Raw genomic sequence first — 57,671 nt, forward strand, 5'->3', positions numbered from 1 at the left:
ATGCCGGCCCGCTGGGGCACGCGCGCATCGCGGCTGCCGTGGTCCAGGCGCTCGGCCCGCCCGCGGGTCGCGGGTCGCGGGTGGCGGCCGGGGTGTCGGCCCGGCCGTCGGTCCGGCGGCCGGACCGCCACGCGCCGTGGCGCGTCGGGCAACGTTCATGGAGCGATGCTCCCGGGACGGGGCACCGCAGGGGAAGTCCCTGGCGGGCGCACGACCGGTGTGCCCGAACGGGCAGGGCCATACGTGCGGGTGCCGCCCGCAGCAGGCGGTCGCTACGGTGAGCCGGGGCGTGACAGCCCCGGAGAGGAGCGAGCCGTGGGCTTGTCCGTCCGGCACCGTGTCCCGTTCCGTGGGCGACGGACCGCCGTCGCGCCGGCCACCTGCGCCCAGCGGCACATGTGGAACCTGATCGAGCGGCAACTGCCCGATGCCGCCTTCTACAACGTTTGCCATTGGGTCGACCTGCCCGGCCGCGGCACCGCGCAGGATCTGCTCGCGGTCTTCGCCGAACTGCTCGGCCGCCACGAGTCGCTGCGCACCGGCTTCGCCCGCGACCCGGACGGCGACCTCATCCAACACGTGGCGGAATCGGGCGAGTTCGAGGCCGAGGTGTGGACCGTCGGGCGCGGCGAGGACGCGGAGGGCGTGCTGCGCACCTGGCGGCACCGCATGCGGCACTCCCCCTTCGAACCGGCTCGCGCCCCGCTGGTCCGGTTCATGGTGACCGTCGTCGACGGCGCACCGGTGCTCGCCGGCTTCTGCGTGTCCCACCTCGCGGCGGACCTGGCGTCGCTGCGCCTGCTGGCCGACGAAGTGACCCGACTGCTCGACGCCGCCGCCTCCGGGCGTCCCTTCCCGCCCGCCGTACCGTCCCGGCAGCCCGTCGAACAGGCGTGGTTCGAGCGCTCCCCGCGCGGCCGGGCCCTGCTGCGCCGCGCCCACGCGTACTGGCGCCGCCAACTCGCCGGCGCGCCCGCCACCTTGTTCCCCAGGGCCGACGGAGCCGGAGGGCGGCCGGCCGGCACGGGAGGCGAAGCCACGGCGGCCGTGCGCCACAGCGCGGCCCTGGACTCCCGGGCGGTGGCACTCGCCCTGCCGCTGCTGGCACGGCACTGGCGGGTGAGCACCTCCGCGGTGCTGCTGACCGTCGTCGCCCGGCTCCTCGGGCACCGGGCCGGACTGTCCTCGTGCGCTCTGCGCCTGCTCACCGCCAACCGGTCGGATCCCGAGCTGCGCGGCACCGTCGCCAATCTGCACGCGGAGGTCGCCGTGACGATCGACCTGGAGGGGGATCGCGTGGAGGACATCGCCCGCCGCGCCTTCGCCGCGTGCACCGCCGCCTACGCCAACGGCCTCTACGACCCGGACGATGTGACCGACCTGTTCGAGGCCGCCGCCCGTGAGCGGGGCGTCCCCGTCGACCTGTCGTACTGCTTCAACGACATACGGGCGGGGCACGGACTGCCGGAGACGGCCGGGAACCGGACGGGCCCCGTTTCCGGCGCCACCCTGCGGACCGCGATGGCGGACACCGTGGTCACGTCCCACGAGTTCGAGGAGGGCGAGACCTTCTTCCTCGTGATCGACGACGAGGAACCGGGCTGGACCCGGCTGGTGCTCAACGCCGACGGCCGGGCGCTCACGCCGTGCGAGGTACGCGGCTTCCTGTACGACGTCGAGCGGGCACTCGTCGAGCACGCCGAACACGCGGTGGCGGACGGGCTCTGACGGGCCGCGCCCCGGGCGGGTCGCTTCCGTCGCGTCGTGGGATGCCGCTCGGCCGACGCTCCCGGTCGCCGCCCGTGGTGCGGGTGCGCTGGCCGGCGTGGCCGGGCCGCAATCGCCCCTCGTCCGGCCGGCGTTGTGCGGCAGACGCCCCATGGAAGCCGGAACAGGAAACCCCGGAGGGCGCCTCCGGTCCGAACACGTCCGGCGTATGCCTCCAGGGAACGCGCATCGGGTGCACCCGCCCACCGGCAGATGATCCGTTTTCCTCATGCTCCCCGCACGCCTTGGCACCCGCCAGGCGCATCCGGCCGGGCGTTCGGCGTAGCCGGATGACCATAGCCCAAAGTGGGGGTGGCACGATCACCGGGCCCTGGCAAGACTGTTCCCCGAGCCGCCCCCAGAACACGGCAGGCCAGGCAGTGACGCGGCCGTCCGGCGCCGGAAGCCGGACAGTGCCTCGGGTCCGCCGTCCTGGCAGCCACGCCGCGCACGCCCGACGAACGGGCCCGCTGCCGACCGTCCACCGCCGACCGGCCCGGCTCACGGGATGCCCCGGCGCCCCGCGCCGGTCCGCCTCCTCACTCGGCCACCGTCCCGACGCGACCTCCTCCTGGCGGGAGCATATGCCCGTATCCGTAGTCCGACTCGCCCACCGACCCACCGAGTTCAGCCCTGACCGGGTGCCGCCGCGGACGGGGTACCGCGGGTGAACGCCCACGCCACCGGGCCGGTCACCTGCGCGTCCCCGGCCGAACGCGCCGGGGCCGAGCGGTACGGACCGTCACCGGTCGAGAACCCCGCCCTCGGCGAGGTGTTCGCCCACGCCCCGGGATGCACGCCCGAGCAGCTCGACGCGGTCCTGGACGACGCGGCCCGCGCCCACCCCGGCTGGGCGGCGACGCCGCTCGACGTCCGCCGCGAGCACCTCCTCGCCTGCCACCACGCCCTGCTGGCCGTCGTGGACCCGATGGCGGAGCTGCTCACCCGGGAGCAGGGCAAGCCCCTGAGACACGCCCGGGCCGAAGTCCGGCTGGCGGCCGACTGGTTCGCCCACACCGCACGGCTGGACCTGAGCCCGCAGCAGCTGGTCGACGAGCCCGCCGCCCGCGTCGCCCTGGAACGCGTCCCGCACGGCGTCGTCGCCGCGATCGCGCCCTCCAACTACCCCGTCCTGCTGGCCGTGTGCAAGATCGCGCCCGCGCTGCTGGCCGGCAACACCGTGGTCCTCAAGCCCTCCCCGGACACGCCCCTGTCCAGCCTGATGATGGGTGACACCCTCGGGAAGGTGCTGCCCGCGGGCACCTTCGCGGCCGTGGGCGGGGGTCCCGAACTGGGCGCCCGGCTCACCGTCCACCCCGCGGTCCGGCTGGTGTCCTTCACCGGCTCGGTCGACACCGGACGGGCCATCGCCCGGCAGGCCGCGGCCGACCTCAAGCGGATCGTGCTGGAACTCGGCGGCAACGACCCCGCCGTCGTCCTCCCCGGCGCCGACATCGACGCCGTCGCCCGGGACCTGTTCACCCGGGCCATGACGAACAGCGGGCAGTTCTGCGCCGCGGTCAAACGCGTCTACGCCCACCGCACGCAGTATCACCGCCTCGCCGCGGCCATGGCCGACCTGGCGAGCGCCGCCGTCGTGGGCGACGGTCTCGACCCGGCCACCGAGTACGGCCCGCTGGTCAGCCGCGCCCAGCGGGACCGCGTCGCGGGCATGGTGGACGAGGCCGTGCGCTCCGGCGCCCGGGTCCTGGCCGGTGGCCGTGTCCCCGACCGGCCCGGCCACTTCTATCCCCCCACCGTCGTCACCGGCCTCCCGGCGGGCCACCGCCTCGAAGAGGAGGAGCAGTTCGGCCCGGTCGTCCCGGTCATCCCGTACGACGACCCGGAGGAGGCGATCGACCGTGCCGACGCCTCGCCGTACGGGCTCGGGTGCTCCCTGTGGGGCGACGAGGACCGGGCGCGGGCCCTGGCCGGCCGGCCGCGGTGCGGAACCGTGTGGATCAACACCCACGGCGACCTGCGGCACGACGTGCCGTTCGGCGGCCATCGGCACTCGGGGATCGGCGTGGAGTACGGCCCGTGGGGTCTTCACGAGTACACGCAGCTCAAGGTGCACCACATCGCGCTTCGCCAAGCAGATCGGGAGATGTCATGAGGGACACCACGCCGGCCGGCTTCGACGGGACGGAGGGGCTCGATCTGACCGGAGTCAGTGTCTTCGTCGGCGGGCCCATCCAGCACGCCATCCACGACGACGGCTTCCACCAGCCCCTGCGGCACGCGATCCGGGAGATCATCGACGCCGTCGCGGCCGCGAACGGCACGGTCTTCTCCGCCCATGTCGCCGAGAAGTTCGGCGCGGACACCGCCCTGTTCTCCCCGGACCAGGTCAGTGTCCGGGACTTCGACTGGATGCGCCGCTGCGACGTGTTCGTGCCGGTGCTGCCGGTGGACGCCGCGGGCGAGCTGATGCGCACCGACGGCACCCACGTCGAACTCGGCTGGGCCTCCGCGCTAGGCAGGCCCATCGTCGTCGTCACACCGACGCCCATGGCGCCCAACGCCAGCCACCTGCTGCGCGGGCTGCCCTCCGTCGGCGACGTGACGGTGTTCGACCTGGCCGAGGCCCGCGCCCATCCCGCCGAACTGCTCCGGCTGCTCGACAAGCTGGGCCGGGAGGTCGTGATGTCGGAGTGAACGGCACCGCGCGGATCCTGGGGCTGCGGCTGTCGTCCCCCGTCGTGGTGGGCTCCGGCCTGCTCACCGACCAGGAGCGCAATATCCGCCGGCTCTTCGACGACGGGGCATCGGCCGTGGTCACCAAGACCATCCACCCCGACCCCGGCCCCGCGGGCGACGAACGTCTGCTGCGCCTGCCCACCGGCATGCTCAACAGCACCACGTACTCCCGCCGTCCGGTCGGCGACTGGTGCGCGATGCTCCGCAGGTTCGCCGACGACGGGCTGCCGGTGATCGCCTCCGTGCACGCGGACTCACCGGACGAACTCGCCGAGCTGGCCGACCACGTGACGCGGGCGGGCAGCCCCGCCCTGGAGCTCGGCATCTCCTGCCTGAACGAGGAGGGCGGGCTGGACGACACCCCGGAGCGTGTCGCCGCCTACACCGATGCGGTCCGCCGCCGTACCCCGGTGCCGTTCAGCGTCAAGCTGGCGGCCGGGGAGCGGGTCCGGGAGCGGGTCGAGGCGGCCCAGGCCTGTGGCGCGGACGCCGTCACCCTGAGCGACACCGTCGCCGGACTGGCCGTCGACGCGGACACGGGTGAAGTGCGCCTGGGGGGAGCGTTCGGCTACTCCGGGGCCGGGATCAAACCGCTCGTGCTCGCCGAGATCTTCGGCCTGCGCCGCGCCGGGCTGACGGTGCCGGTGATGGCCAGCGGCGGGGTCGAGAACGGCAAGGACGTGGCGGAGTACCTGAGCGTGGGCGCCGACGCCGTCCAGGTCTACACCGCGCTGCACCGGGACATGCACGCCACGCTCCGCGCCATCCGCCAGGGCTTCGACGACTGGCTGGGCGCGCACGGCGGCACGGTGGCGGACCTGGTCGGGCGCAGTGTCAAGAGGTCATGAGGTGAGGGCGATGAGGCAACGCACCACGAACGTACCCCGTTACGGAGACCTGACCAGTCTTCAGGTGCCGCAGGCCATGCGCGGCGCCACCCTGGTGTGGCCGGTGGGAGGACTGGAGCAGCACGGCCCCCACCTCCCGCTCTCCGTCGACATGGACATCCCCGACGCACTGGCCCGGCAGGTGGCCGCGGAGGTCGGCGGGCTGCTGCTGCCCGGCCAGCCGGTCTCGGCCCGGTCACTGCCGCAGAGCGGCGGCGGGCTCCACTTCCCCGGCACCGTGCATCTCGGCGGCGCCACCTTCATCGCGTACCTCACCGACTGCCTCACGGCCCTGTCCCGCCTGGGCCTCGGCCGGCTCGTCGTGATCAACGGGCACTACGAGAACGAGGGCCTGCTCTTCGAGGCGATCGACGGGTGCGCGCCGGCCACCGTGTTCCCGGACACCGAGGTGGTCGCCTTCAGCTGGTGGAGCCTGGTCACCGAGGAATGGCTCGGCGAACACATCCCACGGTTCCCCGGCTGGCACGCGGAGCACGCGGGCCTGACCGAGACGAGCCTGATGATGTACCTGCGCCCCGACGTCGTCCGCCCGGAGCGGCCCAGTCACGCCTCGCCGCCACCCGCGGGCGTGTACCGCCACCCCGTCGACGTCGAGGAGATCTCCAACCAGGGCGTGCTGTCCTCCGCCACCGGCGCCTCGGCCGAACTGGGGGAGCGCCTGTTCTGGCACCTGGTCGACGGCATCGTCGAACTGCTCGGCAAACCCGCCCGGGACACCGCCGGACAGCCCGCCGCGCCCACCGGCCCCGGGCACGCCGCCCCGTCCCCGTGAGCAGGACCGTACGCGAGCACCGCGCGCCTTCGACCAGAGGAGAACCCATGCGCCTGCCTCCCCAAGAACGCGACGAGTTCGAAGCCCGCCTGGAGAGTCTCTTCGGGGACAAGCTGTGCCCCGTCGAGGAGTCCTTCGACGCCATCCAGCGGTTCAAGGACGGGTCGTTCGCGATGGGGCACCTGGGGCTGATGCTGTACACCAACGGCTACAACCTGCGCGGCACCAGCACCCGCCACCCCAATGGCCTGGTCTACCACGACGGCGAGAACCTCTTCGGCGTCGGCTACTTCAGCAAGGAGGACAGCCCGGCGAAGCACCTGCACATCGTCGCGCCGAAGGGCCCGGGGAAGGTGGCCGCCGTCACGTCCTTCATCACCGCCGTCCGCGAGGCCGGACTCGCGCGGACCTCGGTGTACGTCCGCCACCTGGCGCCGGAGGACCACGCCGACTTCCTGGACGCCGGTTTCGCCCCCGTGACCAAGGATCCGTGGCACCCGGTGGCGCCCGAGGAGGACGAGACCCACCCCAACCGCGTCTACTACCTCGACACGCTCCTCGACGAACAGCCGGACGGCAGCCTCCGCGTGCGCAACCTGCCGGGCGAGGAGCACCGCCGGTACAAGAGCAAGAACCGCCTCGCCTGCCGCCGGTTCGAGAACTTCCTCCAGCGCAACGACCACCTGCGGTTCCAGGTCCGCCCGTACGGCTACACCGAGCCGGAGACCCGCAAGGCCCGCGCCATCGTCGAGGGCTACTTCGAGGCACGCCGGGAGCAGGGCACCTTGGTCGGCTCCACCCCCGAGGACTACCGCGCGCTGATCACCCAGCGCCCCGGCGGGCAGAACGAGCGGGACTACTTCGCCTACCTCGGCGGCCTCTTCCTGCCCGACGGCGAGGAGATCCCCGTGCTGTTCTTCGCGGGCGAGCGCACCGGCCCGCGCAGGGCTTCGCTCTACTGCACGATGACCATGCGCTTTCCCGAGCGGCTGACCGGCGTCCTGAAGGACCCCACCGGCTTCACCGCCATTCCCCAGTACGTGTGGCTGACCGTGTTCCAGAAGATGTGGCGGCACGGCATCCGCGAGGTCGACGCGGGCGGCTCCGAGGTGAAGGGCCTCGACGACCAGAAACGGCAGCTCGGCGGCCGAGCCGAGAAGACCCACTGGGTCGTCGGCTGACCGACCACCGACCCACCTTCCCACGCGCCGCATCCAGGGGGTTATGTCAATGCCAGCGAACAGGCCGTACGAGGACTACGACGTGTGCGTCGTCGGGCTGGGCTACGTCGGCGTCACACTCGCCGCCGCGCTGCTCACCACGGGCAGAAGCGTGCTCGGCCACGAGACCAATCCGGCGGTGGCGGAGGAACTCGCCCGGGGCCGGCTCCAGGTGGCCGAGCCGGGCGTCGAGGAGGCCGTCCGGGACGGTGTCGGATCCGGCGCCTTCGCCGTCACCGGCGACCTCGGCGAGCGGAAGCTGCCGCCCGTCGTGATCATCTGCGTCGGCACACCCATCCAGGCCGGCGGCACCACCCCCGACCTGAGCCACCTGCGGGCCGCCACCGAGGCGATCGCGGCGGGCACCGACGACGACACCCTGGTCATCGTGCGCAGCACCGTCCCGGTGGGCACCTCGCGTGACCTGGTACTGCCCGTCCTGCGCCGCAGGACCGCCGAACCGCTGCTCGCCTACTGCCCGGAGCGCACCATCCAGGGACAGGCGCTGGCGGAACTGCTGTCCCTGCCGCAGATCGTCGGCGGCCTGACCGACGAGGCCGGCAAGCGGGCGGCGGAGTTCTTCGCCACCCTCACCGACCAGGTGGTGCCCGTCTCCTCACCGGAGGCCGCCGAACTGGTCAAGCTGGTCTGCAACTGCCACACCGACCTGATCTACGGCTTCGGCAACGAGGTCGCTCTCCTCACCGAGAAACTCGGCCTGGACGCCCGGGAGATCATCGACTCCGCCAACCTCGGCTACCCGAGGCCCACCCTCCACAAGCCGGGCTTCGTCGGCGGCAGCTGTCTGACCAAGGACCCGTACCTCCTCGCCCACTCGGTCGCCGCGTACGGCCACACACCACAGATGATCACTGCGGCGCGCGCCCTCAACGAGTCCATGCCGCGCAAGGTCGGCGAACGCGTCCTGGCCGCGCTCCGGGACCAGGGCCAGGACCCGGCCGACGCCCGGATCCTGCTCTCGGGCTTCGCCTACAAGGGCCGCCCCGAGACCGACGACCTGCGCGGCGCCCCCTACGAGCGCCTGCTGCCGTTCCTCAAGGAGCGCGTCAAGGAGATCGTCGGCCACGACTTCGTGGTGCCGCCGGCCCGCATCGAGGCACTGGGCGTCCGCGCGGTCGAGTTGACCGAGGGCTTCACCGGCGCCCACGCGGCGATCCTCCTCAACGACCATCCCCGCTACGGCGACCTCGACGCCGCGGACCTGGTGGCGCGGATGGCGGAGCCGGCCGTGGTCTACGACACCTGGCGGGTCCTCCCGCCCACGACGAAGGCGATGAGGCTCGGCCGTGCCTAAGAAGACCCTGATCACCGGAGGCGCCGGCTTCATCGGCCTGCACCTGGCCCGCCGACTGGCCGCCACCCGCGACGTCACCCTGCTCGACGACTTCAGCAGAGGCCGCTCCGACACCGCGCTGTCCGATCTGCTCGGCCGCGTCGAACTGGTCGAGCACGACCTGACCACCCCCGTGCCCGACGGGCTGCTCGCCGACGACTACGCGGAGGTCTACCACCTGGCCGCCGTGGTGGGAGTCGCCGAGTCCAACGACAACCCCCGGCGGGTGCTGCGCACCAACCTGCTGACCACCGTCCACCTCCTCGACTGGCTCTCGGGGCTGACCGGCGCCACCCTCTGCTTCGCCTCGTCCAGCGAGGCCTACGCGGGCAGCGTCGAGGCCGGCCTCGCCGCCGTGCCCACCGCGGAGGACGTGCCGCTGATGCTGCCCGACCCCACGGTGGCCCGCTCCTCCTACGGCTTCAGCAAGATCGCGGGTGAGGTGCTGTGCCGCACCTACGCACGCGCCCACGGCTTCCCCCTGCGCATGGTGCGCTTCCACAACGTCTACGGCCCCCGCATGGGCTACGACCATGTGATCCCGCAGTTCGTCGAACGACTGCTCAGCGGTGCCGACCCCTTCGAGATCCACGGCGCCGACCAGACCCGCGCCTTCTGCCACGTCGACGACGCCGTCGAAGCGATCATCGCGCTGACCGCCCTGCCGGCCAAGGAACCGCTGCTCGTCAACATCGGCAACGACGAGGAGGAGATCCGCATCAGGGACCTGGCCCGGAAGGTCTTCGACACGCTGGGCCGTCACCCCGCCGTCGACGTCCACCCCGCGCCCCCGCTGTCCCCGGTCCGGCGCCTGCCCGACATCGCCCGCCTGCGCGAACTGACCGGCTACCGCCCCAAGGTCGGCCTGGACGAAGGGCTGCGCCGCACCTGCGCCTGGTACGCCGAGGACCTCGCGGTCCGCGGGACCGGAGCGTGAGCGGCGTGCGCGTACGGTACGTCCACCGCGGCTACTTCCCGGCGCGGGCCGGCGCCGAGCTGATGACGCAGTACCTCGCCGCGACGATGAGCCGCCGCGGATGGGACGCCGGCGTGTACACGGGCCGCGTCGACCAGGACACCGCGCGGTTCATGCGGGAGACCGGCGTGAAGGTCCAGCCGTTCCCCGCCACCCCCGACGACACCGACCCGGCGGACCTGATCCACGCCGTCGACGCCCACCACCCGCAGGACATCACGGCCGGCCTGAGCCTGGCGCGGGCCTGGAACGTGCCGTTCGCCGTCACTCCCGCGTCCGCGCCCGAGGTCTGGCCGGACCGGGCGGCCGTACTCGACGGCTGCCGCCGCGCCGACGCCGTCTTCGCGCTCTCGGCGGCGGAGCGCGACATGCTGCGCGACGCCGGCGTCCGCGATCCTGCCCTGCACATCGTCGGCCAGGGCCCGCACCTGCCCGGCACCCCCGACCCCGCCCGGTTCCGCCGCGAACACGGCATCAACGGGCCCATGGTGCTCTTCCTCGGCCGCAAGATGCGCTCCAAGGGCTATGTCACGCTCCTGGAGGCGACCCGGCACGTCTGGGAGGACCACCCGGACACCTCCTTCGTGTTCATGGGACCCCGCTGGGACGACGACTGCGCACAGCGGTTCGCGGAGTACGCCGACCCCCGCATCGTCGAACTCGACCTGGCCGACGAGGACGCCAAGCACAGCGCGCTCGCCGCCTGCGAGATGGTGTGCGTGCCCTCCACCGTCGACCTCTTCCCCCTCGTCTACGTGGAGGCGTGGGCCTGCCGCAAGCCCGTCGTCGCCTCCGACTTCCTCGGCAGCGGGGAGGTCGTCACCCACGGACGGGACGGCCTCCTCGCCCGGCCCGCCGCCCGGCCCGTCGCCGAGGCGGTCAGCCGGCTCCTCGCGCGGCCCGCGGAACGCCGCGCCATGGGGCAGCACGGCCACGACAGGGTGCGCCGTGAACTCGGCTGGGACGCGGTCGCCGACCGGGTCCACACCGTCTACCGCACGCTGATCGCCGCCCGGAAGCAAACGGAGAAGGCCCGATGAGAGCAGTGGTACTGGCCGGGGGTGAAGGCCGCCGACTGCGGCCCGCCACCCTGACCGTCCCCAAACCCCTCATGCCGATCGACGGCATACCGATCCTGCACATCATCCTCATGCAGCTGAAGAGCGCGGGCTTCACCCACGTCACGCTCTCCCTCGGCTACCGGGCCCACATGATCCGGGCCAGTTTCGGCGGCAACCGCTGGTCCGGCCTGGAACTGGACTTCTCGCTGGAGGAGGAGCCGCTGGGCACCGCCGGTCCGCTCGCCCTGCTGCCGCCCCTCGAGGACTCCACCCTCGTGATGAACGCGGACCTGCTCACCGACGTCGACTTCGCCGACCTGTGGACCCGCCACAAGAAGTCGCAGGCCGCCGCCACGATCGCGCTCAGCCGTCAGGACATCGACATCGCGCACGGCGTGGTGGAACTCGACGACGAACGGCGCGTGACCGACTTCCGCGAGAAGCCGCGGCTCAGCTTCCTGGTCAGCGGCGGCATCTACGTCCTCGAACCGTCCCTGCTCCGCTTCCTGCCGCCCCGGGGACCGCACGACATGCCCGCCCTGCTGGACCGTGCCCGCGCGCACGGCGAGCGCGTCGAGGGCTACGTCATCGAGGGCGACTGGCGCGACATCGGCACACCTGAGCAACTCGACCTCGCCACCACGGCGTTCCGCGCCGACCGGGCCCGCTACCTGGGCCGGCGCGGCGTGGCCGAACTGTGCGCGGGCACCGGCGCGTCCCGGGGGGCGGTGCGCGGATGACGGCCTTCGACCTCCCGCTGTACCGCCCGGCGTTCGGGCCCGCCGAGGTCGAGGCGGTCACCGAGGTCCTGCGCTCCGGATGGCTGTCGGCCGGGCCCGTCACCGAGGACTTCGAGGGCAAGTACGCCGCCGCCCTCGGCGTCGAGTCCGCGGTCGCCGTCAGCAGCGGCACCGCCGCCCTGCACCTGGCGGTGCTGGCCCTGGGCATCGGCCCGGGCGACGAGGTCGTGCTGCCCTCGCTGAACTTCGTGTCGGCCGCCGCGACCGTCGCCCTGTCCGGCGCGACCCCCGTGTTCGCCGACGTCACGGGCCCGCACGACCTGTGCCTCGACCCCGAGGACGCCGCCCGCCGCATCACCCCGCGCACCCGGGCGATCGTCGCCATGCACTACGGCGGGCACGCCGCCGACCTCACGGCCCTCGCCCGGCTGGCCCGCGCCCACGGGCTGGCCCTGATCGAGGACTGCGCCCACGCCCCCGCCACCGACTCGGTCCACGGCATGCTCGGCACGGTCGGCGACATCGGCTGCTACAGCTTCTTCGCCACCAAGAACCTGGCCATGGGCGAGGGCGGCATGGTGGTCGCCCGCGACCCCGCCCTGCGTGACCGGATCCGGCGGCTGCGCTCGCACGCCCTCACCGTCAGCGCCCAGCAGCGCCACCGCGGCGGACCCTCCGGCTACGACGTCGACGCCCTGGGCCTCAACTACCGGCCCACGGAGGTCGGCTGCGCCGTCGGGCGCGTCCAGCTCGACGCCCTGCCCGCCGCGCAGACCCGCCGCCGGGAAGCGGTCCGCGCGTACCGCGAGCACCTGGCCGGACTGCCCGGACTCACCGTGCCGTTCGCCACCCGGCCGGCGGAGGAAGGCGCCCACCACCTCTTCGCCGTGCTGCTGCTCCCCGGCACCGACCGCGAAGCGTTCCAGGACCGGCTGCGCGCGGCACGGGTGCAGAGCGGGGTGCACTATCCGCCCACCCACCTGTTCACCGCCTACCGGGAACGCTACGGCACCGGACCGGGCCTGCTGCCCGTGACCGAGGACGTGATGGCCCGCCAGCTCTCCCTGCCGCTCTACCCGGACCTGGGCGAGGCCGGGGTCCGGCAGGTCGTGGAGGCGGTGAACTCCGCATGGGCACGGTGAACCGCGGCCGCGTCACCCTGGTGGACGGTGTACCGCACCGCGACGGGCGGCCCTTCGTCAGCGTCGGCGTCAACTACCACCCCTCGACCACCGGATGCGACTACTGGCGCGAGTGGGACGGCGCCCGCATCGACGACGACTTCCGCCGCATGGCCGCGGCGGGCGTCGACACCGTGCGGTTCTTCGTCTTCTGGGCCGACTTCGAGCCCGAGGAGGGCGTCCACGACCCGGTGATGACGGACCGGCTGCGGGAACTGGCGAAGGCCGCCGCCCGGCACGGCCTGTCCTGCCTGCCCTCCCTGCTCACCATCTGGATGAACGGCCAGCGCTTCGACCCGCCGTGGCGGGACGGCCGGGACCTGTGGCGCGACCCGGACCTCGTCGAGCGTCAGCGGGCCTTCGTCCACCACATCGCCACCGCGCTGCGGGACGCGCCGAACCTCCTGGCGTACGACCTCGGGGACGAGATCATCCACGTGGACTCCGCGTCGTCCGCGGCGCTGGACGCCGACGAGGCCGGTGCGTGGTGGGGGACGCTCGCGGCCGCGATCCGCGCCGCCGACCCCGCCGCCCTGGTCCTCCAGGCCAACGAGGCGTCCGCGATCCTCGGCGGCCACGCCTTCCGGCCGGAGCACGCCCGGCCACTGGACCTGGTGGGACTGCACGGCTTCCCGGTGTGGACGCCGTTCCACATCGAGTCCGTCGCCGCCCGCAAGGCCACCGCGTTCGTGCCCTATCTCGTGCGGCGCGGCAGCGCCCACCGGCCCGTGTACGTCGACGAGCTGGGCAGTTACGGCTGCGACGAGGCGACAGCCGCGGGCTACCTGCGGGCCGCGGTCCACTCCGCCTTCGCGGCCGGAGCCGTCGGCACGGCCGTGTGGTGCTGGCAGGACTTCACCACCGACCGCAAGCCGTACGCCCTTCGCCCCAACGAGCGGCGCGTCGGACTGCTGGCCGCGGACGGCCGCGAGAAACCCGCCCTGGCCGAGTACCAGGCGTTCGCGCGGCGCGTCTCCGGCGAGCTGGCCGGATTCCGGCCCCTGCCCGCCCCGGTGGGCGTCTTCGTCCCCGAGCAGGACTCCGAGGACGGGGCCGGCTACCTGACGCCGTCGGGCAGCGACGCCCCCGCCCCCTTCTACGCCCACCTGCTCCTCCAGCAGGCCCACCTGCCCTACGCGTTCACCCACCGCGACGCGGAGCTGGAACGCCACGCCCTGCTGATCTGCCCTTCGGTGCGGCAGCTCTCGCTGCCCGACCGTCTCCGACTGGAGCGGTACGTCACCTCCGGCGGCGTACTGCTCTACTCCACCGGCAGCCTGCTGGACGCCGCCGGTGACGAGGAGCTGTTCGGCATCCGGGTCCGCGACTTCACCCTGGCCGCCGGCACCCACGCCGGTTTCACCTGGGCGGGCGAACACTACCCGCTGCACTGGGATCCCGGTCCCGTCCCGGTGATCGACGCGGCGGGCGCCGAGGTGCTGGCCGCGTTCGCCGACGGCTCGCCCGCGCTGACCCGCCACCGCCTGGGCGAGGGGACCGCCCACTACCTCAACGCCCCGCTGGAGGCACAGCTCAACGCCCCCTACCGATTACAGGAGGCCGCCTGGCACCGGTTGTACGCGGCCCTCGCCGAGGCGGCGGGCATACGCGCGCCGCTGACCGCCGACGACCCGGCCGTGGAGACGACCGTGCTCGGCCGCGGCGCCGAGCGCTGCGGTGTGGTGATCAACCACGCGCCCGAGCCGGTGCGGACGACCGTGCGGCGCCGGTCAGCGGACGGCACCCCGCAGGCCACCGAGGAACTGCGGCTGGAGCCCAAGGGCGTCCGCCTGCTGTTCTGGCGCGACGGGGCCACCGAGCAGGACCCGGGTCACCGGCCACGTCCCGAGGAGCGACGCTCGTGATCATCGACGCGCATGTGCACGCGGGGGAGTACTACCGCCACTACTCGGCCCGGTTCGCCGCCCAGATGACCGCCACGACCGGCATGCCGCCCGAGGCGCTGTCGGCGCCGGAGGCGAAGCTGCTCGCCGAGATGGACGCCGCGGGCGTCGACCGGGTCGTCCTGCTCGCCTTCGACGTGCGGCGCGTCGAGGGCTTCTCGGTACCCAACGAGTTCGTCGCCGAGCTGTGTGCCCGCCACCCCGACCGGTTCACCGGCTTCGCCTCCGTGGACGCGGGCACCCCGGGCGCCGCCGCGCGCCTGCGCCACGCCGTGACCGCCCTGGGACTGCGCGGACTGAAGACCGCCCCCTGCTACCTGCGCATGTCCCCGGCGGACCGCCGGTGGTACGACGTGTACGAGACCGCCCAGGACCTCGGCATCCCGGTCCTGATGCACACCGGGTACACACCCTCCCGGAACGCCGACGCCCGCTACTTCTCCCCGCTGCTGGTGGAGCAGGTGGCCAAGGACTTCCCCGGACTGACGGTGATCCTCGCCCACCTCGGCACCCCCTGGACCCGGCAGTGCGTCGACCTGCTCGCCCGTCATCCCCGCCTCCACGCGGACCTGTCCATCTTCGGCTCGTACCAGCCGCCCGCGACCGTGGCCTCGGCCCTGGCGTACGCCCGGGACAGCGGGGTCCTGGACCGCCTGCTGTGGGGGACCGACTTTCCCTTCGCCTCCATGACCGGGTCCGTGGCCGGGATGGCGCGGCTGGCCCACGACCCCCGGCCGTGGCCGCCGGGCAGCGCCCCGCTCTCACCGCGGGAGTACCAGGACCTCATGGGCGGCACGGCCGAGCGGCTGCTCGCCCGCACCGCACTCCCGAGCCCGTCCGACATCCCGTCCGAACCGATGAGTTGAGGTGCGATGACCTTCGTCCACGGCTACGAGTTCGACGCCATGTCACGTCGCCCCCTGTACGGCGACGTGACCCAGCGTCTCGTCGACATCTGCGAGGCACCCGCCGGTGGCGTCGTCGCCGACGTCGGCTGCGGCTCCGGCCTCGCCACCGAACTGCTCCTCGCCCGGTCCGCGCACGTCGGCGCCATCATCGGCATCGACCCCTCGGAGCACGAACTCGCCATCGCCGCCACGCGGCTGCGCGACCCCAAGGTGCGCTTCGTGCGGGGACGCGCCCAGGACGTCGAGACCCTGACCGGCCCCGTCGACGTCGCCGTCCTCAGCAACGTGATGCACCAGATACCGGCGGCGGAGCGCGGCGCCGTCGTCGAGGGCTGTCACCGGCTGCTCGCACCGGGCGGGCGCTGCGCCCTGAACACCCTGTTCTACGAGGGGGCCGTCCTGCCCGAGACCCGCCCCTTCTACGCCCACTGGCTGCGTGCCACGCGGGAGGCGCTGCGTTCGGCGGGCAGCGACCTCGTGGTCGCCCGGACCAAGCCGGTGGCGATGCAGACGCTCACCCCGCAGCAGCACGAAGAGCTGTTCGCCGCGGCGGGATTCTCCCACGTCAAGTCCGAGGAGGCCGTGTACGCCTGGACGCTCCGGGACTGGGAGGCCCTGTGCCGGTACTCGGTGTTCATCGAGGGAGCGACCGGGATCGACGATCCGGCCCTCGGCTCCGAGGCACTGACCCAGGGCCTGCGGACCACCTTCGAGCGACTGGAACTCACCGAGGTGCCCCGCCGCTGGCTCTTCGCATGGGGCGTCAAGTAATCCGGGCCGAGGGGGAGACACGCATGGCGAAGAGGGCCGGGACACCGGAGCGCGCGGCACCGCGGGACGGCGCCGGCCTGCCCCTGTCGTACGCCCAGCAGGGCATGTGGTTCCTGGAGCGGCGCGCCGGCACCACCCGGTACGCCGACCCCATGACGTTCCGCCTCACCGGCGAGCTGGACGCGACGGCGCTGCGGGAGAGCATCGAGGAACTCGTCCGCCGCCACGAGGCGCTGCGCACCCGGTTCCCCCTCGTCGACGGCCGGCCCGTCCAGACCGTGGCCCCGGACGTCCCGGTGCCCCTGTCCCTGACGGACCTCACCGCGCTGCCCGCGGCGGACCGTGAGGACGCCGCCGCCCGGTTCCTGGCCGAGGACCTGCGCCGCCCGTTCGACCTGGCCGGCGGGCCCCTGGTGCGGGCGGCGCTGCTCAGGCTGGCAGCGCAGGAGCACATCATGAGGATCACCCTGCACCACCTGGTCTCCGACGCCTGGTCCTGGTGGGCGGTGCTGCTGAGAGAGCTGGAACAGCTCTACGCCGCACGGCTGTCCGGGCGGCCCTCCCCCCTGCCGCCCGTGCCGACCCAGTACGCGGACTTCGTGCGCTGGCAGCACGACTGGCTCACGGGCCCGGCCTACCCCGCACACCTCGCCTACTGGAAACAGGCGCTGGCGGACGTGACCCCGCTGCCGCCGCTCAGCCTGGCCCGTCCCGCGCCGCCCGGGGAGACACGGCCCCCGCGGACGAAGTGGCTGACGTTCCCGCGGCCCTTGTACGACCGGCTGCGGGCCACCGCCCGCCGCGAGCGCGTCACCCTGTTCATGCTGCTGTTCGCCGCGTTCACCCGGGTGCTGCGCCGGTACGTGGACACCGACGACATCCTGGTCGCCACCCGGGGCGGATTCCGTACCCGGGCCGAGTTCGAGAAGGCCGCCGGCTTCTTCGTCAACCTGCTGCCCGTGCGGACCAGGGTGACCGAGGACGGGGAGTTCCGTGACCTGCTGCGCCAGGTCCGCCGCAACCTGCTCGGCGTCTACGCCCACCGTGACGTGCCCTTCGAGCGGCTCGCCGCCGACCTGGGGCTGTGGCGGCCCGGATTCCGGCCGGCGATCAGCGTGTGCGTCTCCTTCCAGACCACGCCGGAGGTGCCGCCCGCGCTGGAAGGGCTCGACGTGACACCGGTCGACCACGATCCCTTCTCGCCCTACCCCCTGGACCTGGGTTTCTACGAGGACGCTGGCGCGCTGCGCGCCCTGCTGACCCATCACCCCGACCCGTACGACGACACCGCCGCCGGACGCCTGCTCGACGACCTGCGCCAGGTGCTCGACGCCGCCTGTCGCGAACCGGAGGAGACATGAGAGCGCTGCAGTGGCACGGCACACGCCGGGTGGCGGTCGCCGACGACGTGCCCGTGCCCCGGATCGAGGACCCGGGGGACGCCGTCGTCCGTGTCGTCCGCAGCGCGATCTGCGGCACCGACCTCCACCCGTACCGCGGCGAGATCGCAGGCTTCACGCCGGGCACGGTCACCGGCCACGAGTTCACCGGCGTGGTCGAGGCCGTCGGCCCTGAGGTGCACGGCCTGCGGACCGGCGACCGGGTCGTCGCCTCGGACATCATCGCGTGCGGCCGGTGCGGGTCCTGCCGCCACGGCTGGCATTACCAGTGCGACCGGGTCGGCCTGTTCGGTTACGACACCGTGGTGGGCACCCGGGCATACGCCGGAGGACACGCCGAGTACGTGCGGGTGCCCTTCGCCGACGTGGTGCTGTTCCCGATCCCCGACGACGTCGGTGACGAGCACGCTCTGTTCATCGGCGACGTCCTCGCCACCGGATACGCGTGCGCCGTGGGCGCCGGGGTGCGGCCGGGGGACACGGTCGCCGTGGTCGGCTGCGGTCCCGTGGGCCTGCTCGCCCTGGAGGCCGCCCGGATGCTGGGCGCGGCCCGGGTGCTCGCCGTCGACCCGCTGGAGAGCAGGCGCCGACGGGCCGCCGAACGCGGCGCCCACCCGGTGCCCGGCGGGCCCGACGCCGCCCGGGAGATCGCCGACCTGACCGACGGGCGTGGCGCGGACGCCGTCCTGGAGGCCGTCGGCACGGACGCCGCGCTGCTGACCGCGCTGCACGCGGTCCGGCCCCGCGGGGTGGTGTGCGCGGTGGGGGCCCACGCCTCCGACGCCATGCCCCTGCCGACCCGGCTCGCGTTCGCCAAGGAGGTCACGCTGCGCTTCGCCGTCGGCGACCCGATCAGCGACCGTGAACCGCTGATGAACCTGGTGCGCGGCGGCCGGATCGATCCCACCTTCGTCGTCTCGCACCGGATGCCGCTGGCCGAGGCCCCGGAGGCGTTCCGGCTGTTCGACTCCGGGGCGGCCGGCAAGGTGGTGCTGGTCCCGTGAGCATCTCCACGACCGCCCCCGCGGCGGCCGGGGGCGCGGCCCGCTCCGACCGCTGCGCGCACGAGCCGGTGGAGCGGCACGCCCGCGACACACCGGACGCCGTCGCCCTGCTCTGCGGCGACCGGCGCCTCAGCTACGCGGACCTCGACCGCCGCGCCGCCCGGCTGGCCTCCCGCCTGCGCCGCCTCGGCGTCGGCCCCGACGTGCCCGTGGGCCTGCACCTGACCCGGTCCGTCGAACTGGCCGTGGCGGTACTCGCCGTGCTCAAGGCAGGCGGGGCGTGTCTGCCCCTGGACCCCTCCTATCCGCGCGAGCGGCTGCGGCTCGCCCTGGAGGACAGCGCTGCCCCGGTCGTCCTGGCCCAGCGACGGCCGCCCTTCGACGACACGGCGTACCCGGGCACCGTCCTGTGCCTGGACGACACGTGGGAGGAGGAGGCCGACCGGGAGGACGCCGCAGGAACGCGGCGCCCCGGCTCCTCCGCCGTGCCGAAGCCGCAGCACCTGGCCTGGATCGCGTACACCTCCGGCTCCACCGGGACGCCCAAGGGGGTGGCGCTCGAACACGGCCCGCTCGTCAACCTGGCCCGGCAGATCGCGCGCCGCCTGGACCTGGGGCCGGGCGACCGCGTCCTGCAGTTCGCCTCCATCGGCTTCTCGGTGGCCGCCGAGGAGATGCTCGCCACCTGGGCCGCCGGAGCCTGTCTGGTGATGGATCCGGACGAGGCGCTCGCGGACAGCGCCCGCCTGACCGCCGTCGTGGAGCGGTACGGCGTCACCGCCCTGCAGCTCACCCCCGCCTACTGGTACGAGTGGCTGCGGGAACTGGACCACGACGGCACCCCGCGCCCACCCGTCTCGCTGCGGCTCCTCGTCGTGGGCAGCGAGCAGGTCTCCGCGCACCGCGTCGCGGAGTGGCTGCCCACCGGGGTGCGCCTGGTCCAGGAGTACGGCGCGACGGAGGGCACCGTCTCCCAACTCCTGTACGAAGTGCCCAGCGACGCCGAGCAGGTGAGGACCTGGCCCCGGGTGCCCATCGGCACCCCGCTGGCAGGCGTGCGGGTACGGGTGCTGGACGAGCGTCTGCGCCCGGTCCCGGACGGCCGGACCGGCGAGCTGTACCTCGCCGGGGACTGCCTGGCGCGCGGCTACCTGGGACGGCCGGAAGCGACCGCGCAACGCTTCCTGCCCGACCCGTACGCCGACCGTCCGGGCGCGCGGATGTACCGCACCGGCGACCTCGTGCGCCGCCGGGACGACGGTGTGCTGGAGTTCCTCGGCCGTGCCGACCACCAGATCAAACTCCACGGCGTGCGCATCGAACCCGGCGAGGTGGAGTCGGCGATCGGCCGCTACCCGGGCGTCGCCGCGAGCGCCGTGTTCGCACGCCCGACGGCGGCCGGAACGGACCAGCTGTGCGCCTGCGTGGTCTGGGAGGACGGCCACGACCCGTCGGGCCTGCGCGCCCACCTCGCGGCCGTCCTGCCCCGGCCGCTGGTGCCGGCGCGCCTCTTCCCGGTCACGGAACTCCCGCTGAACCCCAACGGCAAGGTGGACCGCCGCGCCCTGCCGCACCTGCCCCTCGACGAGGAACCGGACCCGCCGCACGGCGCCGCGCCGCGCACCGCGCTGGAGGCGGCCGTCGCCGGAGTGTGCGCGATGGCCCTCGGCATTCCCCGGGTCGGCCCCGACGACGACGTCTTCGCCCTCGGTGGCGACTCCCTCACGGCCACCCGCATCGCGGCCGGTCTGCGGGAGGCGCTCGCCCTGGACGTACACCAGCGCACGGTGTTCGACGCGCCGACGGCGCGGGCGCTGGCACGGGTCGCCGCGGAACTGCGCCGCGCCGGCGGCGAGGTCACGGCGGGCCCGGTCGGGGATTCCCGGAGGGACGGGGAGGACGGCGCGGGCACGGAACCCGAGCACGCGCCCCTGACCTCCTCACAACTGCGCATGTGGCTCCAGCACCGGATGACGCCGGCGAGCGCCGCCTACAACGAACCGGTCGTCCTGCGCCTCAGAGGCGACCTCGTGCCGTCCGCGCTGGAACACGCCCTCCGGCAGGTCGTCCGGCGGCACGGGGCGCTGCGCGTCACGATCGGCACCGAGAACGGACACCCCGTGCAGTGCGTCGCACCGCCCGGCGCCGCCGCCCTCACCCTGCGGATCACCGACCTGTCCGACGCTCCGCCGCAGGAGGCACGCCGGATCCTCACCGAACGGGCCACCGCCCCCTTCGACCTGGCACGCGGACCCCTGCTGCGCGCGGACCTGTTGCGCACCGGCCCGGCCGACCACGTGCTGGCGCTCGTCTTCCACCACATCGTCTACGACGGCTGGTCGACCGACGTGCTCTTCCGGGAACTGCCGGAGCTGTACCGGGAGGCCCTGACCGGAGTGCCGGCGCGACTGCCGCTCCTGCCGGTGTCCTACGCCGCGTACGCCTCCCGGCACGGCACGCCGGACCCGCCCGCGACGGACGGGCAACTCGCCTACTGGAAACAGGCGCTGGACGGCGCCCCGGCCCGGACGACACTGCCGCCCACGCGTGACGCGGCAGGGCCGCCCGCGGCGGGACTGGCCTGCCCGTTCTCCGTCGGCTCCGGCGTCGCGGCACGCCTGCGGGAGCTGGCCGCGGGGGAGCGCGCCACGGCGTACACGGCGCTGCTCGCCGGCTTCCTCGCGTTCGTCCACCGGGAGAGCGGTGCCCGTGACCTGGTCGTGGGCTCCCTCGTGTCGGGCCGGGGACGGCCGGAGACCGCCGGGATGATCGGGCTGTTCACCAACACGGTGGCGTTGCGGGTGCGCCTCACGCCGCGCATCACCTTCCGGCAGCTGCTGCGCCGGACCAGGGACGTGGTGTACGGCGCGCTGGAGCACCAGGACGTGCCCTTCGACCACGTCGTGCGGGAGCTGCGGCCCGCCCGGGACCGGCAGCGCAATCCGCTGTTCCAGCTGATGTTCTCCTACGACGGCGTCCCGGTGCGCGCGCCCGAACTCCCCGGTCTGGTCGCGGAGCCCGTGCGGGTCGACACCGGCTCGGCGAAGTTCGACGCCACCGTGATGCTCGAGGAGGACGCGGACGGCGGCTTCGCGGGTGTCCTCGAGTACGACCTGGCCCGCTACGACGAGTCGACCGCCGGCCGTTTCACCGCGGCCTTCCCCCCGCTGCTCGCCGCGCTGGCCGAGGACCCCGACGCCGAGCTGTGAGGAAGACACAAGCCCCTGTCCCGACGACCGCCCCCCAACGCAACCCATGGAGGAACTGTGACTGACAATCCGGCCAACCCGGAGACCCACTTCTCCGCCACCCTGACGGACCGGCAGTCCCCGCACCCGCCGGGTGACGCGGAAGCCGCGGCGGAGGTGGTGCGCAGGATCTGGGCCGAAGTACTGGAAGTGGACGCCGAGTCGATCGACGTACACCGCGGTGACTTCTTCGAACTCGGCGGATACTCGCTGCTCGCCCTCCAGGCCATCGGCAGGATCCTGACGGAGTACGGGATCGGCGAAGTGGAGTCGGTGGAGTGGGAGGGGGAGCTCCTCAACCGTCTCTTCGAGAGCGCCACTCCCTGGGCCCAGGCCGAGTTCCTGGCGGAGAAGGGCTGCGGCAGTCCGACCGAGACCCGCTGACCGGCAGGGTGTTCGACCGGGGCGTCCGGCGCCCCGGTCGAACACCCATCCCCTCCAAGGCCGTCAGCACCTCGTCCACCGGCCCGAACGTGAGCATGGCGGTCGTTCCGCCCGCGACCTCGCCGCGCAAGGGGGAGAGGGCGTCGTGTGCCTGTGCCGCGAGTGAGGTGTCCTGGAGTCGGAGTGCCGTGTGCGCGGTCACGGCCCAGAGCGTGTCGTACAGGTGGTCGGCGGGGGGTGCCGGCAGGGCGGCGGCGGTGCGGCGGGCCGCTGCGGTGTTGCCGCGGGCGAGGTCGACGAGGGGCTGGGCCCAGGGGCGGTAGGGGCCCCAGTCGAGGGCGGGATCCGTCGGCGCGGGGCGTGCGTGACGCAGGCGGAGTGAGAGGAGCGCGAGCGGGAGGAGGCCGGCTTCGACCCCGGGCATGCCCGCGCCGGCGAGGTCGGTGGCCAGGGTGCGGTAGGCGTGCGCGACCTCGGCGGGGTCGTCGGATCGCTGTGCCAGCCGCATGGTCCGGAAGGCGGCGGTGAGCGTGTGGACGAGCGGGGTCTCGTGGAGGGTGGCGAGCCGCTCGGCCGCCATGACGTGGTGATGCGCGGTCTCCATGGCCGTCTCGCCGCGGGCCGCGCAGACCTGGAGCCTGATCAGATGCCCGAGGATCTCGAACGTCGGCAGGTCGTGCCGGGCGGACAGATCGATGAGCTCGCCGGCGATCGCGTCGCGTTCCGCGGTGTGCCCGGGCTGCTGGAAGGACTGCACGAACCGGGCGTTGAGGGCAAGTACCAGGATGCCCGGGTCGTGGAGCTCCCGGGCCAGGCGCTCGGCCTCGGTCGCCGCTTCGGCGGCCCAGCGGTCCCTGCTGCCGCGGTGTTCGAGCCCGACGGTGGCGAGGAGGCGGGCGCGCAGCGCCGGCGAGGCCCCCGGCCCCAGTCGGCGCAGGGTGCGCCGGGTGGTCGCGACCAGGGCCTCGGACCGTTCGGGATCGTCAGGGCGCGTCCAGATGGTGGGGACGTCGTACGCCGCGATCACCCGGGCGGTCAGGTCGGGGTCCCCGGTCCGTTCCGCCTCCGCGACGGCGGCGGCGCGCTGTTCCTGGGCGAGGACCAGGTTGGTGCCGCCGGTGATAGCGGCGGCCCTGGCCACGGTGCTCATCGAGCGCAGCCTGGTGTAGGTCCCCGTCGCCTCGGTGCGGGTGAGCAGGCGCAGCCGGTCCTCGTCCCGGGACGTGGGTGTGAGGTGGGGAGCGTGGCGGAGGATGTCGCGTTCCAGATGGTCGAGACCGTCCGCCGACGCCAGCCCGAACCGCTCCAGCAGCCTCGTCCGCGCGCCGCGCAGCGAGGCAAGCGCGTCGACCTGGCGGCCGGCCTGGTAGAGGGCACGGGACAGCAGGACCCAGGCGTGCTCGCGCCACGGGTGTGTGGTCGCGAACGCTTCCAGTTCCGGGACGAGGGGCGCGCCTCGCCCGAGGTCGAGCACCGCCCGGGCGCGTGACTCGACGGCCTGGCGGTGCAGTTCGGCCAGGCGGGCGCGTTCCGGGGCCAGCCAGGGCGAGGCGTCCAGGTCCGCGTACGGTTCGCCCCGCCACCACGCGAGCGCTTCGCCCAGCGCACCGGCCACCTCGCCGGCGGTGGCGTCGCGCACGGCCCGGAGGGTGTCCTCGAACCGGTGGGCGTCGACGTGCGCCCGCGGAACGCGCAGGGCGTATCCGGTACCGACGGTCTCGATGACCCGCGAGCGGGTGCGCGGGGGACGATCCGGTTCGAGGGCGCGGCGCAGTTCCGCCACGAAGGTGCGCACCGTCCCGGCGGCCGTGGGCGGGGGATCCTCCCAGAGGTCGGCGACCAGCGCCGACAGCGGGACGGCCCGGCCGCCGGCGGCGACCAGGCGGCCCAGCACCTCGCGGCGGCGCCGGCTGCCCACCGCCACGGGACGGCCCCCGGCATCCGTGACCTCGATCGGTCCGAGCACCTCGACGCGGATCTCCATGGGCTCATTGTCGTCCGGCGCCCGCTCCGGAACGCCGCCGCTGATCCGCTGCTGACCCGGCTGCCCGATCCTCCTCTCGTTCATCCGGCCACGGGTGAACGGCAGTGGCGCACGACGTTCGAAGAAGGAGACGACGATGGGCATCACCCTTCCGGGGTTCACCACCAGGTCGATCGGGGTGGCCGACGGCATCGAGCTGAACGCGGCGGTCGGCGGGGAAGGACCGGCACTCGTGCTGCTCCACGGCTTCCCCCAGACCCACCTGATGTGGCGGCACGTCGCCCCCGCCCTGGCCGCGCACCACACCGTGGTCTGCCCCGACCTGCGCGGCTACGGCGCCAGCAGCAAGCCGGACCCGGTCGGCGAGGACACCTACGCGAAGCGGACGATGGCCGCGGACATCGTCCGCCTGGCCGACGCACTCGGGTTCGACCGGTTCGCGCTGGTCGGACACGACCGTGGCGCGCACGTCGCCTTCCGGGCGGGCCTGGACCACCCGGACCGGATCACCCACCTGGGAATCCTGGACATTGTGCCCACCCTGGACACCTGGAACGTCCTGCGCGGCGTCCACGCGGCGGTGGGCTTCCACCTCTACCTGATGGCCCAGCCGCCCGGCCTGCCCGAGCAGCTGATCTCCCGCAGCGCCGACGCGTTCTTCGGCCACTTCCTCGACGTCTGGTCCACCGGCTCCGACGCGATCCCGCCGGACGTACGTGCCGAGTACCTGCGCGCCTGCCGGGGCGCCGTCGCGTCGATCGTCGCCGACTACCGGGCCACCGCGACCGTCGACATCGCACACGACCAGGCCGACCTGGACGCCGGCAACCGCCTCAGCATGCCGGTGACGGTCGTCCAGCAGGACTGGGGCCGGCAGCTGGGCTTCGACGCGGCCGCCGTCTGGCGGCCGTGGGCCACCGACCTCCGGCACTTCACCACCGAGGCGGGCCACTTCATGGCCGAGGAGGCCCCCGAGGACATCGCCGCCCTGATCCTGGACCTGGTGAAGCGCTGACCGCCCCGGGGCCGGCAGGAACTCCGGGACCATCTCGCCCCGGGAACCGACAGCGTCGCCCTGCGGCTGCCCGGATTCGGCGAACCGGCGCCGGCGGCCCTCGGTGCCGGCAAGGACGACGACGCCGAGTGACTGGCCTACGAGCTCCGCCGACTCCCGGGCCCGGTCGATCTGGTGGGACACGACTGGGGCGCCCTGCCGGTCTACCGCATCGCCACGGCCTACGACGTGCCGTTGCGCAGCTGGATCGCCGACTGCGCGAGCATCCTCCATCCCGACTACGTCTGGCACGACGTCGCCCGGATCTGGCAGACACCGGCTCACGCGCGGGCGATGCACGAGCGGTTCGACGAGCCGATGGGGCGGGCCATCCTCGGGCTGTACCGCTCGGCGCTGCCCAACCCGTACGCGGACTGGGGCGCCGGCCTCGCCGGGACGAGCGCGCCCGGTCTCGTCCTCACCGCCGCCGACGATCCGTTCGACGACCAGGACGTGGCCCGTGACATCGCCCGGGGCTCGCCGGCCCGCAGGAGGCGCTGGTGAAGCCCGGACTGGCGGAGAGGGCCGTCGAACTGGCCGCCGGTGAACCCCGCTACGCCGAACCCGGCCCCACCCGCGGGGAACTGCTCACCGCCGTGAACGGCACCTGAGGCGGCCGCGGACACAGCCACCCGGCTCACCAGCCGGTGACGCGGGGCCAGTACGCCTGGATCGCGGGGGCGGAGCCGGCTGTCCGGCCGCTGTCGATGACGTGGTAGCCGTGGTGCTGGGCCGCGGTGGCGCAGGCGTGGTTGGGCAGGACGCGCAGGCGGGTGCCCACCGGCAGGTCGGGCAGGCGGGCGCCGTCGCGGGCGGTGAGAGTGCCGTGCTCCTGGCTGGCCGCCGTCATGACCAGGCCGGGGACGAGGGTGCCGTCCAGGTCGGTGACCAGGCCGTAGCCCTGGTCCTGCGGCTGGGCGGCGGTGCCGCGGTCGCGGGACATGGCCATCCAGCCGCCGTCGGTGAGGACCCACCCGTGTTCGGGCCGGTGGCCGATGACGGTCACGACGACGGACAGGGCGAGGTCGTCGAGGCCGCAGACGCCGAGGCCGGCCATCACCAGATCGAAGAAGACGTAGTTGCCGGCGCGCAGTTCGGTGACTCCGGTGAGGTCCTCGGCGGCGTGGGCGGTGGGGGTCGAGCCGACGCTGACGGTGTGAACGGGGAGGCCGGCCGTGCGCAGGCGTTCGGCCGCGGTCACGGCGGCGTCGCGTTCGTTCCGCGCCGCCAGGAGCTGGTCATCGGCGGTGTGCGCGAAGTAGGACTCGCCCGCGTGGGTCAGGACGCCGTCCAGACAGCCCGCCTCGTGCAGCACCCTGCCGATCTCGGTGAGTCGGGGCGCGTCGGGCTCGAGGCCGCCCCGGTGGCCGTCGCAGTCGATCTCGATCTGGGCGGGGAGAGGCAGACCGGCCCCGTGGGCGGCTTCCGCGACGGACACGGCCTGCTCGACGCTGTCCAGCAGGACGCGCAGGCGCACACCGCGGCGCAGCAGCGCGATCACACGGGGGAGCTTCTGCGGGGCGATGCCGACGGCGTACGTGATGTCGGTGTAGCCGCCGTCGGCGAACGCCTCGGCCTCGGCGAGGGTGGAGACGGTGACCGGGCAGGGCGGCGTGCCCTCGTGGAGGAGGGCGGCGACGTCGAGGCTCTTGGCCGTCTTGACGTGCGGGCGCAGGGTGACCCCGAGGCGGTCGGCCCTGTCCCGCAGGCGGGCGATGTTGCGCAGGGTCCGGTGGACGTCGACGACGGCGAACGGGGTGTCCGGGTCGGCCAAGGTCCGTGCGGTGGCTGGGCTCGTGGTGCTCACGGGACTGTTCACAGGGGGACGTCCATGTTCTCCGCCCTTTCATTGGCATGGTCGGACAGCGCCGGCGCGCGGGCACCAGGAATTGGATTTTCTGTCTAAGTGTAGATGTGAAGTCTAAATATGCGGCTCGCCGGCTGTCCAGTGCGGTCCGGACGCACAGGCGCCAGGCGGGCGGCACGGCAACGTGCAGCGGCGGCTCTGCCCGTACGGATGAATTCCGCCCGGGGCGCCGTCCGCGAGGCGTGTCGGACCCGGGGGCGTCACGGGCCGGTCGGTACGACGGGACCCGGTGCCCGGCCCTCGGGGCGGGCCCGTCCGACTCCACCGCCGAAAGGGAACTCGTGACCGCTCCCGTCACCCTCGACCACCGCGTCTCCGGCTACAACCTGCGGCACGCCTACTGTCTCGCCCTGGCGTGCGCGCTGGCGTACAAGGACCGGTCCACCATCGAGCAGCAGGCGAACAAGTGGGGCTTCGGCAGCGTGCGTCACCACGAGACGCGTTTCACGCCGCCGTTCCCGCTCCAGGACACGCAGGCGTACACGCTGGCCAGCGACCACATGATCATCACGGCGTTCCGTGGCACGGAACCCGCGCAGATCAAGGACTGGCTGACCGACGGCACGGCGCCGCCGCGGCGCGGTCCGGACGGCACCGGGTACGTCCACCACGGCTTCGCCGAGGCGCTGGACTCGATCTACCCGGACGTCCTGGCCACGCTCGACGAGTGGCGCACCAACGGCCAGAGCGTGTGGTTCACCGGGCACAGCCTCGGCGGGGCGCTGGCGATGCTCGCCGGGGCGCGGATGTACCTGGAGGAGCCGCGGCTGGCGGCGGACGGTGTCTACACCTTCGGCCAGCCCCGCACCTGCGACCCCACGCTGGCCGCCGCGTACGACAAGGGCTACAAGAACCGCATGTACCGCTTCGTCAACAACAACGACGTGGTGCCGCAGCTCCCGCCGGAGCCCTTCTACACGCACGTCAGCGCCCTGCGGTACATCGACTCCCACGGCCGGATCCGCGAGTCCATGCCCCTGATCGGCGGGCTGGCCGACCGGGTGAGCGGGATGACCGCCGACCTCTTCGCACCCGCCGGCGACGGTGTCCGGGACCACTTCATCGACGCCTATCTGAAGGTCCTGGAGAAGAACCTGGACTGAGGCGCCCGGCCGCCCGGCCTCGGCCGGGCCCGTAACCCACGAGCGGGCCCGGACCGCGCCGGTACCCGCGGGCGGGCCCGGACCAAGGCCGTCCCCCTGATGCGGCAGCGTCGTAATCCCGCCGAATTTGCGGACGTGGTGTACGGCGAGGTGAGCGACGGGGCGAGCGGCGCGAGAATGGTGGGGGCCTGGCGCGGCGCACGCGGCACATTCGGGCGAAACGATCCGCCAGGCAGGCTCCGCAGTTGCGACCGCTGTCTTCACCCCGGCACGAGCGCGCCGAAACGGAGGACCGACGCATGGCCACACCGCTCACCGCCGCCCGGCTCGTCGCCGCGTTGAAGGCCGAGGGCTGCGCCGTTCACGAGGTCAGTGGCTGGCGCACCAACAACCGTAATCACAAAGGGCCTTGGGGGCCCGTCCACGGCGTGATGATCCACCACACCGTCACCGGGCCCGGCACGGACGTCGTCGGGCTCATCTACCACGGCCACAGCGCCCTGCCCGGACCGCTCGCCACCGGCTGCATCACCAAGGACGGCGTCGTCCACCTGACGGGCAACGGCCGCGCCAACCACGCCGGCGGCGGCGACGGCGACGTGCTGAACGCCGTCATCGGCGAGTCGTACGGCGCCTACCCGCCCCCGACGCACGAGCACGACGGCTCGGGCGGCGCGGTCGACGGCAACGCCCGCTTCTACGGCTGGGAGTGCGAGAACAAGGGCGACGGCAGGGACCCCTGGCCGCCCGCCCAGTACCTCGCCATGGTCAAGGCCACCGCCGCGGTCTGCCGCGCGCACGGCTGGGGCCACAAGAGCGCGATCGGCCACCTGGAATGGAGCGACTGGAAGGTCGACCCGCGCGGGTTCGACATGGCCGGCTTCCGCCGTGACGTGGCCGACGCCCTGGCCCTCCCGGCGGGCCTGTGGGAAGGAGAGGACCCCATGCCCCAGTACGTCAACCTCGGTGTCGCCGGGCGGTACCAACTCCCGCCGGGCGCCTGGGACTCGGTGGAGTTCGCCACCGAGTGGAGCGACGAGACCGGCGATCACGCCACCGGCGGGAGCGTCTTCGCCCGGGGACCGGCCCGTTTCAGCGGGACCGTCAGCCTCCACCTCGACGGGCTGCCGGCGGGCGCTGTCGTCCAGGCGCGCATGTCGGAGTACCAGGGCGACCAGCACCGCGCGGACCACCCGATCCACGAGATCGTGGGGACCGGCGGCGGCACCTTCGCCGTCCTGCCCATGACGAAGCGCATAGCGTCGGGGCGCAGCATGCGCGTGCGGCTGCTGAACCAGGCCGGCGTCCCGGTCACCGTCGCGAGCGCCGTGCTGACCGTGCTGGTGTGGAAGGAGGCGTGAGCCCCCGGGGTCACTTCGGCGCCGGGAGGCCGCGGCCCTGGCAGCGCACGTTCGCCGCGGGCACCGTCCCGTCCACCAGGTAGGCCGCCGCGGTGCTGTCCACGCACGCGTCGCCGCGGCTCGCGAACACGCCGTGGGAGTAGTCGTCGTCGAGGGTGACCAGGCGTGAGCCGGGGAGCAGCCGCTGCAGGGAGCGGGCTCCCTCGACCGGCGTCACGGGGTCGTGCGCGGAGGCGACCAGGAGGACCGGCGGTGCGGCGGGGCTGCCGAGCGGGTTGCGGTGCGCGGGCCGGTGGTGCCAGTAGGCGCAGGTGCTCGCCTCCATGCCGGTCAGCACCGGCTGCGGGTCGGCACGGCGGGTGCGGCGGATGTCCGCGACGATGTCACGGGGGGTGGGGCCCGGCCCGTCGGCGCACTTGACGACGCGGTTGGCCGCCTCGTACGTGCGGGAGTCCGGGCCGTCGAAGGGGGCGGCCGGGCGCAGCGCGTCGACGCCGCCGTCGGTCAGATAGGCGCGCAGCCCGGCGGCCAGGCCCGCCCACCGCTCGGTGCGGCCCAGGGCGCGGTACACGGCCCGGTCGAACTCCGCCGGTCCGAAACCGGCCACCGGCCGTGCGGCGAGCCCCCGGCGCACGCGCAGGTAGGACGCGCGCACCTCGGCCGGTGTCCCGCCCAGCCCGAAGTGCCCGGCGGCCCAGGCGAAGAAGGTGTCACGCTGACGCAGCAGCGCCCGGCTCTGCAGGACGTCGAAGTCGTACCAGTCCCAGGGGCCGACGACGCTGTCCAGCACCATCCGGCCCACGCGGTGCGGGAATAGGGCCGTGTAGGCGGCGCCCAGGTAGGTGCCGTAGGAGACGCCGAGGAAGCTCGTTTTCGGTTCGCCGAGGGCGGCGCGTATCGCGTCCATGTCGTACGCCGTCTGCTCGGTCGACAGGTGCGGCAGCAGGCGGCCCGCGTGCGCGGCGCAGTCGTCGGCCATGGCCCGCAGGGACCTCAGGTACGTCCGCTCCGCCGCGGGCCCCACCGGGACCGGGTCGCCGCCCGGGCTGTCGAAGAGGCCGCCCATCGGGCCGCAGGTGACGGGGGTGCTCCGTCCGGTACCGCGCGGGTCGAAGCCGATCACGTCGTAGGCGCGCCGCACGCTCTCGGGGAGTTTCGCCCGCTTGGTGACCGCGTAGGGGAGTCCGGAGCCGCCCGGGCCGCCCGGGTTGACCAGCAGGATGCCGCGCCGTTCGGCGGGCGTGCCCGAGGCGCGGACCCGGGATACCGCCACCTCGATGCGCGGGCCTCGGGGGTGCCGCCAGTCCAGCGGCACGGTGAGCCGCCCGCACTCCACGCGCTCCGGAGCGGCCGGCCGGGGGACGGAGTCCGGGCAGGCGCCGAAGCGCAGGGTGGAGGGCGGCTCCGCCGCCCGGACGGGGGCGGCCGGGAGCAGCGCGGTGGCGGCCGTGAGGGCGCACAGCAGTGCCGTGCGGCGTGCGGGACGGGTCAAGGGGTTCTCCGGAAGATCTTCGCCCAACCAGGTGACAATGAAAATGATTATCGATAGCGTCTCCGGCGGCAACACCCGGCGCCCTCCCCCCGGAGGGCTCGCCGGGCTGCCCGCACGCCTCGAACTCATCGTGGAAAAGGGGGAGTTGTGGCTCATCTGTTGGTGGTCGAGAGCTGGGTCGGCGCCATGAGCAGACTGCTGCCGCGGGCGATCCGGGAGAACGGGCACACGTTCACCTTCCTCACCCGCGACCTGCATCACTACCTGCGCTCGGCACCCGAGGGGACGGCCCATCCGCTGCTCGGCGCCCGCCATGTCATCACCGCCGACACCAACGACATCGAGGCACTGCTGCCCGAGGTCGAGCGGCTGCACGAGGTGTTCGGCTTCGACGGGGTCGTCACGTCCTGCGACTACTACCTGCCGGCGGTGGCCCGGATCGCGGGCCGTCTCGGCCTGCCCGGCCCCGGTCCGGAGGCGGTCGAGAACGCCTGCCGCAAGGACGCCACCCGCCGCCTCCTCGACGACGCCGGAGTCCCGGGCCCGCGCTTCGCCGTGCGCGAGGAGTGGACCGACATCGCCCGAGCGGCACGGGAGATCGGCTATCCGCTGGTCGTCAAGCCCGTCGACCTGTGCGCGGGCATGTACGTGCGCCGGGTCGACGACGAGGCCGCCCTCGCCGCCGCCTGCCGGGCCCTGGCCGACTTCCCGGTCAACGCCCGAGGACAGCGGCGCACGCCTGTGGTGCTGCTCGAAGAACTGCTCGACGGGCCCGAGGTGAGCGTCGAGACGGTGTCGCACGCGGGCGCGGTCCAGGTGGTCGGCGTGACCGACAAGAGCGTCGGCGGGGCACCCGCCTTCGTCGAGACCGGGCACATGTTCCCGGCCGCCCTGGCACCGGCCGACACCGACGCCGCCGAACAGACCGCCCTGGCCGCGCTCAAGGCCCTCGGCCTGACCGACGGGGTCGTGGCGCACACGGAGATCAAGCTGACCTCCGCCGGACCGCGCGTGGTCGAGGTCAACCCCCGGCCCGCCGGGAACCGCATCACCGAGCTCATACGCCACGTCACCGGCATCGACCTGGCCGCCGCCTTCGTCGACGTCGCCCTGGGCCGCGCACCCGACCTGCGGCACACCGACACCGGGCTGCGCAGCGCCGCCATCGGCTTCCTGGTGCCGGACGCCTCGGGCACCCTCGAAGCGCTGGACGGCAGCGGGACCGCCGACCGGCCCGGGGTGCTGGAGGTGCAACTCGCCGAGCCCGGCAGGACGGTGAAGGCGGCCGGCAGCAACAACGAGTACCTGGGGCACGTCATGGCCGGCGACGCCGACGGACTCGGGGCCCGCGCCCGCGTCGAATCCCTGCTGGACGAACTGCGCTCGGGACTGGTGATCCGATGACCACCGCCGTCACCGGCACGTCCTACGACGACCTCGTGGCGCGGGTGCGCGACGGGGCCCTCGGACCCGACCCGGCCACCCTGCGCGTCTCCGTCGCCTTCACCACCCGGCAGGCCGTCCGGCACGCCGGGCGCGGCACCGGCTACCGCAACGAGGTCCTCAGCCTCCGCCTCGCCGAAGCCGTCGGCTCCTGCGCGGTCGAGCCCGGGGCACTGCCGGACAGCGCGGTCGAGGAGTGCGTCGGCGCCGACGTGGCCCGACTGCTGGAGCACCCGCTGCCGCCGGTGCGCGTGGCCGCCCTCGACGCCTACCTGATGCACGTCCTGCCGCACACCCCGGACCAGGGGGCCGCGCCCGTGCCGCTGCCCGCCGGGTCGTCGCTGGAGAAGTCCCGGGCCCGGGCCGAGGCCGTCGTCGCCCTGCTCGACCTGCCGCCCGGCGCCACCGTGCTCGTGGTGGGCGTCGTCAACTCCCTGCTGGAAGCGCTGCGTTCCCGCGGCCTGCGCTACGTCCCCTGCGACCTCAAGGGCGGCGCGACCGAGTGGGACGAGCCGGTGGTCACCGACGCGCTCACCGCGGCCGACGGGTGCGACGCGCTGCTCGTCTCCGGCATGACCCTGGGCAACGGCACCTTCGAACCGCTGCGACGGCACGCCCTGGCCCACGGCAAGCAGCTCGTGATGTTCGCCCAGACCGGCAGCGCCGTGCTGCCCCGCCTCCTCGGCCACGGGGTGAGCGCGGTGTGCGCGGAGCCGTACCCGTTCTTCTGGCTCGACGGCGGCCCCGGTGTCGTCCACCGCTACCGCGGCTCCTGTCCGGGAGGCGGCCGATGACCACGACGGCGCTCCGGCCGGAAGCACGCCGGGAACTGCTCTCCCTGCTCGGCCGCACCCCACTGGCCCGCATCACCGCCGACCTGCCCGGCCCCCACCCCGGCTTCTGGGCCAAGCTCGAAGGGCTCGCGGCAGGCGGCATGAAGGCACGGGCCGCCGTGTCGATGCTGCTCGGCGCCCGCGAGCGCGGCGAACTGCTGCCCGGCGCCCCGGTCGTGGAGTCCACCTCCGGCACCCTCGGCATCGGACTCGCCTTCGCCGGACAGGCCCTCGGACATCCGATCGTGCTGGTCGGCGACCGGGAACTGGAGCCGTCCATGCGGCAGTTGCTGCGCTCCCACGGCGTGCGGCTGGAGATCGCCGACCGCCCGGCCGAGCCCGGCGGCTGGCAGGCCGCACGCCTCGCCCTGCTGCGCGACCTGCTCGCCGAACTGCCCGGCGCCTACTGGCCCGACCAGTACAACAACCCCGACAACACCGCCGGCTACGCCTCCCTGGCCGCCGAACTCGCCGTGCAGCTCGACCACCTCGACATCCTGGTGTGCAGCGTCGGCACCGGCGGCCACAGCGCCGGCGTCATCGGCCCGCTGCGCCGGCACTGGCCCGCCCTGCGGCTCATCGGCGTCGACGCCACCGGCTCCACCATCTTCGGCCAGCCCGCCCGGCCCCGGCTGATGCGCGGCCTCGGCAGCAGCATCCACCCGCGCAACGTCGCCTACGACGCCTTCGACGAGGTGCACTGGGTCGGCCCCGCCGAGGCCGTCGACAGCTGCCGCCGGCTGGCCCGGGGCGCCTTCGTCAGCGGCGGCTGGAGCACCGGCGCCGCCGCCCGGGTCGCCGCCTGGGCCGCCCGCGTCCACCCCGGGGCGGTCGTCGCCACCGTCTTCCCCGACGGACCGCACCGCTACCTCGGCACGGTCTACGACGAGGAGTTCACCACCGCCCACGGCCTCGACCCCGCCACCGCCGCCACCCGGCCCGTCGAGATCCCGCACCCCTACGCGGCGGAGGCCGCCGGCTGGGTCCGCTGCACCCGCGTCAGCGACCCGCTCGCCGCCCCCGCCCTCCGGAAAGAGAGCCCGTGAAGTCCAGCCTGCGCACCGTACGCCTCGCCCTCGCCGAGCCGCTGCGCATCTCCCGTTCCACCATGGCCGCACGCGACGCCGTGTGGCTGACCGTCGAGCACGACGGACTGCGCGGTCACGGCGAGGCCGTCACCAGCGTGTACTACGGGCTCGGCACCGAGACACTGGTCCGGCTCCTCACGGCCGTGGACCTGAGCCGTTTCGCCGACCCGGAGAGCGCCCTGGAGGCCCTGCGGGCCGGGGAGTTGTTCCCCGACGACGCGCCGCCCATGGTCACCGCCGCCGTCGAGTCGGCCCTGCTGGACCTCGCCGGCAAGCGCGCGGGCGTCCCCGTGCACCGGCTCCTCGGCACCGACGCGACCCCCGTCGCCGCGACCGCCCGCACCATCGGCATCACCGCCCCGGCCCACGCCGCGGCGGAGGCCCGCCGCCTCGCCGCGCGCGGCTTCGAGATCGTCAAGGTCAAGGCGGGCGCCCCCGACCCCGAGGACGACATCGAGCGCGTCCGCGTCATCCGCGACGCCGCCCCGCGGGCACGGCTGCTCCTCGACCCCAACGGAGCCTGGTCCGTGGCGCAGGCCGACGCCCTGCTGCCACGCTTCGCCGACCTCGGGGTGGAGGCCGTCGAGCAGCCCCTCGCCCCGGGCGATCCGGAGGCCCTGGCCGCCCTCGCGCAGCGCGCGCCGCTGCCCGTCATCGCCGACGAGGACGCCGTCGGCCTGGAGGACGTCCGCCGCCTCGCCGGACGCGTCCACGGCGTCAACGTCAAACTCGCCAAGTGCGGCGGGGCGCACGCCGCCCTGCGCATCGCCGAGGCGGTCGAGGGCAGCGGCACCGCGCTGATGCTCGGCTGCCTCACCGCCAGCACCCTCGGGCTCGCGCCCGCCGTGCACCTGGCCGACCGGGCCCGCTGGGCCGACCTCGACGGGCACCTGCTGCTCGCCCACGACCCGTGGACCGGCATCGGCGGCGCCGACGGCGTCGTACGGGCGAGCGGCCTTCCCGGACTGGGCGTCGAGGAGGTGGCGGCGCGTGCGGACGTGGCATGAGATGAAGCGCTTCCCGCTCGCCGTACGGCTGCTGCTGGTGAACCAGCTCGGCGTCAACACCGGCTTCTACCTGCTCATCCCCTACCTCGCCACCCACCTCACCGAGAACCTCGGCCTGTCGGCGGCGGTCGTCGGCATCGTCCTCGGCGTCCGCAACCTCAGCCAGCAGGGCCTGTTCATCATCGGCGGCTCCGCCTCCGACCGGCTCGGCGCCCGCGGCATCATCATCGCCGGCTGCGCCCTGCGCACCCTCGGCTTCGCGCTGTTCGCGCTCGGCGACGGGCTGGCCGTGCTGCTCGCAGCCTCCGTGCTCAGCGGCGTCGCCGGGGCCCTGTTCAACCCGGCCGTGCGGGCGTACCTCGCGCAGGAGGCGGGGGAGCGCAGGGCGGAGGCGTTCGCGCTGTTCAACGTCTTCGCCACGACCGGCGCACTCGTCGGGCCGCTGCTGGGCAGCGTGCTGCTCCTCGTCGACTTCCGCACCTCCGCGCTGACCGCGGCCGGCATCTTCGCGGTGCTCACCGTCGCGCAGGCCCTCGTCCTGCCCGCGCGCAGGGCCGAACCCAGCGGCGGCAGTGTCCTCGGCGACTGGCGGGAGGTGCTCGGCAACCGGGCGTTCCTGGCCTTCGCGCTCGCCATGGTCGGCATGTTCACCCTGGAGAACCAGCTGTACCTGCTGCTGCCGGCCGGGGCGCGGGAAGCCACCGGCTGGGACGGGGCGGCGGGCATCGTCTTCCTCGTCGGCACGGTGGCCAACCTGGTGCTGCAGCTTCGGATCACGCGGAGCCTGAAGTCCCGTGGCAGCAGGGGACGCTGGATCGCCACCGGCCTGGCGGTGACGGGGCTGGCCTTCCTGCCGCCGGCCTTCCTGCCGGGCATCGTGCCCGTCCTGGCCGGCGCCCTGCTGCTCTACGTCGGCGTCATGATCGCCCAGCCGTTCGTGATGGAGCTGATCCCCGGCTTCGGCCGCCCCGAGCTGACCGGCACGTACTTCGGGATCTTCTACGTCGTCTCCGGCGTCGCCGCGGCCCTCGGCAACACCGCCGTCGGCTGGGCCATGGACACCGGTGGGCAGGGCGCCGCGTGGCTGCCCTGGGTGTGCTGCGCCTGCCTGGGCCTCGTCTCCGCGCTCGGCGTGGCCTGGCTGCACCGGCTCCACGCCTTGCCCGCGAGCACGGCCCCGGACCTCCCCGCCCCGGCGGGGGAGAGGAGCAAGGCGTGACCAGCGGCTCCGAGGGGCGAGCCACGAGCAGCGGCCAAGGCGTGACCAGCGGCTCCGACGGGCGATCCGCGAGCAGCGGCAACCTCCTCACCGACAACCCGGCGCTGTACGAGGCCCGCTTCCCCGACGCCGAACGGCTGGCCGCCCGCTGGACGGAGGACTGCCTGCGCCGGCACGGGGCCGGGCCGCGCGTGCTGGACATGGGCTGCGGCACCGGCCGGGACGCCGCCGCGCTGCACCGGGCCGGGCGGACGGTGACCGGCGCCGACCTCTCCGAGGCGATGCTCGCCCACGCCCGCACCCGGCATCCCGGCCCCGAGTACGTCCGGGCCGACCTGCACGGCTTCGACCTCGGCACGTTCGACGCCGTCGTCTGCCTGGACAGCTCCCTGCTGTACTGCCACACCAACGACCAGCTCGACGGCTTCCTCACCTCCTGCCGCAAGGCCCTCGCCCCGGGCGGCCTGCTCGTCGCGGAGATGCGCAACGGCGCCTACTTCCTCGGCCGGACCGACCTGCTCGACCGGCCCGCGGTCAACGAGTTCACCTGGCAGGGCACGGCTCACCGGTCCACCACCACGCTGACGGTGGACCGCACGGCCCAGCTGCTGCGCCGCACCCGCGTCTGGACCACCGACGACGGATCACCGCCCGTCACCCAGCACTCCGCCTGGCGGCTGCTCTTCCCGCAGGAACTGCGGCACCTCCTCGCCGCGCACGGATTCGAGGTGCTGGAACTCCACGACGGCCCCGGCCCCCGCACCGAACCCCCCTGGACCGAGGGCGAGGTGCCCGGCCGCAGGACCGACGCGGACCGGCTGCACCTCGTCGCGCGAACGCTCACCCACTGACCCGAAGGACCAGCCATGAACGACGAACGCCTGCCCGGCGAACGCTTCCCCGGCCTGCGCCGCCGCGGCTTCCTCGCCGCCACCACCGGTGCCGCCGCCCTCGCCCTCGCCGGCTGCGGCGGCGGCACCGACGACCAGGCCGACAGCGGCGGCGGCGGAACGCCCCGGCGCGGCGGACGCCTGCGCGCCGCCTTCGCCGGCGGCGGCGCCAGCGAGACCCTCGACCCGCACCTGGCCAACCTGTTCGCCGACGTCGCCCGCGCCAAGGCCCTCTACGACAAGCTCGCCGACTACGGCGCCGACCTCTCCGCCCAGCCCCGCCTCGCCGAGAAGTGGCAGTCCAACAAGACCCTCGACCGCTGGCAGGTCACCCTGCGCGAGGCCACCTTCCACGACGGCAAGCCGGTCACCGCCCAGGACGTCCTGCACAGCTACCGCCGCATCGCCGACCCGAAGCAGGCGTTCCGCGCCAAGGCCTCCCTGGAACCCATCGACCTCGACGCCAGCCGCGCCCGGGGCGAGCGGACCTTCGAGTTCGTCCTCAAGCGCCCCACGGCCGAATTCCCCAACATCCTGGCCGCGTTCGGCGCGTACATCGTCCCCGAGCACGCGGGCGACTTCGACAGGAAGCCGATCGGCTCCGGCCCCTTCCGGTTCGTGTCCTTCACACCCGGCCGCTCCGCCGTCTTCCGCCGCCACGAGGACTACTGGGACGGCGCCCCGCACCTCGACGAGATCGAGTTCGTCGTCGCCAACGAGGAGTCCGCGCGGGTCAACGCCCTCCTCGCGGGCCAGGTCGAGTACGCCCACGAGCTCAACCCCACCACCGCCCGGGCCCACGAGGGCCGGGGCCAGATCGAGATCGTGCGGCTGCGCAACAGCGCCATGCAGGCGTTCTGCATGAAGACCGACCGGCCGCCCTTCGACGACAAGCGCGTCCGCGAGGCGTTCTTCCTCATCGCCGACCGCAGGGAACTCGTCGACGGCGCCCTCTCCGGCGCGGGCGAGGTCGGCAACGACCTGTTCGGCAAGGGCTACGAGTACTACGCCGCCGGACTGCCCCAGCGCGAGCAGGACCTCGACCGCGCCCGCGCCCTGCTCAAGCAGGCCGGTGCCGAGAAGCTGAAGGTCACCCTGGACACCTCGGCCGTCGCCGCCGGCTTCACCGAGGCCGCGAGCATCTTCCGCGACCAGGCCGCCGGAGCGGGCGTCACCATCGACGTGAAGACGGGCAGCAAGGACTCCTACTGGAGCGACATCCTCGACGGCGGCACCCTGTGCTGCTACCGCTCCGGCGCCATGCCCATCGAGGCCCACATCTCCCAGCGCCTCCTCACCGACTCCACCACCAACGCCACCCAGTGGCGGCACAAGGACTTCGACGCCCTCTACCAGCAGGCCCAGTCCACCCGCGACAAGACCGAGCGGGCCGCCGTCTACGAGCGGATGCAGCGCCGCCTGTACGCCGAGGGCGGCTTCCTGATCTGGGGCTTCGCCGACTGGATCCTGGGCACGTCCCGCAAGGTCAGGGGAGTCGAGACCAAGGCCCCGGCCAACACCCTCGACTGGGCGCGCTTCGACAAGGTGTGGCTGGCGTGAACAGCGCCCCGAAGGGGCGCGGGGCTGCATCGATATGCGGCTCCGCCGCGGGGCGCGACAAGCCACGACGGCGCCGCGGATACGTGACGGCCCATCGCGGCACTTCGAGCGGCGCTCTCCGCTCCTTCATCGCCCGGCGCCTCACCCTCGGCCTGGTCCAAACCATCGCCGTCGTCCTCCTGGTCTTCGCCCTCACCGAGGCCCTCCCGGGCGACGCCGCCGTCGCCCTCGCGGGCGACCAGCCCGACCCCGCCCGCATCGCGGCGATCCGCGAGGCCATGGACCTCGACCGGCCCGCTCACGAACGCCTGGCGGACTGGGCGGCGGGACTGCTGCTCGGCGACTTCGGCACGTCCCTCACCTCCGGCCGCCCGGTGGCCGAGTACATCGCCGGCGGGTTCGGCCCGAGCCTGCTGCTGGCCGCGCTCACCCTGGCCCTGCTCGTCCCGCTCGGCTTCGGGCTCGGCGTGCTCGCCGCCCGGCACGAGGGACGGCTGATCGACCGCCTGGTCAGCTCCGTCACCCTCGCCGTGTACGCCGTACCCGAGTTCGCCCTGGGCGTGCTGCTGGTGACGGTGTTCGCGCTGAAGCTGGCCTGGCTGCCCCCCACGGCGGTGGGCTACGGCACCGACCTCATCGGCCACCCGGCGGTGCTCGTCCTGCCCGTGCTGGTCCTGCTGTCCCGCCCGGTGTGCTCCCTGTCCCGCCTCGTCCGGGCCGGCATGGTCGACGCGCTCGCCTCGCCCTACGCGGCCCACGCCCGCCGCTACGGCGTCCCCGGCGCCCGCGTCCGCTACGCCCACGCCCTGCCGGGCGCGCTCGCCCCGGCCGCGCAGCAGCTCGCCCGCACCATCGACTGGCTGCTGTGCGGCGTCATCGTCGTGGAGGCGCTGTTCGTGATCCCCGGCCTCGGGACCGTCCTCCTCAACGCCGTCGCCGAACGGGACGTGCCGGTGGTGCAGGGGCTCGCCGTGGTGTTCGGCGTGCTGACCGTCGTCCTGAACCTGGCCGCGGACGTGGTGGCGTACCGGCTGACGCCCCGGGCGGGGGTGGCGGCATGACGGCCCCGCGCCGGCTGCTCCTCGGCCTCGCGGTCGTGGCGGTGCCGCTGCTCCTCGCCCTCCTCGGCCCCCTGTTCGCCGGTGAACCCGGCCCGCGCGCCGCCTCCTTCACCCTCGGCGGCGGCCACTGGCTCGGCACGGACTTCGTGGGCCGGGACGTCTGGCGGCAGGTGCTGCACGGCGGCCGCACGGTCGTGCTGACCGCGCTCGCGGCGACGGCCCTCGCCTACCTCGTCGCCCTCCCGGTCGGACTCGTCAGCGCCGTCACCCACGCACGGCGGCTGGAGGAGCTGCTGATGCGGCCCCTGGACGTGCTGCTCGCCGTACCGTCGCTGCTGCTCGTGCTGCTGGTGGCATCCGTGTTCTCGCCGGGCGCCATGGGGCTCGCGCTGCTCGTCGCGCTGGTGAACGTGCCCGACGCCGCCCGGATCGTACGGGCCGCGGCGGCCGAGGCGGCGGCCCGGCCCGCCGTGGAAGCGCTGCGCATGCAGGGCGAGTCGTGGTGGCGCGTCGCCGTCGGCTACGTCGGCCGCTCGTCCCTGCGCACCCTGGCCGCCGACGCCGGCATCCGCCTGACCGGCGTGCTGTACCTGGTGTCGACGGCCGCGTTCCTCGGTGTCGGGGTCGCCCCGGACGCCGCCGACTGGGCGGTCATGGTCGACCGCAACCGCACGGGCCTCTTCGTCCAGCCCTGGGCCGTGGTCGTGCCCGCCCTGCTGATCGTCGCCCTGACGACGGGCACCAACCTGCTCTTCGACGCCGCCCTGGAGAAGAGCCCGAGAAGGAAGGGACGGCGGCCGTGAACGACGAGACGGACCCGACCACCCCGCCGGAGCCGGTCGCCGCGGTCCACGGCCTCCGCGTCGAGATCGACGGCCGCCCGATCGTCGACGGGGTGGACCTGCGCGTGCTCCCCGGCACGGTGACCGCCCTGGTCGGCGCCTCCGGCAGCGGGAAGACCACCACCGGCCTCGCGCTGCTGGGGGAGTACCCGCCCGGCGCCCGGGTCACGGGCGAGGTGCACCGGCCGGCCGACGGCCTGGTGGGCTACGTGCCCCAGCACCCGGCGGCCGTCCTCAACCCGGCTCGCCGCGTCAGCGCCCTCCTCGACGACCTCGCCCGCCCCCGGGTGCGCCACCTGCCCCGGGCCGAACGGCGCCCGGCGGCCCGGGAACTGGTCCTGCGGGCTCTGTCCGACGCCCGGCTCCCGGACGCCGAAGCGCTGCTGCGCCGCTACCCGCACCAGCTCTCCGGCGGCCAGCAGCAACGCGTCGTCCTCGCCCAGGCCCTCCTCCTCGGCGCCCGGGTCGTCGTCGCCGACGAACCCACGACCGGCCAGGACCCGGTCACCAAGAGCGGCATCGTCGACCAGCTCGCGGCGGTCGCGGCCCGCGGCATCGCGGTCGTGCTGCTCAGCCACGACCTCGACGTGGTCCGGGCCCTCGCCGACGAGGTCCTCGTCCTGCGCGCCGGACGGGTCGTGGAGTCGGGCCCCGCGGCCCGGCTGTGGGAGGCGCCACGCCACGAATGGACCCGCCGGCTGCTCGGCGAACAGCGCCCGGCCCCGCGCGGAGAAGCACCCGCCGACCCCGGCCGGCCCATCCTCCTCGTCCGGAACCTCACCGCCGTCCACGACCGCGCGACCACCGTCCTGCGCGTCCCCGACCTGGCGCTCCACGCCGGCGAGTGCCTGGCCGTGGTCGGCCGCTCCGGCAGCGGCAAGACCACCCTCGGCCGCTGCCTCGCCGGCCTCCACCGCCACCACGACGGCGAGATCCTCCTCGACGGCACGCCGCTGCCGCGCAGCCTGCGCCACCGCGGCCGGGACCGACTGGCCGCCGTGCAGTACGTCTTCCAGGACGCCCGCGCCGCCTTCGACGAGCACCGGCCCGTCCTGCACCAGGTGGCCCGCACGGCGGTACGGCTGCGGGGCGCCGGGGAACGGGCGGCGGCCGAGGAGGCGTCGGCCACCCTCGCCCGCCTCGGCCTGCCCGAGGACCTGGCCCGGCGGCGCCCCGGCGAGCTCTCCGGCGGCGAACTCCAGCGCGCCGCCCTCGCCCGCGCCCTCCTCGCCCACCCCCGGGTCCTGGTCTGCGACGAGATCACCTCCGGCCTCGACACCGTCACCCGCCGCGGCATCCTCGACCTGCTCGCCGCCCTGGTCCGCGACCGCGGCGACCTCGCCCTCGTCCTCATCACCCACGACCCCGCCACGGCGGCCCTCGCCCACCGCATCGCCGTCCTGGACGCCGGCGAAGTCGTCGAACAGGGTCCGGCCGGACGGGTCCTGACCGAGCCGCGGCACCCTTTCACGCTCGCCCTCCGGGAGACGATCGACCGCCTCGGCACGTATACCCGGGCATGAACCGAAGCCAGTCCCGTCCGTTACGAGTTGAACAAGGGCGCGGCCCTGTGATTAGGGTGCGGGCGATGTTCTGCGCAGACGCCACCCCCTTACCCCGGGCCAGACGAGGCACAGCCGCTTCGAGGATCCTCGGGAGGGCCCGTGAGTGACACGGTGGCCACGGCCCGCCCGGTGGCCGAAACGATCCGGGCGCCGCGGACGGCGGAGCCGGACGCGCCGGCCCGCCCGCCCCGGCAGCGGGACGCGTTCTTCGACAACGCCAAGTACCTGGCGATCGTGCTGGTGGCCGTCGGGCACGCCTGGGAACCGCTGCGGGACGGCAGCAGGGCCGTCACGGCCCTCTACATGCTCGTCTACGCCTTCCACATGCCGGCGTTCATCATCGTCTCCGGCTACTTCTCGCGCACCTTCGACGGCAGCCCCGCGCGGCTCAGGCGCCTGGTCACCGGCGTCGTCGTCCCCTACGTGGTGTTCGAGACGGCGTACACCCTGTTCACCCGGTGGTCCAGCCAGGACCCCGACCGGCCGGTCAGCCTGCTGGACCCGCTGTACCTGACCTGGTTCCTGGCCGCGCTGTTCGTCTGGCGGCTGACGACGCCGGTGTGGCGGCTCGTGCGGTGGCCGCTGTCCCTCGCCCTCGGCGTCGCGATGCTGGCGACGCTCACACCGTCCCTCGGCCACGACCTCGACCTGCAGCGCACCCTGCAGTTCCTGCCGTACTTCGTGCTCGGCCTGCTGCTGCGGCCCGAGCACTTCCGGCGGGTGAGACGGCGCACCGCGCGGATCCTCGCCGTGCCCGTGGCCGTCTGCGCGCTGGGCGTGGCGTACTGGGCGGTGCCGCGGATGGACTACGCCTGGTTCTTCCACGCGGACAGCGCCCGGGAGCTGGGCGCTCCCCTCTGGTACGGGCCCCTGATGACGCTGGCCGCCTTCGGCTGCTCGGCGGTCCTGGTGGCCTGCTTCCTCGCCTGGGTGCCGGGGCGCCGGACCTGGTTCACCGCCCTGGGCGCGGGCACGCTCTACGGCTACCTGCTGCACGGCTTCGTCGCCCAGGCCGCCAAGCACTGGGGCTGGTACGAGCCCGCCTGGGTCGGCCGGCCCGCCGGGGTGCTCCTCGTCACCGCCGTGGCCGCCGCGGTGATGACCGCGCTGTGCACGGCGCCCGTACGGCGGGTGTTCCGCTGCGTGACGGAACCGGCGATGCCGTGGGCCTTCGCGGGTCCGCGCGACACCGCCACGGACCGGTCCGGTACGCCTCGGGCTGCGCGGTGAGGGCCGACGCCGCACGCTGGAGGGACAGCACACCTCTGCGCGAGGGAGTACCGGCATGGCGAACGACCACGGCAAGGGCGGGACACCGAAGAAGGACGACCCGCAGTACCAGGTGCGCAGCGCCAAGTCCGGCAAGACCGCCGTACACAAGCCGTCCGCGCTGAAGAAGAAGTGAGGCGGCATGGCCGGCGAGGAGCGCGAGGAGACCTGGGCCGACTTCCGTGAGCTGGTGAACATGACACCGGCCGCACTGGAGAAGTGGCCGGCCTCCGACGAGTCGCAGAGCGCCGGGCAGCACCCGGACGGGGGCGAGTCCACCGGGCACGCCTCCGGACGGCGGATCGTCGCGATCCTGCGGCCGGGAAGGGAGATCTCACCGACGACGACTACCGGCACATGCGCAAGGTCGTCGGGTACATCCGCCGGCACCTGGCCCAGCGGCCTTCCGGCGACGTGCGGGAGACGCGGTGGCGGTACTCCCTGATGAACTGGGGCCACGACCCGCTGGCGTGACCGGCGCGCGCCCCGCCCGCGTCCCGGGGCTCAGTGGGTCTCGGGCTCGCTCGGCGGCGCGGCGTGCCCGTTCAGGGCCTGCGTCATCTGGTGCTGGGTCTCCTCGGCGACCACGCGAGCCTCTTCCACGACGTCACCGCGTTCGCGTATGAGGCTCTCGTAGATCGGCAGTTCTTCGTTCCGGATCGAGTCGGTTTTCACGGGGTTCGTCCTATCGCGTTTACAGCCGGGTCTGGGGGCCCGTGTAAGTCTGCGTCATGCCGTGCCGCGGTGTTACCCACCCCCGCCGTGTCCAGATTTCCGTCACGAGTTTCGCGAATTCCCCAACTTTGCGACCGTGAGAAGAACCCCGGGTACGGCGGAGGGCCCCGGGAACCGTGTCCCGGGGCCCTTTACGCGGCTGGCGTCAGAGCGACGTCGTGTGAACGCCCGCGCTCCCGGAGGCCGCCCCGCCCTCCGTCGACAGGGTGCCCTGGAGGCTGCCGCAGAGCTCGGCGGTCAGCGGCCCGACCAGGCCGGCGGAGAGGCTGCCCACGAGGCCCGCGGAGGCACCGCCCGCCATACCGCCGGAGACGTTCTCCAGGTCGGCGTCGGACAGTTCGGCGATGTCGACCCGAGAGGTGAGGTTCATTGGAGGTGTTTCCCTTCGCGTGAATGTCTCGCATTGGCGGCGCGCGTGGGGGGTCGCCGGATCCGGAACCGGGATTCCGTACCGACGGCTCCGCCGTGCGCAGGATCAAAGCATTCCGCGGGAGAAAAGTTCCAGCCGCTTCCCGGCGTCGCGCCGGTCATGGCGGCGACCGTCTTCACCGCCATGACCATGGGCACACGAAATGCGCCCATTCCTTCACACAGTCCGTCGTCCTGCCGCCCGCACATGTATTGCGCCCCGATTCCCGAAGCGGGCACTTCGGCGCCAAGTCCCCATGCCGCGTGATGGACTTGGCGCCCGGCGTGCCGCACCGTGGCGTCCTGGCGAACCGTGTGCAGATGTGCTGGAGGTTCGGATTCCGCTTGGTCAGGCCGCTCCGGCCGGCTGCAGCAGGCGCGCCAGCAGGTCGTCCAGGGTGACCAGGCCGGTGAGCCGGCCGGCGCCGTCACGGACGACCGCCAGGGAGGACCGGCGTCGGCGCAGCACCTCGATGGCGTCGGCCACGGTGGTGTCCTCCGTCAGCGCGGGCACGGGCCGGGCCAGTTCCCGCGCGGTCCCGGCCCGCCCCCGGGCCCGGGCGACCAGGGCGTCCCGGGCGTGGACCGAGCCGAGGACGACGCCGTTCTCCCGGACGAGCAGCCGGGTGCGGTCGTGCGCGGCGGCCGTCCGCAGCAGGGCCTCGAGGTCCGAGCCGCCCTCCACCCAGGTGATCTCGGCGGCCGGGATCCGCAGCGCGGCCACCGGGGTCTCCGGCTCGGTCAGGGAGCGGGTCAGCAGCTCCGAGTCGGTCGCGCTGATCAGGCCCAGCCGCTCCGACTCCTCCACCAGGTGCGTCAGCTGCTCCCGGTTGTGCACCGAGGCCAGCTCGTCGCGCGGGGCCACCCGGCACAGCCGTACCAGCGCGTTGCTCACCGCGTTGAGCAGCCGGATCAGCGGCCGCACGGCCCGCACCACGGCCCGGAAAGGCGGTGAGAGCAGCATCGCCGACCGCTCGGGATGGGCGATGGCCCACGACTTGGGGGCCATCTCGCCGACCACCATGTGCAGGAACACCACCACGATCATCGCCACGGCGAACGCGACGCCGTAGGAGACGGCGCTGGGCAGTCCCAGCTTGTGCAGCAGCGGGTCGAGTTCGTGCGAGATGGCCGGCTTGGACACCGAGCCCAGGCCCAGCGTGCACACCGTGATGCCCAGCTGGGCGCCGGCCAGCATCAGCGACAGCTCGCGCATGCCGGCCAGGGCCGCGCCGGCGCCGCGCCGCCCCTCGGCCGCCGCTTTCTCCATGCGGTGCCGCTTGGCGGCGACCAGCGCGAACTCGGCCGCCACGAAGAAGCCGCTGCCGATGAGCAGCAGCACGGTCACGAAGACCGCCGTCGGGAAACTCACGCCATCTCCTCGGCTTCTCGGGCCTCCGCGGCGTCCACGAACGGGCTGATCCGTACGCGGTCGGCCACGTGCCGGTCGAGCGTGCGCACGTCGATCACGGCCCGGCCGCCCTCGGGCAGCTCGACCGTGACCCGGTCGCCGACCGTCGGGAAGCGGCCGAGCCGGTCCACGACCAGGCCGGCCACGGTGTCGTAGTCGTCGTCCTCCGGCAGCCGGACGCCGGTGGCCTCGGCCACCTCGTCCAGCCGGCGGCCGGCGTCCACCAGCCAGCCGTCGCCGTCCGCGACGGCGAGCACGGTGACCGTGTCGGACTCGTCCGCGATGTCGCCGACCAGCTCCTCGGCGATGTCCTCGTAGGTGACGATGCCGGCCACGCCGCCGTGTTCGTCGAGGACGACCGCGAACTCGTCGTCCTGCTCCCGCATCCGCGTCACCGCGTCGGGCAGCGCGAGCGTGTCCGGCAGCAGCAGCGGACGGCGGGCCACTTCGCCCGCGGTCGCGCCGGCGAGACGGGCGGCGGGCAGCGCCGTCAGCTCGCGCACGCCCAGCACGCCCGTGATGTCGTCCGGGTGGTCGCCGAGCACGGGGTAGTTGGAGTGGCCGTGCCGGGCGATCAGGCCGATCGCCTCCTCGGCGTCCGCGTCCCTGCGGACGAAGACGGCGTCGGCGCGCGGCACCATCACCTCGTCGAGGGTGCGCTCGGAGAACTCCAGCGCGTGGTCCAGCAGGGCGGCGGTGTCCTTGGGCAGCGCGCCCTGCTCGTGGGACTCGCCGATCAGATGGCCCAGCTCCTCCAGCGTGGCGCCGTGGTGCAGCTCCTCGACCGGCTCGATCCCGACCCTGCGCAGCAGCTTGTTCGCCGCGCTGTCGAAGATGTGCACGACGGGGCCGACGACCTTCAGGTACGCCAGCGTGGATGGGGCCAGGGCCTTCGCCAGCCGCTCGGGCACGGCGATGGCGAGGTTCTTCGGGGCCAGCTCGCCCAGCACCATCTGCACGACCGTGGCCAGCACGAAGGCCAGCACCACGGAGACGCCGCCGACGGCCGCGTCGGGCAGTCCCGTCCCGGACAGGACGGGGCGCAGCAGCGCGGACACCGACGGCTCGGCGATGAAGCCGACGACCAGCCCGGTGACGGTGATGCCGAGCTGGGCGCCCGACAGCATGAACGACAGCCGCTCCAGCACCCTGAGGGCACGGGCGGCGCGGCGGTCCCCGGCCTCGGCCTCACGCGCCAGGGTGAGCCGGTCAGCGGAGACGTAGGCGAACTCCTGGGCGACGAAGTAGCCGGTGCCGGCGGTCAGCACGAACACGGCGAGCAGGCCCAGGAGGGCGTTCGCGGCACTCATCGAACACCATCCCGCCGGGTGCCGCGATCACTGGTGTCGTGGCGGAATGGTCCGGGACTGTGCCCCGGGGGGTCCGTCGGTCTGGCGGACAAGAAGTCGCTCCTTACGCGTGGTCTGTCTCCGGATCAACGTTCGGCGTCGCGCCCGTGTTCCCGGATTCTACGACGGTGTAGAGAACACCGCTCGGCGCGTGGCGGCTCAGCGGCGCAGCCCCCGCACCAGCCCGGCGGCGGCACCCGCGGCGGCCACCCCGGCCCCGGCGAGCGCGAGGCCCCTGCCCCGCCGCCCGGGGGAGGCGGGACGGGCGTCCGGCGCGACGCCGTAGGCGCTGCCCGGGGCGCCGGGGAGCGCGGAGGCCAGCAGTTCCGCGAGATGCACGCCCTCGTGGCCGCCGCTGTCGAGCTCGTGGATCTGCGTGCGGCAGCTGAAGCCGTCGGCGAGGACGACCGTCTCCGGGTCCTCGGCGCGCAGCCGCGGCAGCAGCACCTGTTCCGCGCAGGCCTCGCTGACGTCGAGGTGGCCCCGCTCGAAGCCGAAGTTGCCGGCGAGCCCGCAGCAGCCCGACTCCAGCCGCTCCGCATCGACCCCGGCCCGCCGCAGCAGCTCCCGGTCGGCGTCCCAGCCCGTCACCGCGTGCTGGTGGCAGTGCACCTGCGCCAGCGCCCGCGCGGACCGCTCGGGCACCCGAGGAGGTGTGTAGCCGGGGGAGTGCTCGGTGAGTAGCTCGGCGAGCGTCACCGTCTGGTCGCGCAGCCGTCGTACGTCCCGGTCGCCCGGGAACAGCTCCGCCGCGTCCGAGCGGAAGACGGCCGTGCAGCTCGGTTCCAGCGCCACCACCAGGCCGCCCGAGCGTACGTGCCCGGCCAGCCGGCGGACCGTCCGGGTGAGGACGCGTTCGGCGATGCCGAGCTGCCCGGTGGAGATCCAGGTGAGGCCGCAGCACAGCGGCTCGGCGGGCAGCTCGACCCGCCAGCCCGCGTGTTCCAGCAGGGCGACGGCGGCCCGGCCGATGTGCGGGTGGAAGTGGTTGGTGAAGGTGTCCGGCCACAGCAGCACCGTCCCGCGCCGCCCGTCGCCCGAGGGTTCGTGCCGCCGGAACCACTGCTGGAGCGTCTGCCCGGCGAACAGGGGCACTTCCCGGTCCGCGATCCCCGCGGCGGCGACCGCCGCCCTCGACAGGGGCGGGGTGTGGGTGAGCGCGTTGACGACCGGTCCGAGCCGGGAGCGCCCGACCGCCTGGGCGAGGGCGGGCAGCCAGCCCATCGACAGGTCGGAGCGGGGCCGGCGCCAGGGCCGGCCCGCGTAGTGGTGGGACAGGAACTCCGCCTTGTAGGTGGCCATGTCGACATCGGCCGGGCAGTCCTTCTTGCAGCCCTTGCACGCCAGGCACAGGTCGAGGGCGTCCTTGACCTCCCGCGAGCGCCAGCCGTCGCGGATCGCGCTGTCGCCGTGTCCGTCGAGCATCTCGAACAGCAGCCGGGCCCGCCCGCGCGTGGAGTGCTCCTCCTCCCGCGTCACCTGGTACGACGGGCACATCACCGCGCCGCCCTCGTGGGTGAGCTGCCGGCACTTGCCGACGCCGACGCACCGGTTCGCCGCCTCGGCGAAGGAGCCGCCGTCGTGCGGGAAGCGGAAGTGCGCGTCACGCCGGTCCCGCGGCGCCCAGTCGCCGCCCAGGCGCAGGTTCTCGTCCAGCCCGTACGGCGCCACGACCTTCCCGGGGTTCATCCGGTTCAGCGGGTCGAAGAGGGCCTTCAGCCGCTCGAACGCCGCCACCAGGTCCTCGCCGAACATCCGGGGCAGCAGCTCGCCCCGGCTCTGCCCGTCGCCGTGCTCCCCGGAGAACGAGCCGCCGAACTCGGCAACCAGATCGGCCGCCCGCTCCATGAACCGCCGGTAGGCGGCCACCCCGTCGGCGGTGTACAGGTCGAAGGGGATGCGGGTGTGCACGCAGCCCTGCCCGAAGTGGCCGTACAGGCTGGGCCCGGTGTCGCTCAGGTAGCCGAACTCCTCGTACAGCCCGCGCAGCCGCCGCAGGTACGCGCCGAGCCGCTCGGGGGGCACGGCCGAGTCCTCCCAGCCCTCGAAGGTGTCGGGCCGGTGCGGCACGTGCGCGGTGGCGCCGAGGCCGGACTCCCTCACCTGCCACAGCTCCTGCTCGTGGACGGGTTCGTCGAGGAACGCCACGTCGGGGTCGTGCTCGGTCTCCCGCAGCGCGTCCAGCATCCGGTGGGCCCGGTCGTCCGCCTCCTCGACGGTGTCGGCGCCGAACTGCACCATCAGGAAGGCACGGCCCTCGGGGAGTTCGCCGAGGGCCTTCGGATTGAGGTGCTTGAGCCGCTGGTCGTGGATCAGCCGGTCGTCGACGCCCTCCAGGGCGATCGGCTCGTGCGGCAGGATGTCCGGCACGGCCTCGGCAGCCTGGTCGATCCGCGGGAACCCCAGCACCACCAGGGTGCGTTCCGGCACGACCGGCACGAGTTCCAGCTCGGCCCGCAGCACGGTGACGAGCGTCGACTCGCTGCCGACCAGCAGCCCGGCCACGTCGAAGCGGTGTTCCGGCAGCAGGGAGTCGAGGTTGTAGCCGGAGACCCGGCGCGGGATGCCGGGGAAGCGCCGGCGGATCTCGTCGCCGTAGGTGTCCCGCAGCTCCCGCAACCCCCGGTACACGGCCGCCCGCAGGTCGCCCTGCCGCTCGATCTCGGCGTACTCCTCGTCGCTGGTCTCGCCGCACCAGAAGCGGGTGCCGTCGTAGAGCAGCACCTCCAGGCGGGCGATGTTGTCGACGACCTTGCCGTGCGCCTGGGCGGTCGCTCCGCAGGAGTTGTTGCCGATCATGCCGCCGATCGTGCAGTTGGGATGGGTGGCGGGCTCGGGGCCGTAGCGCAGCCCGGTCGGCGCGAGCTGCCGGTTCAGTTCGTCCAGGACGATGCCGGGTTGCACGACGCAGGTGCGGCGTTCGGTGTCGACGGACTCCAGCCGGTGGCAGTACTTCGACCAGTCGATCACCACGGCCGCGTTGGCGCACTGCCCGGCCAGACTCGTCCCGCCGCCCCGGGACAGCACCGGCGCCCCGTGCTCGCGTGCCACGGCCACCGCCCGGGCCGCCGCCTCGGGCGTCCGCGGCACCACCACGCCGATCGGCGTCTGGCGGAAGTTGGAGGCGTCCGTCGCGTACGCGGCCCGGCTCCCGGCGTCGAACCGCACCTCGCCGTCGACCCGTTCGCGCAGCGCCTTCGCGAGTGCCCCCGGATCGACGGGCGGTCCGCCGAGCGGGTGGCGTACGACGGGGTCGGGCAGGTACGACGCGCCCATGGAGGCCTCCTGCTGGTGGGGGACGAGCAGGCGCCGGGTACCCCCGACGGCGTTCCGGCGAACCCGGCCTCAGTCCCGGCGGGACTCCTCGGCCAGGTCCGGCACCAGCCCGAACAGCGCCGCGCGCTGGTCCGGTCCCATGAAGCAGGGGAGCGCCTGCGTGACCGTCTCGGCGAGCGGGCCCGAGGCCTCGGTGAGCAGGCGGCGGGCCTTGTCCGTGAGGGCGACCTCCACGCCGCGCTTGTCCCCGCACACCGACCGGCGGGTGACGAGACCGGCGTGCTGGAGGCAGGCGATCTGATAGGTGAGGCGGGTCTTGGGGCGGCCCAGCAGCTCCGCGACGCGCGTCATGCGCAGTCCGCCCTCGGGCTGCTCCGCGAGCAGGCACAGGACCAGGAACTCGTCGTGCGAGACGTCCAGCTTCTCCTTCACGACCGCGCGCAGCCGCTGCTCCACGGCACCGGTCGCGGCGAGCAGCAGCATCCAGGCGCGCAGCTCGGCGGGCAGCAGCCCGCCGCCTCCCGAGGTGCATTCGGGCTGGTCGGCTGGGTGTTCCGGAGAGGCGGCCATGTGCTCAAGCGTACCCGTTGTCCAATTTTGGAGAAGGGGGTTGTCCAATTTTGGACGAACCGCTAGCGTGCGGTCATCCGAAACAGTCATCCAAATTTGGACGACAGATGAGTGGGAGAAGACCATGACCGTCGCCGTGGAAACCGGACTGTGGCAGCTCGACGCGACCGCCTCGACCGTCGGCATCCAGCACAGGACCATGTGGGGCCTCGTCAACGTCAAGGGCACCTTCGGCGCGCTCGGCGGCACCGGCGAGGTCCGGCCCGACGGGTCCGCCGTCGGCACCCTGACCTTCGACGTCGCCTCCCTCGACACCGGCAACGCCAAGCGCGACACCCACCTGAGGGGCGCCGACTTCTTCGACGCCGACCACCACCCCCGGATCACCTTCGCGGCCCGCAGCGCCGAACTTCGCGACGGTGACCAGGTACACGTCATCGGCCAGCTGACCGTGCGCGGCATCAGCAGGCCGCTCTCCCTGACCGCCCGCCTGAAGGACTCGGACGCCACCGGCCTCACCCTGGACACCGAGTTCAGCGTGGACCGGGATCAGTTCGGCATGGGCTGGAACCAGCTGGGCATGATCCGCGGCCGCGCCACGGTCACCGCCACCCTCCGCTTCACCCGGGCCACGGCCTGACCCCCTCAGCCCGGCCGGCGCAGCTCCCCCTGCACATCCGCGCTCGACAGGGTCTGCGGCGACGCGGTGAACGCCCGCAGCCGGATCCGGGCTCCCGGCCGGGACAGCCCGAACCGGCCCGAGGGCGGCCGGAGTTCGTACCGGGCGGTGCTGTGCGCGGGCAGGGTGCGCGGCCCTCGCACGATCCGCCAGTACGGGTCCATGCCCTGGCCCCTGGTCAGGGTGAAGTGCGGGGCGAGGGCCGTGCCCGCCGTGTTGGTGACCTGGAGGGTGAGCCGGGAGACCGTCCCCGGGGTGGGATGACGGGCCGCTGTGACCTGCATGCGCAGGGGCGGCGTGCCCGTCGCCGCCACGACCGCTCCGGCCAGGGCGGGCGCCAGCAGCAGCGCCGCCGCCGCGAGACGGGCCGGACGGCGCCGCGGCCCCGCGAGCAGGCGCACGCGCGGCTGCCACGCCCGGGCGAACGCCGACGCCGGAGCGGTCACCGCCGCCGCCAGCCACAGCGGCGTCATCATCAGGTAGTAGCCGTCCTGCGACCGGGTCGCCAGGTAGAAGGCGCACCAGGGCAGGACCGTGGCGGCCGGGCCCAGCCGCCGTACGAACAGCACGAACAGCGCGAGCAGGCCGGCGAGCAGCAGCAGGCTCGCGTGGGAGTACCAGTCGAGCCGGTCGCTGCCGTTCGTCAGGTACAGCGACACGTCGACCACGCCCTGGCCGTGCAGCACCGCGCCCTGCGTCAGCGGCAGGGCGATCCCCGTCAGCCAGGTGCCCGGCTCGCTCACCAGGAAGTACGTGTTGATCAGCAGCCACACCGTCGCCGCGGCACCCGCGAACCGCAGCACCACGAGCGCCGCCGCCCGCCCGCCCAGCTCACCGCGCCGCACGGCGTAGATCCCGGCCAGCAGGAAGGGTGCCAGGAACCAGGGCAGCTGCTGCGCCGCGCACGCCGCCCCCAGGCACGCGGCCCCTGCCAGCCCCGCCGCCCCGAGCCGGCCGCCCTCACCCGTCCGCGGCCAGCGCACCACCACCGGCACCAGCAGGGCCAGCGCCACGATCGCCGGGTAGCCGAGCCGCCCGTACGACGGCAGCATCCCGAAGCCCAGGCACACCATGGTCGCCGCCGACCGCCACGGCGCCGGGAGCATCCGCCACAGCACGACCGTCCCGGTGAGCAGCGCGCCCGTGCTCACCGCCGTCGCCGGGGTACCGCCGTGGCCGAGCCAGAGCAGCGGCACGGCCAGCAGCGGCGCCAGCGGCGGATAGCCGTAGGTGAGGTCGTAGCCGCCGGTCACCGTCGGGGTCAGGGCCACGCCGTGACCGAAGAGCCAGGGCCACGGCTGTCCGTACACCGGGCGCCCCGCGGCCAGCTCCCGCGCCGCCTGGGTGGTCAGCAGCGCCTCGTCGGAGCCGTTGTGCAACATCACCCACGCGCACAGGGCCAGCGTCACCCCCGTCACCAGCACGCACAGGTCCACCCGCGCCAGCGACCGCGCCCGGCGGACGACCAGGGCCAGCACCCCGCACGCCAGGATCGAGGCGTAGCACACCGAGATCACCGCGGCCACGGCCGGCCGGTGACCGGCCGCCGCCGTCCACACCGAGCGCGTGCCGATCAGCAGGCTGATGTCGGCGAGCAGGGTCAGGACCCGGTGCCACTGGGCCGGGGGAGGGGGCGGCACGGACACCGCCGACTGCGTGCGCGGGCCGGGCACCACGCGTGTGGTTTCTGCCGAGTACACGCCGCAGGACGCTAATCGCCACCGGTGAGCGGGGCCCGGGCGGAGGTGAAGAGTCCGGTGTGAGGCCAGTAAGGCCGTTGGTCAGTACACGTCCCGGACGTACCGCTTGTCCGCCGCGAGCTGCTTCACGTACACGGCGGCCTCCGCCTCGCTCATCCCGCCGTGCGCCACCGCGATGTCCCGCAGCGCCCGGTCGACGTCCTTGGCCATGCGGGAGGCGTCGCCGCAGACGTAGAAGCGGGCCCCGTCGCGCAGCCAGTGCCACAGCTCCGGCCCGTGCTCGCGCATCCGGTCCTGCACGTACACCTTGTTGCGCTGGTCCCGGGAGAAGGCGGTGTCCAGGCGGGTCAGGGCGCCCTCGTCGAGCAGGGCGGTCAGCTCGTCCTCGTAGTAGAAGTCCGTCGCGCGGTGCTGCTCGCCGAAGAACAGCCAGTTCGGGGCGCGATGCCCGAGCGCCCGCCGCTCCTGGAGGAAGCCGACGAAGGGCGCGACGCCGGTGCCGGGCCCGACCATGACCATCGGCGTCGAGGCGTCGGCCGGGGGACGGAAGTGCGGCGAGCGCTGCACGAACACCGGCACCTCGGTGTCCGGCTCGGCCTCGGCGAGGAACGGCGAGCAGACCCCGCCGCGCGCCCGGCCGCGCAGGTTCTCGTACCGCACCACGGACACCGTCAGCGACACCAGCTGCGGGTCCACCAGCGGGCTGGACGATATGGAGTACAGGCGCGGCTGGAGCTTCCTGAACACCCCGGCCCACTCCGCGGCGCTCGCCCGCACCGCGTACTCGGCGACCACGTCCACGGCCTGCCGCCCCCAACTCCACTGCGCCAGCCCGTCCTTGTTGTCGGGCCGCAGCAGCCTGCGCAGCTCGTGGTCGTCCCGGGCGCGCTCGGCGACGAAGCGGAGCAGGTCGGGGGTGATCCGCGTGATGTCCAGGTGCCGGTGCAGGGCCTCGCCGAAGGGGACGTCACCGACTCCGTCGACCGCCACGGCCGTCGAGGCGTCGAGCCCCGTCACCGCCAGCCACTCCTCCACCAGCGCGGGCGCGTTGACCGGCCGCACGCCCAGCGCGTCCCCGGCCTCGTACGTCAGGTCCGTGCCGCTCGTGTCGAAGGTGAACCGGCGCACCTCCTTGCCCGCGCCCGGCTTGCTGAGCAGCCGGTTGCCGACGAGCCGGGCCGTGCCGGCCGGGGCCTTGGCCCGGCCCGCCGGCTTCGGCGCTTGCGTGGCGGTGCCGCCCAGCGCCGAGAGGACCTGGTCGAGCCACTGTCCGGCGGACGGCTCGTAGTCCGGCTCGCAGTCCGTGCGCGGGGCCAGCCGCACCCCGCCCAGCTCGTCGAGCCGCGCGTCCAGCCGCCGCCCGTGCCCGCAGAAGTCGTCGTACGAGGAGTCGCCGAAGGCGAGCACCGCGTACCGCACCCCGTCCAGCCGCGGGGCCCGGTCGCCGGAGAGCGCGTCCCAGAAGCCCGAGCCGTTGTCGGGCGCGTCGCCGTCCCCGAACGTGCTGGTGATGAAGAGCAGGTCCGCCGTGCGGGCGAGCGCGGCGACATCGGCCTCGTCCATGCCGACGAGGGTCGTACGGTGCCCGGTCGCCGTCAGCCGCTCGGCGGTGGCGGCGGCGAACTCCTCGGCGTTGCCCGTCTGCGAGGCCCACAGCACGACGACCTCACGGCCGGACGGCTCCCGTACCGGAGCGGCCGGCGGCGCCGAGCGCGAGTACATCCCGGCGAGGACCCCGTTCACCCACAGGGCGTGCTCGGGCGAGAAGGGCGCGTCCGGCGGGAGCACCGGAACGCCGGGCGCGCCCGAGCCGAGCCCGGCGAGGAACCCGGTGAGGTACTGGCGCTCCTGGGCGGACAGCACCGGCGGAGGGGTGGGCTCCAGGCCGAAGGGGTCGGGGCCGCCGGGCGTGACGGCCGTCGGCGTCAGCGCCTCGACCGGTTCCTCGCGCACGGGCGTCGCCACCTTCGCCAGCGACACGGCGCACACCTTGAACTCCGGCTGGAACGACAGCGGATCCACCGCGTCGCTGGTCACCGCGTTGATGCTGAGGTACTCGCCGAACAGGTCGTTCCAGTGGAACGGCGCGAAGCAGCACCCCGGCCGCACCCGGTCCGTCACCACCGCCGGCAGCACGGCCCGGCCGCGCCGCGAGGCCACCTCGACGAGATCGCCCTCGGCCACACCGAGCCCCGAGGCGTCCTCGGGGTGCAGCTCCACGAACGGCCCGGGGTTGAGCTTGTTGAGCTTGGCGACCTTCCCGGTCTTCGTCAGCGTGTGCCACTGGTGCTGCACCCGGCCGGTGTTCAGCACGAACGGATAGTCGTCGTCCGGAAGCTCGGCGGCGGGCAGGTGCGGGCGCGCGAAGAACGCCGCCCGCCCGGAAGCCGTCGGGAAGCGCAGCCCGTCCTCGTCGACGTACCGGACGGGATTGCGCGCGGGCCCGTCCTCCCGCGCGGCCGGCCACTGCACGGGCGTCTCGCGCAGCCGCTCGTACGACACCCCGCGCAGGTCCCACCCGGTCTTCGGGTTGTGGAACCGGCGGATCTCCTCGAAGACCTGCTCGGCGCTGTCGTACGAGAACCCCTTCTCGTACCCCATCGCGCGGGCGACCTCCGCGATGATCCGCCAGTCGGCCATCGCCTCCCCGGGCGGGTCCGCGGCCGGCCGGGTCAGCGTGAGGTCGCGCTCGCTGTTGACGAAGACGCCCTCCGCCTCGGTCCACATCGCGCCCGGCAGCACGACATCGGCGTAGGCGTTGGTCTCGGTGTCCGCGAACACGTCCTGCGTGACCACGAACTCGGCGGCCTCCAGACCCTCGATGACCGTACGGCGGTTGGCGACCGAGGCGACCGGGTTGGTGCAGATGATCCAGCAGGCCTTGATCTCGCCGTCGGCCATCTTCCGGAACATCTCGACGGTGCCCTTGCCGACCCCGTCGGCCCGCAGCGTCCCCGGCGGCAGCTCCCACACCTCCTCGGCGAAGGCCCGCTCCTCGGCCACGAGCACCGACCGCTGCCCCGGCAGCCCCGGCCCCATGTAGCCCATCTCGCGCCCGCCCATCGCGTTGGGCTGGCCGGTGAGGGAGAACGGCCCGGCGCCCGGACGGCAGATCGCCCCCGTCGCCAGGTGCAGGTTGACCAGGGCGTTCGTGTTCCAGGTGCCGTGCGTGGACTGGTTGAGCCCCATGGTCCAGCAGCTCATCCACCGCCGGCCGGCCGCACCGATCAGCCGGGCCGCCTCGCGCAGGTCGTCCTCCGCGAGCCCGGTGATCTCGGCGACCGCCGCCGGGGTGTAGTCGGCGAGGAAGTCGGGCAGGGCCTCCCAGCCCTCGGTGTGGGCGGCGACGAACGCGTCGTCGGTGTGCCCGTCCGCGTGCAGCAGGTGCAGCAGGCCGTTCAGCAGCGCGAGGTCGGTGCCCGGCCTGACCTGGAGGAACAGGTCGGCCTTGGCCGCGGTGGCGGTCCGCCGCGGGTCCACGACGATCAGCCGGGCACCCGCCTTGACCCGCTCCATCATCCGCAGGAAGAGGATCGGGTGGCAGTCGGCCATGTTCGACCCGATGACGAGGAAGAGATCCGCCCGGTCGAAGTCCTCGTACGAGCCG

The 57,671-nt window shown here is 73.8% G+C and carries 46 protein-coding genes and 1 pseudogene (1 of these 47 running past the window's edge); 36 read left to right on the plus strand and 11 right to left on the minus strand.

The features are described from left to right. Positions 1-315 precede the first annotated feature (315 nt). From ABZ948_RS03140 to ABZ948_RS03225, 18 genes are all read left to right on the plus strand, one after another. The gene (locus tag ABZ948_RS03140) at positions 316-1,728 is read left to right on the plus strand and encodes a condensation domain-containing protein (RefSeq protein ID WP_359756728.1); all 1,413 of its coding nucleotides are present in this window, start codon (positions 316-318) and stop codon (positions 1,726-1,728) included. A gap of 706 nt (positions 1,729-2,434) precedes the next feature. Then, positions 2,435-3,883, plus strand: a complete 1,449-nt coding sequence (locus ABZ948_RS03145) for an aldehyde dehydrogenase family protein (protein WP_359756730.1) — start codon at positions 2,435-2,437, stop codon at positions 3,881-3,883. Continuing rightward, on the plus strand, positions 3,880-4,425 hold the full coding sequence (locus ABZ948_RS03150) for a nucleoside 2-deoxyribosyltransferase (RefSeq protein ID WP_359756732.1): 546 nt from the start codon (positions 3,880-3,882) through the stop codon (positions 4,423-4,425). Before ABZ948_RS03145 ends, ABZ948_RS03150 begins: the two co-directional genes overlap by 4 nt. Beyond that, positions 4,422-5,315, plus strand: coding sequence for a beta/alpha barrel domain-containing protein (locus ABZ948_RS03155; RefSeq protein ID WP_359756734.1), 894 nt, complete (start codon positions 4,422-4,424; stop codon positions 5,313-5,315). The genes ABZ948_RS03150 and ABZ948_RS03155 overlap by 4 nt, the downstream gene beginning before the upstream one ends. A gap of 10 nt (positions 5,316-5,325) precedes the next feature. Beyond that, positions 5,326-6,147 carry a creatininase family protein gene (locus ABZ948_RS03160; RefSeq protein ID WP_359756736.1) on the plus strand — a complete coding sequence of 274 codons (822 nt, stop codon included), beginning with the start codon at positions 5,326-5,328 and terminating at the stop codon, positions 6,145-6,147. Positions 6,148-6,194: 47 nt separating this feature from the next. After that, positions 6,195-7,328, plus strand: a complete 1,134-nt coding sequence (locus ABZ948_RS03165; RefSeq protein ID WP_359756737.1) for a hypothetical protein — start codon at positions 6,195-6,197, stop codon at positions 7,326-7,328. A 49-nt stretch (positions 7,329-7,377) separates the two neighbouring features. Then, positions 7,378-8,682 (plus strand): nucleotide sugar dehydrogenase, encoded by a 1,305-nt coding sequence (locus ABZ948_RS03170; RefSeq protein ID WP_359756738.1) that lies wholly within the window; start codon positions 7,378-7,380, stop codon positions 8,680-8,682. Beyond that, entirely contained in the window at positions 8,675-9,658 is a 984-nt protein-coding gene (locus tag ABZ948_RS03175) for an NAD-dependent epimerase/dehydratase family protein (protein ID WP_359756740.1), read from the plus strand. Before ABZ948_RS03170 ends, ABZ948_RS03175 begins: the two co-directional genes overlap by 8 nt. 5 nt (positions 9,659-9,663) lie before the next feature. Beyond that, positions 9,664-10,737 carry a glycosyltransferase family 4 protein gene (locus tag ABZ948_RS03180; RefSeq protein ID WP_359756742.1) on the plus strand — a complete coding sequence of 358 codons (1,074 nt, stop codon included), beginning with the start codon at positions 9,664-9,666 and terminating at the stop codon, positions 10,735-10,737. Continuing rightward, complete coding sequence (locus ABZ948_RS03185) at positions 10,734-11,498, plus strand: nucleotidyltransferase family protein (RefSeq protein ID WP_359756743.1); 765 nt, start codon at positions 10,734-10,736, stop codon at positions 11,496-11,498. The genes ABZ948_RS03180 and ABZ948_RS03185 overlap by 4 nt, the downstream gene beginning before the upstream one ends. After that, entirely contained in the window at positions 11,495-12,640 is a 1,146-nt protein-coding gene (locus ABZ948_RS03190) for a DegT/DnrJ/EryC1/StrS family aminotransferase (protein ID WP_359756744.1), read from the plus strand. Before ABZ948_RS03185 ends, ABZ948_RS03190 begins: the two co-directional genes overlap by 4 nt. Then, entirely contained in the window at positions 12,628-14,544 is a 1,917-nt protein-coding gene (locus ABZ948_RS03195; RefSeq protein ID WP_359756746.1) for a beta-galactosidase trimerization domain-containing protein, read from the plus strand. The genes ABZ948_RS03190 and ABZ948_RS03195 overlap by 13 nt, the downstream gene beginning before the upstream one ends. Further along, positions 14,541-15,449, plus strand: a complete 909-nt coding sequence (locus tag ABZ948_RS03200) for an amidohydrolase family protein (protein ID WP_359756748.1) — start codon at positions 14,541-14,543, stop codon at positions 15,447-15,449. The genes ABZ948_RS03195 and ABZ948_RS03200 overlap by 4 nt, the downstream gene beginning before the upstream one ends. A gap of 6 nt (positions 15,450-15,455) precedes the next feature. Further along, a complete protein-coding gene (locus tag ABZ948_RS03205; protein WP_359756750.1) occupies positions 15,456-16,262 on the plus strand; it encodes a class I SAM-dependent methyltransferase in 807 nt (268 codons plus the stop codon). A 23-nt stretch (positions 16,263-16,285) separates the two neighbouring features. Further along, on the plus strand, positions 16,286-17,623 hold the full coding sequence (locus ABZ948_RS03210; RefSeq protein WP_359756751.1) for a condensation domain-containing protein: 1,338 nt from the start codon (positions 16,286-16,288) through the stop codon (positions 17,621-17,623). Continuing rightward, the gene (locus tag ABZ948_RS03215; RefSeq protein WP_359756752.1) at positions 17,620-18,666 is read left to right on the plus strand and encodes an alcohol dehydrogenase family protein; all 1,047 of its coding nucleotides are present in this window, start codon (positions 17,620-17,622) and stop codon (positions 18,664-18,666) included. Before ABZ948_RS03210 ends, ABZ948_RS03215 begins: the two co-directional genes overlap by 4 nt. Continuing rightward, positions 18,663-21,875 (plus strand): non-ribosomal peptide synthetase, encoded by a 3,213-nt coding sequence (locus ABZ948_RS03220; protein WP_359756753.1) that lies wholly within the window; start codon positions 18,663-18,665, stop codon positions 21,873-21,875. The genes ABZ948_RS03215 and ABZ948_RS03220 overlap by 4 nt, the downstream gene beginning before the upstream one ends. Positions 21,876-21,932: 57 nt before the next feature. After that, the gene (locus ABZ948_RS03225; RefSeq protein WP_359756754.1) at positions 21,933-22,298 is read left to right on the plus strand and encodes an acyl carrier protein; all 366 of its coding nucleotides are present in this window, start codon (positions 21,933-21,935) and stop codon (positions 22,296-22,298) included. On the opposite strand, the gene ABZ948_RS03230 is transcribed toward ABZ948_RS03225, so the two are convergent. Continuing rightward, positions 22,210-24,282: an AfsR/SARP family transcriptional regulator gene (locus ABZ948_RS03230; protein ID WP_359756994.1), complete on the minus strand. Its 2,073-nt coding sequence runs from the start codon at positions 24,280-24,282 to the stop codon at positions 22,210-22,212. The genes ABZ948_RS03225 and ABZ948_RS03230 overlap by 89 nt on opposite strands. Before the next feature lie 136 nt (positions 24,283-24,418). Between ABZ948_RS03230 and ABZ948_RS03235 the strand changes: the two genes are divergently transcribed. Both ABZ948_RS03235 and ABZ948_RS03240 read left to right on the plus strand, forming a co-directional pair. Beyond that, entirely contained in the window at positions 24,419-25,297 is an 879-nt protein-coding gene (locus ABZ948_RS03235) for an alpha/beta fold hydrolase (protein WP_359756756.1), read from the plus strand. A gap of 174 nt (positions 25,298-25,471) precedes the next feature. Continuing rightward, positions 25,472-25,840 carry a hypothetical protein gene (locus ABZ948_RS03240; RefSeq protein WP_359756757.1) on the plus strand — a complete coding sequence of 123 codons (369 nt, stop codon included), beginning with the start codon at positions 25,472-25,474 and terminating at the stop codon, positions 25,838-25,840. A gap of 133 nt (positions 25,841-25,973) precedes the next feature. Here ABZ948_RS03240 and ABZ948_RS03245 read toward each other — a convergent pair whose 3' ends face one another. Then, positions 25,974-27,143 carry a DSD1 family PLP-dependent enzyme gene (locus ABZ948_RS03245; protein WP_359756759.1) on the minus strand — a complete coding sequence of 390 codons (1,170 nt, stop codon included), beginning with the start codon at positions 27,141-27,143 and terminating at the stop codon, positions 25,974-25,976. A gap of 341 nt (positions 27,144-27,484) precedes the next feature. Between ABZ948_RS03245 and ABZ948_RS03250 the strand changes: the two genes are divergently transcribed. Both ABZ948_RS03250 and ABZ948_RS03255 read left to right on the plus strand, forming a co-directional pair. After that, the gene (locus tag ABZ948_RS03250; protein WP_359756760.1) at positions 27,485-28,306 is read left to right on the plus strand and encodes a lipase family protein; all 822 of its coding nucleotides are present in this window, start codon (positions 27,485-27,487) and stop codon (positions 28,304-28,306) included. Between the two features lie 299 nt (positions 28,307-28,605). Beyond that, a complete protein-coding gene (locus ABZ948_RS03255) occupies positions 28,606-29,667 on the plus strand; it encodes a peptidoglycan recognition protein family protein (RefSeq protein WP_359756761.1) in 1,062 nt (353 codons plus the stop codon). 10 nt (positions 29,668-29,677) lie between these two features. On the opposite strand, the gene ABZ948_RS03260 is transcribed toward ABZ948_RS03255, so the two are convergent. Further along, positions 29,678-31,159, minus strand: a complete 1,482-nt coding sequence (locus ABZ948_RS03260) for an alpha/beta hydrolase (RefSeq protein ID WP_359756763.1) — start codon at positions 31,157-31,159, stop codon at positions 29,678-29,680. A gap of 147 nt (positions 31,160-31,306) precedes the next feature. Here ABZ948_RS03260 and ABZ948_RS03265 point away from each other — a divergent pair, with 147 nt between their 5' ends. The 13 genes and pseudogenes from ABZ948_RS03265 (at position 31,307) to ABZ948_RS03325 (ending at position 44,410) form a co-directional block, all read left to right on the plus strand. Next, the gene (locus tag ABZ948_RS03265; protein WP_359756765.1) at positions 31,307-32,563 is read left to right on the plus strand and encodes an ATP-grasp domain-containing protein; all 1,257 of its coding nucleotides are present in this window, start codon (positions 31,307-31,309) and stop codon (positions 32,561-32,563) included. After that, positions 32,560-33,396, plus strand: coding sequence for a Rossmann-like domain-containing protein (locus ABZ948_RS03270; RefSeq protein WP_359756767.1), 837 nt, complete (start codon positions 32,560-32,562; stop codon positions 33,394-33,396). Before ABZ948_RS03265 ends, ABZ948_RS03270 begins: the two co-directional genes overlap by 4 nt. Beyond that, a complete protein-coding gene (locus ABZ948_RS03275; protein WP_359756769.1) occupies positions 33,393-34,481 on the plus strand; it encodes a PLP-dependent cysteine synthase family protein in 1,089 nt (362 codons plus the stop codon). Before ABZ948_RS03270 ends, ABZ948_RS03275 begins: the two co-directional genes overlap by 4 nt. Beyond that, positions 34,478-35,530 carry a mandelate racemase/muconate lactonizing enzyme family protein gene (locus ABZ948_RS03280; RefSeq protein ID WP_359756771.1) on the plus strand — a complete coding sequence of 351 codons (1,053 nt, stop codon included), beginning with the start codon at positions 34,478-34,480 and terminating at the stop codon, positions 35,528-35,530. Before ABZ948_RS03275 ends, ABZ948_RS03280 begins: the two co-directional genes overlap by 4 nt. Continuing rightward, positions 35,514-36,749: an MFS transporter gene (locus ABZ948_RS03285; protein WP_359756773.1), complete on the plus strand. Its 1,236-nt coding sequence runs from the start codon at positions 35,514-35,516 to the stop codon at positions 36,747-36,749. Before ABZ948_RS03280 ends, ABZ948_RS03285 begins: the two co-directional genes overlap by 17 nt. A 41-nt stretch (positions 36,750-36,790) precedes the next feature. Continuing rightward, the gene (locus ABZ948_RS03290; RefSeq protein ID WP_359756995.1) at positions 36,791-37,600 is read left to right on the plus strand and encodes a class I SAM-dependent DNA methyltransferase; all 810 of its coding nucleotides are present in this window, start codon (positions 36,791-36,793) and stop codon (positions 37,598-37,600) included. A gap of 15 nt (positions 37,601-37,615) precedes the next feature. Further along, the gene (locus ABZ948_RS03295) at positions 37,616-39,199 is read left to right on the plus strand and encodes an ABC transporter substrate-binding protein (RefSeq protein ID WP_359756775.1); all 1,584 of its coding nucleotides are present in this window, start codon (positions 37,616-37,618) and stop codon (positions 39,197-39,199) included. A gap of 83 nt (positions 39,200-39,282) precedes the next feature. After that, entirely contained in the window at positions 39,283-40,260 is a 978-nt protein-coding gene (locus tag ABZ948_RS03300) for an ABC transporter permease (RefSeq protein ID WP_359756777.1), read from the plus strand. Then, entirely contained in the window at positions 40,257-41,063 is an 807-nt protein-coding gene (locus ABZ948_RS03305) for an ABC transporter permease subunit (RefSeq protein ID WP_359756779.1), read from the plus strand. The genes ABZ948_RS03300 and ABZ948_RS03305 overlap by 4 nt, the downstream gene beginning before the upstream one ends. Further along, positions 41,060-42,625, plus strand: coding sequence for an ABC transporter ATP-binding protein (locus tag ABZ948_RS03310; protein ID WP_359756780.1), 1,566 nt, complete (start codon positions 41,060-41,062; stop codon positions 42,623-42,625). The genes ABZ948_RS03305 and ABZ948_RS03310 overlap by 4 nt, the downstream gene beginning before the upstream one ends. A 141-nt stretch (positions 42,626-42,766) precedes the next feature. Beyond that, positions 42,767-43,897 (plus strand): acyltransferase family protein, encoded by a 1,131-nt coding sequence (locus tag ABZ948_RS03315; protein WP_435857452.1) that lies wholly within the window; start codon positions 42,767-42,769, stop codon positions 43,895-43,897. Continuing rightward, a complete protein-coding gene (locus tag ABZ948_RS40895; protein ID WP_435857454.1) occupies positions 43,887-44,072 on the plus strand; it encodes an HVA1 family protein in 186 nt (61 codons plus the stop codon). Before ABZ948_RS03315 ends, ABZ948_RS40895 begins: the two co-directional genes overlap by 11 nt. 6 nt (positions 44,073-44,078) lie before the next feature. Beyond that, positions 44,079-44,410, plus strand: a pseudogene (locus ABZ948_RS03325) (DUF3140 domain-containing protein). A gap of 30 nt (positions 44,411-44,440) precedes the next feature. Here ABZ948_RS03325 and ABZ948_RS03330 read toward each other — a convergent pair. The 6 genes from ABZ948_RS03330 to ABZ948_RS03355 form a co-directional block, all read right to left on the minus strand. Continuing rightward, the gene (locus ABZ948_RS03330; protein WP_359756782.1) at positions 44,441-44,611 is read right to left on the minus strand and encodes a hypothetical protein; all 171 of its coding nucleotides are present in this window, start codon (positions 44,609-44,611) and stop codon (positions 44,441-44,443) included. Positions 44,612-44,816: 205 nt separating this feature from the next. Further along, positions 44,817-45,041, minus strand: a complete 225-nt coding sequence (locus ABZ948_RS03335) for a hypothetical protein (RefSeq protein ID WP_031118994.1) — start codon at positions 45,039-45,041, stop codon at positions 44,817-44,819. A gap of 387 nt (positions 45,042-45,428) precedes the next feature. Further along, the gene (locus ABZ948_RS03340) at positions 45,429-46,451 is read right to left on the minus strand and encodes a hemolysin family protein (protein WP_359756784.1); all 1,023 of its coding nucleotides are present in this window, start codon (positions 46,449-46,451) and stop codon (positions 45,429-45,431) included. Then, a complete protein-coding gene (locus ABZ948_RS03345) occupies positions 46,448-47,800 on the minus strand; it encodes a hemolysin family protein (protein ID WP_359756786.1) in 1,353 nt (450 codons plus the stop codon). The genes ABZ948_RS03340 and ABZ948_RS03345 overlap by 4 nt, the downstream gene beginning before the upstream one ends. Positions 47,801-47,998: 198 nt before the next feature. Beyond that, positions 47,999-51,115: an FAD-binding and (Fe-S)-binding domain-containing protein gene (locus ABZ948_RS03350; protein WP_359756787.1), complete on the minus strand. Its 3,117-nt coding sequence runs from the start codon at positions 51,113-51,115 to the stop codon at positions 47,999-48,001. A gap of 69 nt (positions 51,116-51,184) precedes the next feature. Further along, positions 51,185-51,685 carry a MarR family winged helix-turn-helix transcriptional regulator gene (locus tag ABZ948_RS03355; RefSeq protein WP_359756789.1) on the minus strand — a complete coding sequence of 167 codons (501 nt, stop codon included), beginning with the start codon at positions 51,683-51,685 and terminating at the stop codon, positions 51,185-51,187. 124 nt (positions 51,686-51,809) lie between these two features. Between ABZ948_RS03355 and ABZ948_RS03360 the strand changes: the two genes are divergently transcribed. Further along, entirely contained in the window at positions 51,810-52,325 is a 516-nt protein-coding gene (locus tag ABZ948_RS03360; protein WP_359756790.1) for a YceI family protein, read from the plus strand. 5 nt (positions 52,326-52,330) lie between these two features. On the opposite strand, the gene ABZ948_RS03365 is transcribed toward ABZ948_RS03360, so the two are convergent. Beyond that, positions 52,331-54,010 (minus strand): hypothetical protein, encoded by a 1,680-nt coding sequence (locus ABZ948_RS03365; RefSeq protein ID WP_359756997.1) that lies wholly within the window; start codon positions 54,008-54,010, stop codon positions 52,331-52,333. A 135-nt stretch (positions 54,011-54,145) separates the two neighbouring features. Further along, positions 54,146-57,671, minus strand: partial view of a bifunctional nitrate reductase/sulfite reductase flavoprotein subunit alpha gene (locus ABZ948_RS03370; RefSeq protein ID WP_359756792.1) — the 3' portion only. Its footprint extends 506 nt past the window's final position; only the last 3,526 of its 4,032 coding nucleotides appear in the window; its start codon lies off the right edge, out of view — the gene reads right to left on this strand; the stop codon is at positions 54,146-54,148.

Origin of the sequence: Streptomyces olindensis, assembly GCF_040645895.1 — a bacterium.
Lineage (GTDB): Bacteria > Actinomycetota > Actinomycetes > Streptomycetales > Streptomycetaceae > Streptomyces > Streptomyces olindensis.

Excerpts from the sequence above, each read along its gene's own strand:
- ABZ948_RS03165 (WP_359756737.1), top strand. The coding sequence starts at position 6,195 with ATGCGCCTGCCTCCCCAAGAACGCGACGAGTTCGAAGCCCGCCTGGAG.
- ABZ948_RS03345 (WP_359756786.1), bottom strand. The coding sequence starts at position 47,800 with ATGAGTGCCGCGAACGCCCTCCTGGGCCTGCTCGCCGTGTTCGTGCTG.
- ABZ948_RS03335 (WP_031118994.1), bottom strand. The coding sequence starts at position 45,041 with ATGAACCTCACCTCTCGGGTCGACATCGCCGAACTGTCCGACGCCGAC.
- ABZ948_RS03230 (WP_359756994.1), bottom strand. The coding sequence starts at position 24,282 with ATGGAGATCCGCGTCGAGGTGCTCGGACCGATCGAGGTCACGGATGCC.
- ABZ948_RS03235 (WP_359756756.1), top strand. The coding sequence starts at position 24,419 with ATGGGCATCACCCTTCCGGGGTTCACCACCAGGTCGATCGGGGTGGCC.
- ABZ948_RS03360 (WP_359756790.1), top strand. The coding sequence starts at position 51,810 with ATGACCGTCGCCGTGGAAACCGGACTGTGGCAGCTCGACGCGACCGCC.
- ABZ948_RS03270 (WP_359756767.1), top strand. The coding sequence starts at position 32,560 with ATGACCACCGCCGTCACCGGCACGTCCTACGACGACCTCGTGGCGCGG.
- ABZ948_RS03275 (WP_359756769.1), top strand. The coding sequence starts at position 33,393 with ATGACCACGACGGCGCTCCGGCCGGAAGCACGCCGGGAACTGCTCTCC.
- ABZ948_RS03305 (WP_359756779.1), top strand. The coding sequence starts at position 40,257 with ATGACGGCCCCGCGCCGGCTGCTCCTCGGCCTCGCGGTCGTGGCGGTG.
- ABZ948_RS03355 (WP_359756789.1), bottom strand. The coding sequence starts at position 51,685 with ATGGCCGCCTCTCCGGAACACCCAGCCGACCAGCCCGAATGCACCTCG.
- ABZ948_RS03195 (WP_359756746.1), top strand. The coding sequence starts at position 12,628 with ATGGGCACGGTGAACCGCGGCCGCGTCACCCTGGTGGACGGTGTACCG.
- ABZ948_RS03255 (WP_359756761.1), top strand. The coding sequence starts at position 28,606 with ATGGCCACACCGCTCACCGCCGCCCGGCTCGTCGCCGCGTTGAAGGCC.
- ABZ948_RS03210 (WP_359756751.1), top strand. The coding sequence starts at position 16,286 with ATGGCGAAGAGGGCCGGGACACCGGAGCGCGCGGCACCGCGGGACGGC.
- ABZ948_RS03170 (WP_359756738.1), top strand. The coding sequence starts at position 7,378 with ATGCCAGCGAACAGGCCGTACGAGGACTACGACGTGTGCGTCGTCGGG.
- ABZ948_RS03350 (WP_359756787.1), bottom strand. The coding sequence starts at position 51,115 with ATGGGCGCGTCGTACCTGCCCGACCCCGTCGTACGCCACCCGCTCGGC.
- ABZ948_RS03215 (WP_359756752.1), top strand. The coding sequence starts at position 17,620 with ATGAGAGCGCTGCAGTGGCACGGCACACGCCGGGTGGCGGTCGCCGAC.
- ABZ948_RS03295 (WP_359756775.1), top strand. The coding sequence starts at position 37,616 with ATGAACGACGAACGCCTGCCCGGCGAACGCTTCCCCGGCCTGCGCCGC.
- ABZ948_RS03160 (WP_359756736.1), top strand. The coding sequence starts at position 5,326 with ATGAGGCAACGCACCACGAACGTACCCCGTTACGGAGACCTGACCAGT.
- ABZ948_RS03185 (WP_359756743.1), top strand. The coding sequence starts at position 10,734 with ATGAGAGCAGTGGTACTGGCCGGGGGTGAAGGCCGCCGACTGCGGCCC.
- ABZ948_RS03190 (WP_359756744.1), top strand. The coding sequence starts at position 11,495 with ATGACGGCCTTCGACCTCCCGCTGTACCGCCCGGCGTTCGGGCCCGCC.
- ABZ948_RS03150 (WP_359756732.1), top strand. The coding sequence starts at position 3,880 with ATGAGGGACACCACGCCGGCCGGCTTCGACGGGACGGAGGGGCTCGAT.
- ABZ948_RS03205 (WP_359756750.1), top strand. The coding sequence starts at position 15,456 with ATGACCTTCGTCCACGGCTACGAGTTCGACGCCATGTCACGTCGCCCC.